This window comes from Pontivivens marinum, from assembly GCF_900231835.1.
Lineage (GTDB): Bacteria > Pseudomonadota > Alphaproteobacteria > Rhodobacterales > Rhodobacteraceae > Pontivivens > Pontivivens marinum.
The window spans coordinates 1-56,527 of sequence record NZ_OCTN01000005.1; the positions used below are offsets into that span (position 1 = coordinate 1).

60 protein-coding genes are annotated in these 56,527 nt (G+C 57.7%); 7 read left to right on the top strand and 53 right to left on the bottom strand.

What is annotated here, in order from left to right:
• Positions 1-273: 273 nt before the first annotated feature.
• Positions 274-2,877, bottom strand: coding sequence for an ATP-dependent chaperone ClpB (gene clpB, locus CR254_RS12080; protein WP_097930343.1), 2,604 nt, complete (start codon positions 2,875-2,877; stop codon positions 274-276).
• 184 nt (positions 2,878-3,061) lie between these two features.
• Here clpB and hrpB point away from each other — a divergent pair, with 184 nt between their 5' ends.
• Complete coding sequence (gene hrpB / locus CR254_RS12085) at positions 3,062-5,467, top strand: ATP-dependent helicase HrpB (RefSeq protein ID WP_097930345.1); 2,406 nt, start codon at positions 3,062-3,064, stop codon at positions 5,465-5,467.
• A 57-nt stretch (positions 5,468-5,524) separates the two neighbouring features.
• On the top strand, positions 5,525-6,382 hold the full coding sequence (locus CR254_RS12090; protein WP_097930347.1) for an N-formylglutamate amidohydrolase: 858 nt from the start codon (positions 5,525-5,527) through the stop codon (positions 6,380-6,382).
• On the opposite strand, the gene CR254_RS12095 is transcribed toward CR254_RS12090, so the two are convergent.
• The 4 genes from CR254_RS12095 to CR254_RS12110 all read right to left on the bottom strand — a co-directional run bounded on the left by CR254_RS12095 (position 6,383) and on the right by CR254_RS12110 (position 10,743).
• A complete protein-coding gene (locus CR254_RS12095) occupies positions 6,383-7,660 on the bottom strand; it encodes a DUF2254 domain-containing protein (protein WP_097930349.1) in 1,278 nt (425 codons plus the stop codon). It lies immediately after the preceding gene.
• Positions 7,661-7,966: 306 nt separating this feature from the next.
• On the bottom strand, positions 7,967-9,220 hold the full coding sequence (locus tag CR254_RS12100) for a DNA polymerase IV (RefSeq protein WP_097930350.1): 1,254 nt from the start codon (positions 9,218-9,220) through the stop codon (positions 7,967-7,969).
• Positions 9,221-9,280: 60 nt separating this feature from the next.
• Positions 9,281-9,985 (bottom strand): orotidine-5'-phosphate decarboxylase, encoded by a 705-nt coding sequence (gene pyrF / locus CR254_RS12105; RefSeq protein WP_097930352.1) that lies wholly within the window; start codon positions 9,983-9,985, stop codon positions 9,281-9,283.
• Between the two features lie 62 nt (positions 9,986-10,047).
• Positions 10,048-10,743, bottom strand: a complete 696-nt coding sequence (locus CR254_RS12110; RefSeq protein WP_097930354.1) for a DUF3108 domain-containing protein — start codon at positions 10,741-10,743, stop codon at positions 10,048-10,050.
• A gap of 115 nt (positions 10,744-10,858) precedes the next feature.
• Here CR254_RS12110 and meaB point away from each other — a divergent pair, with 115 nt between their 5' ends.
• The 4 genes from meaB to lepA all read left to right on the top strand — a co-directional run bounded on the left by meaB (position 10,859) and on the right by lepA (position 14,725).
• Positions 10,859-11,866, top strand: a complete 1,008-nt coding sequence (gene meaB / locus CR254_RS12115; RefSeq protein ID WP_097930356.1) for a methylmalonyl Co-A mutase-associated GTPase MeaB — start codon at positions 10,859-10,861, stop codon at positions 11,864-11,866.
• A gap of 127 nt (positions 11,867-11,993) precedes the next feature.
• The gene (gene rpmB / locus CR254_RS12120) at positions 11,994-12,281 is read left to right on the top strand and encodes a 50S ribosomal protein L28 (protein WP_097930357.1); all 288 of its coding nucleotides are present in this window, start codon (positions 11,994-11,996) and stop codon (positions 12,279-12,281) included.
• Positions 12,282-12,442: 161 nt separating this feature from the next.
• Complete coding sequence (locus tag CR254_RS12125) at positions 12,443-12,862, top strand: low molecular weight protein-tyrosine-phosphatase (RefSeq protein WP_097930359.1); 420 nt, start codon at positions 12,443-12,445, stop codon at positions 12,860-12,862.
• 63 nt (positions 12,863-12,925) lie between these two features.
• The gene (gene lepA, locus CR254_RS12130) at positions 12,926-14,725 is read left to right on the top strand and encodes a translation elongation factor 4 (protein WP_097930361.1); all 1,800 of its coding nucleotides are present in this window, start codon (positions 12,926-12,928) and stop codon (positions 14,723-14,725) included.
• Between the two features lie 270 nt (positions 14,726-14,995).
• Here lepA and CR254_RS12135 read toward each other — a convergent pair whose 3' ends face one another.
• From CR254_RS12135 to CR254_RS12155, 5 genes are all read right to left on the bottom strand, one after another.
• Positions 14,996-15,298, bottom strand: a complete 303-nt coding sequence (locus CR254_RS12135) for a DUF6280 family protein (protein ID WP_097930362.1) — start codon at positions 15,296-15,298, stop codon at positions 14,996-14,998.
• A gap of 375 nt (positions 15,299-15,673) precedes the next feature.
• A complete protein-coding gene (locus CR254_RS12140; protein ID WP_097930799.1) occupies positions 15,674-16,447 on the bottom strand; it encodes an amino acid ABC transporter ATP-binding protein in 774 nt (257 codons plus the stop codon).
• Between the two features lie 19 nt (positions 16,448-16,466).
• Complete coding sequence (locus CR254_RS12145; RefSeq protein ID WP_097930363.1) at positions 16,467-17,756, bottom strand: amino acid ABC transporter permease; 1,290 nt, start codon at positions 17,754-17,756, stop codon at positions 16,467-16,469.
• Between the two features lies 1 nt (position 17,757).
• Positions 17,758-18,972, bottom strand: a complete 1,215-nt coding sequence (locus CR254_RS12150) for an amino acid ABC transporter permease (protein ID WP_097930364.1) — start codon at positions 18,970-18,972, stop codon at positions 17,758-17,760.
• A 147-nt stretch (positions 18,973-19,119) separates the two neighbouring features.
• Positions 19,120-20,136 (bottom strand): amino acid ABC transporter substrate-binding protein, encoded by a 1,017-nt coding sequence (locus CR254_RS12155; RefSeq protein WP_097930366.1) that lies wholly within the window; start codon positions 20,134-20,136, stop codon positions 19,120-19,122.
• A 452-nt stretch (positions 20,137-20,588) separates the two neighbouring features.
• On the opposite strand from CR254_RS12155, the gene modA reads away from it, so the two are divergent.
• Positions 20,589-21,314, top strand: a complete 726-nt coding sequence (gene modA, locus CR254_RS12160) for a molybdate ABC transporter substrate-binding protein (RefSeq protein WP_281253003.1) — start codon at positions 20,589-20,591, stop codon at positions 21,312-21,314.
• On the opposite strand, the gene CR254_RS12165 is transcribed toward modA, so the two are convergent.
• The 43 genes from CR254_RS12165 to rplJ all read right to left on the bottom strand — a co-directional run bounded on the left by CR254_RS12165 (position 21,309) and on the right by rplJ (position 56,483).
• Positions 21,309-21,791 (bottom strand): PaaI family thioesterase, encoded by a 483-nt coding sequence (locus CR254_RS12165; RefSeq protein ID WP_097930369.1) that lies wholly within the window; start codon positions 21,789-21,791, stop codon positions 21,309-21,311. The two genes, modA and CR254_RS12165, sit on opposite strands and share 6 nt — an antisense overlap.
• Before the next feature lie 5 nt (positions 21,792-21,796).
• The gene (locus CR254_RS12170) at positions 21,797-22,507 is read right to left on the bottom strand and encodes an ATP12 family chaperone protein (protein ID WP_097930371.1); all 711 of its coding nucleotides are present in this window, start codon (positions 22,505-22,507) and stop codon (positions 21,797-21,799) included.
• Positions 22,504-23,160: an HAD-IA family hydrolase gene (locus tag CR254_RS12175; RefSeq protein WP_097930373.1), complete on the bottom strand. Its 657-nt coding sequence runs from the start codon at positions 23,158-23,160 to the stop codon at positions 22,504-22,506. Before CR254_RS12175 ends, CR254_RS12170 begins: the two co-directional genes overlap by 4 nt.
• Positions 23,157-24,200: an RluA family pseudouridine synthase gene (locus tag CR254_RS12180; RefSeq protein WP_097930375.1), complete on the bottom strand. Its 1,044-nt coding sequence runs from the start codon at positions 24,198-24,200 to the stop codon at positions 23,157-23,159. The genes CR254_RS12175 and CR254_RS12180 overlap by 4 nt, the downstream gene beginning before the upstream one ends.
• Positions 24,197-24,571 carry a fluoride efflux transporter CrcB gene (gene crcB, locus CR254_RS12185; protein WP_097930377.1) on the bottom strand — a complete coding sequence of 125 codons (375 nt, stop codon included), beginning with the start codon at positions 24,569-24,571 and terminating at the stop codon, positions 24,197-24,199. The genes CR254_RS12180 and crcB overlap by 4 nt, the downstream gene beginning before the upstream one ends.
• A 76-nt stretch (positions 24,572-24,647) precedes the next feature.
• Positions 24,648-25,958 (bottom strand): replication-associated recombination protein A, encoded by a 1,311-nt coding sequence (locus tag CR254_RS12190; protein ID WP_097930378.1) that lies wholly within the window; start codon positions 25,956-25,958, stop codon positions 24,648-24,650.
• Positions 25,959-26,075: 117 nt separating this feature from the next.
• On the bottom strand, positions 26,076-26,495 hold the full coding sequence (gene rplQ, locus CR254_RS12195) for a 50S ribosomal protein L17 (protein WP_097930380.1): 420 nt from the start codon (positions 26,493-26,495) through the stop codon (positions 26,076-26,078).
• Positions 26,496-26,607: 112 nt separating this feature from the next.
• Positions 26,608-27,624: a DNA-directed RNA polymerase subunit alpha gene (locus tag CR254_RS12200; protein ID WP_097930382.1), complete on the bottom strand. Its 1,017-nt coding sequence runs from the start codon at positions 27,622-27,624 to the stop codon at positions 26,608-26,610.
• A gap of 142 nt (positions 27,625-27,766) precedes the next feature.
• Positions 27,767-28,156, bottom strand: a complete 390-nt coding sequence (gene rpsK / locus CR254_RS12205; RefSeq protein ID WP_097930383.1) for a 30S ribosomal protein S11 — start codon at positions 28,154-28,156, stop codon at positions 27,767-27,769.
• Between the two features lie 12 nt (positions 28,157-28,168).
• On the bottom strand, positions 28,169-28,537 hold the full coding sequence (gene rpsM, locus CR254_RS12210) for a 30S ribosomal protein S13 (RefSeq protein WP_097930385.1): 369 nt from the start codon (positions 28,535-28,537) through the stop codon (positions 28,169-28,171).
• Between the two features lie 186 nt (positions 28,538-28,723).
• Positions 28,724-29,371 (bottom strand): adenylate kinase, encoded by a 648-nt coding sequence (locus CR254_RS12215; RefSeq protein ID WP_097930387.1) that lies wholly within the window; start codon positions 29,369-29,371, stop codon positions 28,724-28,726.
• The gene (gene secY / locus CR254_RS12220; protein WP_097930389.1) at positions 29,371-30,729 is read right to left on the bottom strand and encodes a preprotein translocase subunit SecY; all 1,359 of its coding nucleotides are present in this window, start codon (positions 30,727-30,729) and stop codon (positions 29,371-29,373) included. Before secY ends, CR254_RS12215 begins: the two co-directional genes overlap by 1 nt.
• 98 nt (positions 30,730-30,827) lie before the next feature.
• Entirely contained in the window at positions 30,828-31,313 is a 486-nt protein-coding gene (gene rplO, locus CR254_RS12225; protein ID WP_097930391.1) for a 50S ribosomal protein L15, read from the bottom strand.
• Positions 31,314-31,501: 188 nt separating this feature from the next.
• Complete coding sequence (rpmD, locus tag CR254_RS12230; protein WP_097930393.1) at positions 31,502-31,690, bottom strand: 50S ribosomal protein L30; 189 nt, start codon at positions 31,688-31,690, stop codon at positions 31,502-31,504.
• Entirely contained in the window at positions 31,691-32,263 is a 573-nt protein-coding gene (gene rpsE, locus CR254_RS12235) for a 30S ribosomal protein S5 (RefSeq protein WP_097930395.1), read from the bottom strand.
• 10 nt (positions 32,264-32,273) lie between these two features.
• Positions 32,274-32,633 (bottom strand): 50S ribosomal protein L18, encoded by a 360-nt coding sequence (rplR, locus tag CR254_RS12240; RefSeq protein WP_097930397.1) that lies wholly within the window; start codon positions 32,631-32,633, stop codon positions 32,274-32,276.
• A 12-nt stretch (positions 32,634-32,645) separates the two neighbouring features.
• Complete coding sequence (gene rplF, locus CR254_RS12245; RefSeq protein WP_097930398.1) at positions 32,646-33,179, bottom strand: 50S ribosomal protein L6; 534 nt, start codon at positions 33,177-33,179, stop codon at positions 32,646-32,648.
• Between the two features lie 13 nt (positions 33,180-33,192).
• Positions 33,193-33,591 (bottom strand): 30S ribosomal protein S8, encoded by a 399-nt coding sequence (rpsH, locus tag CR254_RS12250; protein WP_180955984.1) that lies wholly within the window; start codon positions 33,589-33,591, stop codon positions 33,193-33,195.
• Between the two features lie 12 nt (positions 33,592-33,603).
• Positions 33,604-33,909: a 30S ribosomal protein S14 gene (rpsN, locus tag CR254_RS12255; RefSeq protein ID WP_097930400.1), complete on the bottom strand. Its 306-nt coding sequence runs from the start codon at positions 33,907-33,909 to the stop codon at positions 33,604-33,606.
• 16 nt (positions 33,910-33,925) lie between these two features.
• On the bottom strand, positions 33,926-34,486 hold the full coding sequence (rplE, locus tag CR254_RS12260; protein WP_097930402.1) for a 50S ribosomal protein L5: 561 nt from the start codon (positions 34,484-34,486) through the stop codon (positions 33,926-33,928).
• The gene (gene rplX, locus CR254_RS12265; RefSeq protein WP_097930404.1) at positions 34,479-34,793 is read right to left on the bottom strand and encodes a 50S ribosomal protein L24; all 315 of its coding nucleotides are present in this window, start codon (positions 34,791-34,793) and stop codon (positions 34,479-34,481) included. Before rplX ends, rplE begins: the two co-directional genes overlap by 8 nt.
• Before the next feature lies 1 nt (position 34,794).
• Positions 34,795-35,163 (bottom strand): 50S ribosomal protein L14, encoded by a 369-nt coding sequence (rplN, locus tag CR254_RS12270; protein WP_097930406.1) that lies wholly within the window; start codon positions 35,161-35,163, stop codon positions 34,795-34,797.
• Positions 35,164-35,214: 51 nt separating this feature from the next.
• Complete coding sequence (gene rpsQ / locus CR254_RS12275; protein ID WP_097930416.1) at positions 35,215-35,460, bottom strand: 30S ribosomal protein S17; 246 nt, start codon at positions 35,458-35,460, stop codon at positions 35,215-35,217.
• Positions 35,461-35,463: 3 nt separating this feature from the next.
• On the bottom strand, positions 35,464-35,670 hold the full coding sequence (gene rpmC, locus CR254_RS12280; RefSeq protein ID WP_097930418.1) for a 50S ribosomal protein L29: 207 nt from the start codon (positions 35,668-35,670) through the stop codon (positions 35,464-35,466).
• A gap of 240 nt (positions 35,671-35,910) precedes the next feature.
• Positions 35,911-36,324 (bottom strand): 50S ribosomal protein L16, encoded by a 414-nt coding sequence (gene rplP / locus CR254_RS12285; protein ID WP_097930420.1) that lies wholly within the window; start codon positions 36,322-36,324, stop codon positions 35,911-35,913.
• A gap of 21 nt (positions 36,325-36,345) precedes the next feature.
• Positions 36,346-37,059 (bottom strand): 30S ribosomal protein S3, encoded by a 714-nt coding sequence (rpsC, locus tag CR254_RS12290; protein ID WP_097930422.1) that lies wholly within the window; start codon positions 37,057-37,059, stop codon positions 36,346-36,348.
• Positions 37,059-37,448, bottom strand: a complete 390-nt coding sequence (gene rplV / locus CR254_RS12295; protein ID WP_097930424.1) for a 50S ribosomal protein L22 — start codon at positions 37,446-37,448, stop codon at positions 37,059-37,061. The genes rpsC and rplV overlap by 1 nt, the downstream gene beginning before the upstream one ends.
• A 2-nt stretch (positions 37,449-37,450) precedes the next feature.
• Positions 37,451-37,729 (bottom strand): 30S ribosomal protein S19, encoded by a 279-nt coding sequence (gene rpsS / locus CR254_RS12300; RefSeq protein WP_097930426.1) that lies wholly within the window; start codon positions 37,727-37,729, stop codon positions 37,451-37,453.
• A 13-nt stretch (positions 37,730-37,742) separates the two neighbouring features.
• Positions 37,743-38,576 carry a 50S ribosomal protein L2 gene (gene rplB, locus CR254_RS12305; protein ID WP_097930428.1) on the bottom strand — a complete coding sequence of 278 codons (834 nt, stop codon included), beginning with the start codon at positions 38,574-38,576 and terminating at the stop codon, positions 37,743-37,745.
• Positions 38,577-38,859: 283 nt separating this feature from the next.
• Positions 38,860-39,156 (bottom strand): 50S ribosomal protein L23, encoded by a 297-nt coding sequence (locus tag CR254_RS12310; protein ID WP_097930430.1) that lies wholly within the window; start codon positions 39,154-39,156, stop codon positions 38,860-38,862.
• Complete coding sequence (rplD, locus tag CR254_RS12315) at positions 39,153-39,773, bottom strand: 50S ribosomal protein L4 (protein WP_097930432.1); 621 nt, start codon at positions 39,771-39,773, stop codon at positions 39,153-39,155. The genes CR254_RS12310 and rplD overlap by 4 nt, the downstream gene beginning before the upstream one ends.
• On the bottom strand, positions 39,770-40,495 hold the full coding sequence (gene rplC, locus CR254_RS12320; RefSeq protein WP_097930434.1) for a 50S ribosomal protein L3: 726 nt from the start codon (positions 40,493-40,495) through the stop codon (positions 39,770-39,772). Before rplC ends, rplD begins: the two co-directional genes overlap by 4 nt.
• A 10-nt stretch (positions 40,496-40,505) precedes the next feature.
• Positions 40,506-40,814 (bottom strand): 30S ribosomal protein S10, encoded by a 309-nt coding sequence (gene rpsJ, locus CR254_RS12325; RefSeq protein ID WP_097930436.1) that lies wholly within the window; start codon positions 40,812-40,814, stop codon positions 40,506-40,508.
• Positions 40,815-40,892: 78 nt separating this feature from the next.
• Positions 40,893-42,068 (bottom strand): elongation factor Tu, encoded by a 1,176-nt coding sequence (gene tuf / locus CR254_RS12330; RefSeq protein ID WP_097930437.1) that lies wholly within the window; start codon positions 42,066-42,068, stop codon positions 40,893-40,895.
• Positions 42,069-42,104: 36 nt separating this feature from the next.
• Entirely contained in the window at positions 42,105-42,638 is a 534-nt protein-coding gene (locus CR254_RS12335; protein WP_097930439.1) for a hypothetical protein, read from the bottom strand.
• A gap of 11 nt (positions 42,639-42,649) precedes the next feature.
• Complete coding sequence (gene fusA, locus CR254_RS12340; protein WP_097930441.1) at positions 42,650-44,767, bottom strand: elongation factor G; 2,118 nt, start codon at positions 44,765-44,767, stop codon at positions 42,650-42,652.
• Between the two features lie 23 nt (positions 44,768-44,790).
• On the bottom strand, positions 44,791-45,261 hold the full coding sequence (rpsG, locus tag CR254_RS12345; protein WP_097930443.1) for a 30S ribosomal protein S7: 471 nt from the start codon (positions 45,259-45,261) through the stop codon (positions 44,791-44,793).
• 15 nt (positions 45,262-45,276) lie between these two features.
• Entirely contained in the window at positions 45,277-45,648 is a 372-nt protein-coding gene (rpsL, locus tag CR254_RS12350) for a 30S ribosomal protein S12 (protein WP_055085582.1), read from the bottom strand.
• 252 nt (positions 45,649-45,900) lie between these two features.
• Entirely contained in the window at positions 45,901-46,719 is an 819-nt protein-coding gene (locus CR254_RS12355) for a hypothetical protein (protein ID WP_097930445.1), read from the bottom strand.
• 149 nt (positions 46,720-46,868) lie between these two features.
• Positions 46,869-51,080 carry a DNA-directed RNA polymerase subunit beta' gene (rpoC, locus tag CR254_RS12360; RefSeq protein WP_097930447.1) on the bottom strand — a complete coding sequence of 1,404 codons (4,212 nt, stop codon included), beginning with the start codon at positions 51,078-51,080 and terminating at the stop codon, positions 46,869-46,871.
• Positions 51,081-51,160: 80 nt separating this feature from the next.
• Complete coding sequence (rpoB, locus tag CR254_RS12365; protein ID WP_097930449.1) at positions 51,161-55,267, bottom strand: DNA-directed RNA polymerase subunit beta; 4,107 nt, start codon at positions 55,265-55,267, stop codon at positions 51,161-51,163.
• 244 nt (positions 55,268-55,511) lie between these two features.
• The gene (gene rplL, locus CR254_RS12370; RefSeq protein WP_097930451.1) at positions 55,512-55,886 is read right to left on the bottom strand and encodes a 50S ribosomal protein L7/L12; all 375 of its coding nucleotides are present in this window, start codon (positions 55,884-55,886) and stop codon (positions 55,512-55,514) included.
• Between the two features lie 81 nt (positions 55,887-55,967).
• Positions 55,968-56,483, bottom strand: coding sequence for a 50S ribosomal protein L10 (gene rplJ, locus CR254_RS12375; protein ID WP_097930802.1), 516 nt, complete (start codon positions 56,481-56,483; stop codon positions 55,968-55,970).
• Positions 56,484-56,527: the final 44 nt, after the last annotated feature.

Sequence of the window (56,527 nt, forward strand, 5' to 3'; positions counted from 1 at the left end):
CTTCAGCGTCCGATCATTCCTTGTCTCCAGTAGTACCCGGCGCCGCGTTCGTTGTCGTTCCCGCCGCCGGTGAAAGGGGTTCTAGGCAAACTCACCAACACCCGCAACCCAATTCGACACCAAATTCACAAAAATCTCAAAAACCAACGCAACACCATGATAACGCACGCATATTATCGCACAAAACCCCACACACGATCGTTCAGCCTCGCTCAGACACAACCAAAAATCAGAATCAAACGGGGAATCGCAACGCGATTCCCCGCCTTTTGATCAATGCAGCGTATCAGCAGGCGTTTCCGGCGTAGCATCATCGCCAATTAGCAGCCCACCCTCACCGGCAGCGATTGCAACCTGCGCACCATCAGCGACGGAACCGGACAGGATCATCTCCGCCAGTGGGTCTTGCAGGTACTTTTGCAGCACCCGTTTCAGCGGACGCGCGCCATAGACAGGGTCATATCCCTTATCCGCCAGCCACGTCATGGCATCAGGTGTGAGCTGCAATGTGATCTTGCGATCCAGCAGACGCCCCTCCAGCACTTTGAGCTGAATTGCCACGATCCCGTCCATGTCATCACGGCTGAGCCGGTCAAACTGCACGATCTCATCCAGACGGTTCAGGAATTCGGGGCGGAAGTGTGCGCGCACAGCCTCCATCACCTGATCCTTGACCGTCGAGGCATCCACACCCGGTGTCAGGTTAGACAATGCCTGACTGCCCAGATTCGATGTCAGGATGATCAGCGTGTTTTTGAAATCAACCACACGCCCCTGACCATCGGTCAGACGCCCATCATCCAGAACCTGAAGCAGCACGTTGAAGACATCGGGATGTGCCTTTTCCACCTCATCAAACAGGATCACCTGATAGGGGCGTCTGCGCACCGCTTCGGTCAGCACGCCACCCTCATCATATCCGACATAGCCCGGAGGCGCGCCAAGCAGACGGGATACAGCGTGCTTCTCCATGAACTCGGACATGTCGATGCGTACCATCGCGTTGTCATCATCGAACAGGTACGAGGCCAACGCCTTGGTCAGCTCCGTCTTACCTACACCGGTCGGCCCGAGGAACAGGAACGAGCCAAGCGGACGGTTCGGGTCGTTCAACCCTGCCCGCGCACGACGCACCGCATTGGAAACCGCCGTCACGGCCTGACGTTGACCGATCACGCGACCGGCCAAGGCATCCTCCATCTTCAGCAGCTTCTCACGCTCGCCCTCCAGCATCCGATCCACGGGGATACCGGTCCAGCGCTCAACAACGCCGGCGACATGTTCGTCGGTCACGGCCTCCTCGACCATCAGATCACCGCCTGCTTGCTCGGCGGCCAGCAGGCGCTTCTCCAGATCGGGGATCACGCCATAGGATAACTCACCCGCTTTGCTCAGATCACCGCGCCGTTTGGCGGTGTCCAACTCGATCCGCGCACGGTCCAGCTGTTCGGTTATGTCGCGCGCGCCTTGCAGCTTGTCCCGCTCCGCCTGCCAGCGGGCAGTCAGTTCGGCCGAGCGATCCTGTAGGTCCGCCAAATCCTTTTCCAACTTGGCCAAGCGATCCTTGGACGCCTGATCGTTCTCCTTACCCAGCGCCATCGCCTCGATCTGCTTTTGCATGATGTCACGATCCACCACGTCCAGCGCCTCAGGCTTGGAATCAGCCTCCATGCGCAGACGGCTGGCGGCCTCGTCCATCAGGTCGATAGCCTTATCGGGCAGGAAGCGGTCGGTGATATAGCGGTTGGACAGGGTCGCCGCGGCCACCAAGGCACGATCCGTGATGCGGATACCGTGGTGAACCTCGTATTTCTCCTTAATGCCGCGCAGAATGCTGATGGTGTCCTGCACTGTGGGTTCCGTCACCATGACAGGCTGGAACCGGCGGGCCAGCGCGGCATCTTTCTCCACATGCTTACGATATTCATCCAGCGTGGTGGCACCAACGCAATGCAACTCACCCCGCGCCAGCGCAGGTTTCAGCAGGTTGGCCGCATCCATCGCGCCCTCTGCTTTACCGCCCCCAACTAGAGTGTGCATCTCATCAATGAACAGCACGATATCGCCATTTGCCTGCGTGACCTCGTTCAGAACGGATTTCAGCCGCTCCTCGAACTCACCGCGATATTTCGCACCGGCAATCAAGGCACCCATATCCAGCGCCATCAGGGTTTTACCCTCTAGCGAATCCGGCACGTCACCGTTGATGATGCGCAGGGCCAGCCCCTCGGCAATCGCGGTTTTACCAACGCCCGGCTCACCAATCAGCACAGGGTTATTTTTGGTCCGGCGCGATAGCACCTGAATGGTGCGGCGAATTTCCTCGTCGCGGCCAATGATGGGGTCGATCTTGCCCTCGCGCGCGGCCTCGGTCAGATCACGGGCGAATTTCTTCAGCGCGTCATAGCCCTGCTCCGCCGTGGCGGTATCGGCAGTGCGCCCCTTGCGAATATCGTTGATGGCCTCGTTCAGGCTTTGCGCGGTAACGCCGCCTGCCTTTAGTGCATCATTCGCCTTGGACTTCACAACGGCCAGCGCGGTCAGCAGGCGCTCCACCGGAACGAAGCTGTCGCCCGCCTTTTCCGCCAGCTTTTCCGCCTCGGCAAAGACCTTGGCCGTTTGGCCGTCCATATACAGATTGCTGCCGTCACCGGAGACGGAGGGCACCTTGGCCAGTTCCGCCGCGACAGCCGTTTTGATCGCGTCCACCTGTCCGCCGGACCGCGTGATCAGATTGGCGGTTAGCCCCTGATCGTCATCCAGCAGCGCCCTCAGGACGTGCTCGGGTAAAAATCTCTGATGCCCCTCAGTCAGGGCTAGCGTTTGCGCGGCCTGTACGAATCCACGCGAGCGTTCAGTGAACTTGTCGAAGTTCATCGCATTCTCCTGTTTATAAGCGTCAGTTCCGCGATGCCCAATCTGGCACATCGCATATGACCTTCAGACGACGCACGCCCAATGCGGCGCGTGCCCCTATCATACCCGTATAAGTGGTGCGCTCTTTGACCCATCTCAAGTCCGCCCCTCGACAGATCGACAAACCTGCCCCATCCCTATGCATATGACCCTACCCATCGAATCCGTGCTGCCTGACCTTGTTAAGGCGCTTTGCGACCATGGAACCGCTGTTTTGCAGGCCCCGCCAGGTGCCGGTAAAACAACAATGGTCCCGATTGCCCTGCTGCCCCGCATCGCAGGGCGCATTGTGATGCTGGAACCGCGCCGGATTGCCGCACGAACTGCCGCCGCGCGGATTGCGGAACTGATGGGCGAACCGGTGGGACAAAGCGTCGGCTACAGGATGCGCGGCGATTCCGTGGCCGGTTCGCGGATCGAGGTCGTGACCGAGGGCATCCTGACCCGCATGTTGCAATCGGACCCCGAACTGACCGGCACCGATTGCCTGATCTTCGATGAATTCCACGAACGCTCATTGCAGGCCGACCTTGGCCTCGCCCTCGCGCTCGAGGTCCGTGGCGCATTACGCGATGACCTGCATATCTTGGTGATGTCCGCGACGCTGGATGCCGAACCCGTGGCCGAATTAATGGGCGGCGCGCCGGTTATAACGTCCGAGGGGCGGATGTTCCCCGTTGAAACCCATTGGGCCGAAACCGCCCTGCCTCCCGCGCAGCGACGGGGCCGTGCGCTGGCCGATGCGGTCGCCACGCAAATCCGCAGCGCCATTGCCGAAAACGAGGGCTCCGCGCTGGTGTTCCTGCCCGGTCAGGGTGAGATTAATATGGTCGCCCAGCGCCTGAACGACCTGCCCGCCGATATCTCCGTGCGCCCCCTATATGGTGCCATGCCCATTGCCGCCCAGCGCGCCGCGATTGCCCCCGCAAAACAGGGGCGCAAGGTGGTGCTGGCGACCTCCATCGCGGAAACCTCGCTGACGATTGAGGGGGTGCGCATTGTCATCGACGCCGGCCTTGCCCGCCGCGCACGGTTCGATCCGGCCTCCGCCATGTCGCGCCTGATAACAGAACGGGTCACGCGGGCCGAGGCGGAACAGCGCCGTGGCCGCGCGGGCCGGATGCAACCGGGCGTGTGTTACCGCATGTGGACCAAGGGGGAGGAGGGCGCGCTTGCCGCCTTTGCCCCACCCGAAATTACCGATGCCGATCTGGTCCCGCTGGCGCTGGAGCTGGCCACATGGGGCGCGCAGGCCAGTGACCTGTCCTTTCTAACGCCGCCACCTGATCGCGCCCTGGACGAGGCATATGCCCTGCTGCACGATCTGGGCTGCATCGACCGCACCGGCCTGACCGCCCATGGCCGCGCGGCAGCGGCGGTTCCGGTCCATCCACGTCTGGCGCATATGCTGCTGATGGCGGGCGGCTCCGGCCCGCTGGCCGCTGACCTCGCCGCTTTGCTGGGGGCCCGTGACCCGATGCGCGGGGCAGGCAGCGATCTGAACCGGCGGCTCAAGGCATTCCGAACGCCCGAATTTACCGAGATCCGCAAGGAGGCCAAGCGTCTGGCCCGCTTTGCCGCCAAATCCGGCCCGAAACATTCCGCCGGTGCGCTGTTATCACTCGCCTATCCCGACCGCATTGCCAAACGTCGCCCCGGCGATGCGCCACGTTTTCACCTCAGCGGGGGTAAGGGGGTGAAGTTGGCGCCGGATGACCCCCTTGCCGCGCAAACCATGCTGATCGTCGCGGAAACCGATGGTCACCTGACCGAGGCCGCAATCCGCCTGTCCCTGCCCGTCACCCTGCCTGAAATCCGCGACCTGCATGCCAACCGCCTGCAACAGGTAGACATCTGCGAATGGTCCAAACGGCACCGCAGGGTCGAACCACGCCAACGCACCATGCTGGGCGCGCTGATCCTAGAGGATCAACACTGGCCCGATGCACCGGATGCGGATATCGCCGCCGGTCTGGTTGTGGGCATCCGGCAGCTTGGCCTTGACGTGCTGGGCTGGAGCAAAGCATCCCGCCTGCTGCGCACCCGCATCGGTTTCGTCGGCGCACCCCTGCCCGATGTCAGCGATCAGGCGCTGCTGGACACATTGCCCGACTGGCTGGCACCCCACCTGCACGGACAACGCAGCGCCGGTGATCTGGGCCGGTTTGACCCGCTGGAACCCCTGTTAAACCTGCTAGACTGGCCACAACGGCAAATGCTGGACGAACGCGCGCCCTCACACTTTACCGCACCCACCGGCACACGCTGCCCGATCGACTGGTCCGATCCTGCCCATCCCGCGACCGAAGTGCGCTTGCAGGAGGTGTTCGGCCTGACCACACACCCCACCGTGAACAATATCCCGCTGCGGCTGGACCTGCTCAGCCCAGCGCGGCGGCCGGTGCAAACAACATCGGACCTGCCGGGATTCTGGGCGACCTCGTACATGGATGTGCGCAAGGACATGCGCGGCCGTTATCCCCGTCACCCATGGCCCGACGATCCCGCCGCCGCCCCGCCAACCAATCGGGTGAAGCCACGCGGCAGCTAGGCCTACAAATTCGCGCATCACCCGCTATGATATGCGCAAGTATTAGGGGAGACGCAGATGCAGGCCTTTCACCTGTCCGGTGCGTATGGCATTCCGGCGAGCACGATCTTCTCCTCCCCGCATTCAGGCGCGGAGTATCCTGCTGATTTCCTGCGCGACAGCCAGCTTGACCCGCTGACCCTACGCTCGTCCGAGGATGCCTTTGTTGACGCGCTGTTCGACACGGCCCCCGATTTCGGCGCGCCACTGCTGGCCGCCCGCTATCCCCGCGCCTATGTCGACCTGAACCGCGCAGCGACCGATCTGGACCCCGCAATTATCGACATCCCGCGCCGTCCGGGGTTAAGCCCCCGCGTGCTGGCCGGTTTGGGCGTTATCCCCCGCGTGGTGTCCGAGGGGCGGGTCATCCGCGCCGGTCGCATTCCCTTGCAAGATGCCCAAACCCGCTTGGCGCAGGTACACAAACCCTATCATGACGCGCTGGAACGATTGCTGGATGCCGCGCATAAACGCCACGGACGCTCGATCCTGATCGATTGCCACTCCATGCCCCGCGATGCCCTGCGCGTGCAGGACCTGCCCAGCGGAAAACGTCGTCCCGAAATCGTGCTGGGGGACCGGTTCGGCACGTCCTGCGCGCCGTGGATTTCCGATCTGGCCTATGATGCCTTTACCGCCGCCGGTTTTGCCGTGGCGCGCAATGCGCCCTTTGCCGGTGGATACATCACGCAAACCTATGGCCAACCCAGCACTGGCCGCCATGCGTTGCAGATCGAGATCGATCGCTCACTATATATGGATGAAACCCGTGTTACCCGCCTCAACAGCTTCGATACATTCCGCGAACGGCTGATCCCCGTTATCGCAGCGCTGGCAACGGCAGGTCAGGCCAGACATGCGCTGGCCGCCGAATAGCTATCCCGCCGCCTGCCGGATCATGCGCTGCGCAACAGGATCGATCTGAACCGCCAAAGCCATCTCGACCAGTTCCGCCTTCTCACCCATGATCGCCTCGCGGCGCGGCCCCTCGGGTGCACGCTCGGCCAGCTCATGCAGCAGGCCGATAACATGCCGCGTCACATTCAAATCTGTCGCCAGATAGGGCCTGCTGGTGGCGTGGCCAACCTGCAAGATATGAGTGAACGTAATTGTCGGCACCCGAACCCGTGCGTGTACATTGGCCCGTTGCCCCGGCGGCTGGGTCAACGCCAATCGTAACGCCACATGCAGCCAGTTCATGCAATTCATCGCCGTAAAGGGATCGTTGATCCCCGGTGACAGGGCGCGGGCGATAACCTCGGATAGCTGCTCAACGATGAACATCATGTTCTGATCTTCGCTGCGCTCACGGCCCAGCGCGAAACATCCGCGCAGCTGCTGCGCCAGGTCATCCTGTAGGGCGTCGCCACCATGCAGGCACATAACCGGCATTTCCGCATCCAGAAACGCGCCGGGCATCGCCAGCACCTCCACCCACCAACCGTGCCCGTCAGCCAAGCGGGCCAATTGCGCCGTGTTGATCGTGCGCATATATCCCGCACCGCCCGCCGTCAGCAGTTGCTGCGGCAATCCATCGGGCATGTCCTGTGTCTGATCCTCAATCACCTGCACGCTATTGCGGATCGCGATGACCAGCCGATCCCCTAGTGCGGCAGTGATATTGCCCAGATTGATCGCCTCGGGAATGTGGTGGATGAAAAAGATCATCGTGCACACGCATAGCAGGGCCAACACGATTGCGACCGCAATCGCCAGATGGGGCACGAACAGATCAACGGTCATCTCCGCCCCCTCGGCCGAGGGGTCCTGCACCGCGCGTAAAATCAGCACCGTATAAACAAAGGTCGCGATCAGAATGCCCAAGCTGATCTGGTTTGCCCGATCCCGCATAAAGTTCCCGATCAGGCGTGGCCCGAAATTGCTGCTGGCAAAGGACACAGCAACCAAGGTCATCGAGAACATCACCCCCGCAACGCCGATCACCGATTGCGCGATCACCGACAAAACCACCCTCGCCCCGCTGGCCTGCGTATCGCGCAGCGAGGTCGGCAGGATTTGCGCTAGGCCGCTGCGGTCCAACACTTGCATCAGGGTGGACAGCAGAATCGCGAACAGGACCAGCACACTGGGGATGAACCAATAGGATGCTCTGACATCCTGTAGGATTTTGGCGATCAATGCGGTGGGCGGCATGGCAATTCCCTATGCGGTACAGACCGTAAGATGGGGCAATCCACACACCCTGACAGACCGACCTATAATTTAGGCACAAAAAAAAGGCCGCATCCGGAGACACGGCCCAAGTCTAGGGAGGAAACGCCCATGAAGGGCGACAACGCCGAAGCATTGTGGGTTCAGTTATATGGTGCGCTGCACACATAGCAAGTGTGTTTTTCAAAAACTGTGAATTTAAGCGCAAATTCCGAGATTTTCCGCCCCGCCACGGCAAATATGAATGGCGCCATGCATCAGGTGCATATCAAAATGCTGCACCGCACACTAACGAAGTGCTCGCCCCTTTAATATTGCGTCTGAACCAAAGCGATCCCGAATCGCGTCACTCGCCCGCTCCGCCGCACGCCTGCGCGGGGCATCGGGGTCCAATAAATCGGGCGCGGCGTCGCTACCGGAATACTCCGCCAGATGGCTCAACCCGACGCCTAGCAGGCGAAACGGCCCCTTGCTCAGCTCCCGCTCCAACAGGGGGCGGGCGGCGGCGTAGATCTCATCGGTTAGCTGCGTTCCCTCGGCGAGGCGCACCTGACGGCTTACCAGCTTGAAATCACAGGTTTTTAGCTTGAGGTTCACCGTACTACCCGCCAGCGATGCCGCCTTTGCACGGTCAGAAACCTTTAGCGACAACCGCCACAAATGCCCGTCCAGCGTGTCCAGATCGCCGATATCCTCGTTAAATGTCCGTTCATTGCTGATGGATTTCACGGGATCGCGGGCCTGAATGCGGCGCACATCAATTCCGTGGGCCAATCGCCAAACATGCGCGCCCATGCTGCCATATTTGCGGAACAGGTCATCCTCGGCGTAGCGGCGCAAATCCGCGATGGTCCGAATCCCGTCCCGCTCCAACCGGCCCCGCATTGCGGCACCAACGCCCCACAGCATCCCCACAGGCTGATCGCGCAGGAAATCCATGGTTTCCGCCTTGCCGATCACTGAAAACCCGCGCGGCTTGTCCATATCCGAGGCGATCTTGGCGAGGAACTTATTATGGCTCAACCCGACGGAGATCGTGATTCGCAGCTCATCCTCGATCCGCTTGGCCAAACGGGCCAGTAAAACGACCGGCGGCGCACCGTGCAGGCGCTGCGTACCGCCCAGATCCAGAAACGCCTCGTCCAGACTGATCGGCTGAACCGAGGGGGTCAGCTCCTCCATCATCGCGCGAATCTGTTTCGAAACACCGGAATAGACATCCATCCGCCCGGGCACGACGACGGCCTCGGGGCACAGCTCCAGCGCCTTGAACATCGGCATGGCGGACCGCACCCCCTTGATCCGCGCAATATAGCAGCAAGTGGAAACAACACCCCGCTTGCCCCCACCAACGATCAATGGCTGATCCGCCAGATGCGGGTGGTCGCGCTTTTCCACGCTGGCATAAAACGCATCGCAATCCATATGCGCAACGCTCAGATCCAACAGCTCATCATGGCGCAACACTCTGGGTGAAGCACAATGACGGCACCGGCCGGGGCCGGGCGTATCACTCAGGCAATCACGACAAATGGCGGGCATTTGGCTCACACGGGGTTTGGAATCAGACCGTGATGATAGCAGAGCCCGCCTGCCGTCACCTCAGCGATTATGGGGAATGTCGCGCAGCTCATGCAAAACCGCCTCGGCCGCGGCGCGGGGATCGGCGGCCTTCCAGATCGGGCGACCAACGACGATATGATCGGCCCCGTTGGAAATGGCGTCAGCGGGTGTGGCGATCCGCTTTTGATCATCCAGACCGGCACCTGCGGGGCGCACGCCGGGCGTGACGATCAGCTTACCGGTGGATTGGGGCAAGGCGCGGATCATCGCGGCCTCCTGCGGCGAGGCGATAACCCCGTCGGCACCGACCTCCAACGCGCGACCCGCACGCTCGGCCACCAGATCGGGGATTGCACCGTCGCGGATCAGCGCAGCATCCAGATCGGACCGGTCCAGCGAGGTCAGGATCGTCACGGCCAAAATCTTGAGGTCGGTTCCAGCCGCCCCTTGCTTTGCCGCCCGCACAACATGCGGATCACCATGTACCGTCAGGAAATCGAGGTCGAATTGCGCCAAGCCACGCACAGCCGCCTCAACAGTCGCGCCAATATCGAACAGCTTCATATCGAGGAATATCCGGTGCCCCTGCTCCTTTAGCTCACTGGCCAATGCCAGCCCGCCACCGGTCAACATGCCCAGTCCGATCTTGTAAAAACCGACCGCAGGCCCGATCCGCTGGACCATCTCCATTCCGGCGATGGCATTGGGCACATCCAGCGCCACGATCAGACGGTTATCGGTCATGGCGGGTCTCCTGCAAATTGGGTCGGCCTCTGCTTAGACCCATGAATGCGCACGCTCAAGCATCAGTTGGTGCGCGTAATCACCGCCCGCCCGAATTCCGAGGGGCCTAAAATACGCGAAACCTCGAACTGGTCCCCCTGTAACGGGCGCAGTTCCAGCGTATAGGGCTGCGGATCGCGCGCGACCAAGGTTTCCGTATGCACCTTTTGATAGATCACACTGCATGACTGGGTTCCGGCAGTGATCCCCTGCCCCTCGATCCGCACACGCTTGGTCATGGTAAAGCTGTCAAAACTGCGGCTGCAAATCTCCTCCGCCGTACCGGGCTGGGTCAGCGCCAGCACCGCGGTCAGGAAATCAACGGTGTCCGCCTGCTTGCTCAGCGTCGGGATATCCCGCTCATCCTCATCGCGGGGCGGCGTGGAAACGATATTGACCGGCGTGCCATCACGATATGCAATGTCCAGACGCGACGCATCCCGCCCGCCGCTGACCTGCACAAAGGCCTGAGGCGCAAAGCCTGACGGCCCTGTTCGCCCCCCACGGACCGAGGCGGTGAAATCCGACGAGATCAACCCCGCCAGCCCCCGTGCCTCCATCCGCGCGGTGGCGTTATAGGTGGTATCTGTAATTTCACCGGCAACATTGGCCGATGCGACCCGCAATCCGGCAAAGGACACGTCGTAGTGATGCTCGAACGGCTCCGCATGGGCCGCGCCCCCGATCAACATGGCGGCGGTGAACAAAATCCTGTGCATCTTTCACTCTCCCTATAGCGGCGCTATGGTTCCACAGAACAATAGGCGCATGGTGAACGATATACATCGCCCGCAGGCATCATCTCCGCGTGAGGCAACTATCTTGGAGGGGCAAATGGGGCGACGAGCCATAGATGTCGAGGCCTTGGCCGCTGGTAACCGCACGGCACTGGCCCGCGCCATCACCCTGATCGAATCGTCACGGCCACAGGATCGTGCCGACGCACGTGCGCTGCTCTCCGCCGTTCCCGACCGCACTGCGCTGCGCATCGGGCTGTCCGGCACGCCGGGTGTGGGCAAATCCACGTTTATCGAATCCTTTGGCCTGATGCTGGTCAATGCAGGGCACCGCGTGGCCGTGCTGGCGGTTGATCCGTCCTCGGCTAGGTCCGGCGGTTCGATTCTTGGCGATAAAACACGGATGGAACATCTCAGCCGCCATCCCGATGCATTTATCCGACCCTCCCCCTCACAATCCGCGCTTGGCGGTGTGGCGCGCCGCACGCGAGAGGCAATCCGCCTGTGCGAGGGGGCAGGCTATGACATCGTACTGGTCGAAACCGTGGGCGTCGGGCAATCGGAAACCATGGTCGCCGATATGACCGACCTGTTCGTACTGCTGCTGGCACCGGGTGGCGGAGATGAATTGCAGGGCGTCAAACGCGGTATCATGGAGATCGCGGACCTGATTCTGGTGAACAAGGCCGATGGCGACCTGCGCGCCACCGCCATTCGCACCGTTGCCGATTATGCCGGTGCGCTGCGCCTGCTACGCAAACGATCCCATGATCCCGACGGCTGGCCCCGCGCCATGCCTGTCTCTGCGCTGGATAATGACGGATTGGTCGAGGCATGGACCGCCCTGCAACAGCTAACCGACTGGCGGCGCGAACAGGGTGTAATTGACAGCGTTCGCCGCAAACAGGCCGTGGACTGGATGGAGCGTGAATTGGAACTGGGTCTGCGCACGCGACTCGATGCCGATTCGCAACTGCGCGAATTGCTGGCCGATCTGCGAATTTCAGTGGCCGATGGCGCCATTCCGGCAGAGGCAGCAGCAGATATCGCCCTTGATCGCTTTCTCTCACGCCAAGTAGGGCCAGAAACGGGCGATGCCCCTTGACGCCCCCGCGCAGCGTGGCTAATGAAACGGCTCGAAATTGAATGAAGGCGACGGCCCGCCCCGATGGTGTGCGCATCGCTGATCCACAAACTCTCTGACCTGCGGGTCACGGAAAAAGGGGCCAACCATGTCGCGTCGTTGCGAGTTGACTGGAAAAGGCGTTCTGACAGGCAACAATGTCAGCCACGCTAAAAATCGTACACGTCGTCGGTTCTTGCCGAACCTGAACGACGTAACACTGCTGTCCGATGCACTGGGCCGCTCGTTCAAATTCCGCATCTCCGCTGCCGCAATGCGCAGCGTTGATCACCGCGGTGGTCTGGACAGCTTCCTTGCAAAGGCGAAGGAGGGCGATCTGTCCCCAGCAGCCGCAAAGGTTAAGAAGGACATCGCAGCTGCACAAAGCGCTGCCTGATCCTACCGATCTAGCGAACAGTTCTAGAATGCCCCGCAGTTCCGCTGTGGGGCATTTTTCATTTTGCGGCTATATGTCAGCCTGAACCAAGGCCCAGCACTATAGCCTTTCCACCATGCGACCCTACAATATCGGGCACCACAGCAATATCGGGGACAACAATGGCGAAGCGGGTACTGCTCGTATGTTTGGGGAATATCTGCCGCTCACCCGCGGCGGAGGGGGTTTTGCGCCAGCACGCACCACACCTGCACCTTGACAGCGCAGGCACCGGCGCATGGCATTCCGGCCTACCCGCCGATCCCCGCGCACAGGCCGAGGGACGCCGCAGGGGTTATAACTACGCCGAGTTGCGCGCGCGCAAGGTACGCGATGACGACTTCACCGATTTCAACCTGATCCTCGGCATGGATCGCCAAAACATAGCCGACCTGCACGCCATGGCACCCAGCGGAACGACCGCCTCCATCGAACTGTTTCTGGACGGTGCCGAAGTGCCAGATCCCTATTACGACGACAGTTTCGCAACAATGTTCGACTTGATCGAGGCTAGAGCGCGCGAGCTGGCGCTAATTCTCTAAGCTGCATGGACAAAACCACCGTTTCTTGGCAGGTGAACGGTTAGACCTCAGATAGGTAGACAGATGACCGACCTCTCGCGTATCCGCAACTTTTCCATCGTGGCTCATATCGACCACGGCAAATCGACCTTGGCGGATCGCCTGATCCAGTCGACATCGACGGTTGCCGATCGGGATATGAAGGCGCAGCTGCTCGACTCGATGGATATTGAGCGTGAGCGCGGCATTACGATCAAGGCGAACACAGTCCGCATCGACTACACCGCCAATGACGGCAATGCCTATGTGCTGAACCTGATCGACACCCCCGGACACGTTGACTTTGCCTATGAGGTTTCGCGGTCCATGCGCGCGGTTGAGGGGTCGCTGCTGGTGGTTGATGCCTCGCAGGGGGTTGAGGCCCAAACCCTCGCCAATGTGTATCAGGCCATCGATGCGGACCACGAAATCGTGCCCGTGCTGAACAAAATTGACCTGCCCGCTGCCGAACCTGATCGGGTTAAGGAACAGATCGAGGATGTGATCGGGATCGATGCCTCGGACGCTGTGATGATTTCCGCCAAAACCGGCATCGGCATCCCCGATGTGCTGGAGGCCATCGTCACCCGCCTGCCCGCCCCGACCGGTGATGCGACAGCCCCGCTCAAGGCGATGCTGGTGGATTCGTGGTACGATGCCTATCTGGGCGTTGTCGTACTGGTCCGCGTGATCGACGGCACCCTGAAAAAGGGTGAGCGTATCCGCTTTATGTCCAACAACACCGTGCACCATGTGGACCGCATCGGCGTGTTCCGTCCCGGAATGCAGCCCGTGGATATCCTTGGCCCGGGTGAGATTGGCTTCCTGACCGCCTCGATCAAGGAGGTCCGCGATACCTCCGTTGGTGACACCATCACGACGGAGAAAAAGGGAACCGAGGCTATGTTGCCCGGCTTCGCCCCGTCGATTCCCGTGGTGTTCTGCGGCCTGTTCCCCGTCGATTCGGCGGAGTTCGAGGATCTGCGCGATGCGATCGACAAATTGCGCCTGAACGATGCGTCCTTCTCATCCGAAATGGAAACCTCCGCCGCGCTTGGCTTCGGTTTCCGCTGTGGCTTCCTCGGCCTGCTGCACCTTGAGGTGATCCGCGACCGGTTGGAACGCGAATATGATATCGAGCTGATCACCACAGCCCCCTCGGTTATCTATAACGTCTACATGACCGACGGTTCGATGATTGAGCTGCACAACCCTGCCGACATGCCCGACGCCGTTCAGGTGGACCGGATTGAGGAGCCACGGATCAAGGCAACGATTCTGGTTCCCGACGAGTATCTCGGCGATGTCTTAAAACTTTGCCAGGATCGTCGCGGCGTACAACTCGACCTGACCTATGCGGGCAGCCGCGCCATGGTTGTCTATGATCTGCCGCTGAATGAGGTGGTCTTTGATTTCTACGACCGCCTGAAGTCGGTGACAAAGGGTTATGCCAGCTTCGATTACCAGATGATTGGCTATCAGGAGGATCAGCTGGTCAAAATGCAGGTTCTCGTGAATGATGAGCCGGTTGATGCGTTGAGCATGATGGTCCACCGCACCCGCGCCGACGCGCGCGGTCGCGTGCTGTGCGAAAAGCTCAAGGAACTGATTCCCCAGCACATGTTCAAAATTCCGATTCAGGCCGCAATCGGTGGGCGCATCATCGCCCGCGAAACCATCTCCGCCCTGCGTAAGGACGTGACCGCGAAATGCTATGGCGGCGACGCCACGCGTAAACGCAAACTGCTGGACAAGCAGAAGGCCGGTAAGAAAAAGATGCGCCAATTCGGCCGCGTCGAAATCCCCCAGGAAGCATTCATCAACGCGCTAAAGATGGACAGCTAAGCCATCGCTCGAATCGAAATGAACAAGAGGGCGCCCCACATCAAGGCGCCCTTTTTCGTTTAATTAGCCAGTTCTGCGCCAGCCATAAAGCAGCCGCATAGCAGCCATAGCGCAGCCTGTGGATAAGTCAGCACTAACAGCTAATGCAACTTACAAACTGTAGCTAAAAATTTTGATCGGCTTCGATCCAAAGTTACAGTTCTGCAAAGAGAAAACACAAAAAAGGGCTGCCCATCGGGCAGCCCTTTTTGCACCAGATAACGAGTTTAATCAGGCAGCTGCCCGACGCTCGCTTTCCTCACGGCTTAGTGCGACCGAAGTCCGGACGCCCTTTTTAACGAATTCCATTAGACCGCCTACGCAACGCTCCGTCGGATCGATACCGGCGCACATCAGCACCTCACGACCATCGCGGCTACGTGCCCAGCGTGCAATCACATCTGGTCCGTTTCCATACTTCTTATCATCAGCAATAGCATCGTCGAGGGCGGCCAACACGACAGCTGCAAACAGCTTCTGCGCGCGGTTACCCTGGTCATTTGACCATGCCTGCCCGTCGAAATCGTCGAACATGTCGTCCTCGTCTCTTATCAAAATACTACGAACATTGACTGTATACGTTCGTAAAAAATTCACAGAAGCCCCATTTAGGGCATTGCTGCATTGCAATCAACGCATGTGACGGGTGCAGCGAATTTATGCCGCAGCGTCAGCGCATTTCGTGCTGGAATAGTATGGAAATAGGCGTTTCGGCGTTAAAATCAAGTATTTTCATCGCTAACAACGCCAAACCAACCGACTCTTCGGGATAGCGACGCCTACCCGTTTGCCGTTAACTTGCATACAAGATGGCGGAGCTGATCAACAAAAAACGGCGCCGCACAGATTCTGTGCAGCGCCGTTCTGTAAGTCCACCATCAACCGACGGTAGCCAAGGTAGATTCGCGGTTAGTGTCCGAGGATCTGGCTGAGGAAAAGCTGCGTGCGCTCACTCTTTGGATTGTTAAAGAACTCCTCAGGCTCATTCTGCTCAACGATCTGACCAGCATCCATAAAGATCACGCGGTTCGCAACCTGACGGGCAAAGCCCATCTCATGCGTTACGCAGAGCATGGTCATGCCCTCCTCGGCCAGCTCGACCATCGTGTCGAGCACCTCCTTGATCATCTCCGGATCCAACGCCGATGTCGGCTCATCGAACAGCATGATGCGTGGCTTCATGCACAGCGACCGTGCAATCGCCACGCGCTGCTGCTGACCACCTGAAAGCTGACCTGGATACTTGTTCGCCTGATCAGGGATCTTAACCTTGGTCAGGTAGTGCATCGCAATTTCCTCGGCCTCGGCCTTTGGCATATTGCGCACCCAGATCGGAGCCAGCGTGCAGTTTTCCAGAATCGTCAGATGCGGGAACAGGTTGAAGTGCTGGAAGCACATGCCAACCTCGGACCGGATCTTGTCGATGTTCTTCAGATCCGAGGACAGCACGGTGCCATCCACAACGATCTCACCTTTCTGGTGCTCTTCCAATGCGTTGATGCAGCGGATCAGTGTCGATTTACCCGAACCGGATGGCCCGCAGATAACGATACGCTCGCCACGCTGTACGGTCAGATCGATGTCACGCAGAACGTGGAAATCGCCGTACCATTTGTTCATTCCGCGGATCGTGATTGCGACTTCATCGCTGATGCCGAGAGACGAAGTAGTTGTGTCTGCCATTGTCATATGAACGGCTCCCTTAACGATGGTCGGTACGGAGTTTGTTCTCCAGATACCGCGAATATTGAGACATGCTGTAGCAGCTGATGAAGAAGAACAGGGCAACGAAGCCGTAGAGTTCCCACAAGATCCCGTTCCAATCCGAATCCGCGAGGATCGGCTGTACGACGCCTAGCGGGTCATACATGGAGATGATCGAAACGAGCGTCGTATCCTTATACAGACCGATAAACACGTTCACGATACCGGGGATCGAGATCTTCAACGCCTGCGGCATGATGATCAGGCGGATAGCCTGCCAGTAATCCAGACCCAGCGAATCTGCTGCCTCGTACTGACCGCGTGGCAATGCAGCCAAACCACCGCGAACAACTTCTGCCAGATAGGCGGCAGCGAACATTGTGATCAGGATGATAACACGCAGAACCAGGTCGAAGGTCGTGCCCGGAGGCAGGAAGTAGGACAGCAGCACCGATGCCACAAACAGCAGGGTAATCAGCGGCACACCGCGAATGAACTCGATAAAGCCCACGCAGATCGCCTTGATAATCAGCAGATCGGATTGACGACCCAGCGCAAGCAGGATGCCCAACGGCAAGGCCAGCGAGATCGAGACGATGCCCAAAATCATGGTCAGCAAGAAGCCACCGATATTCCGGCTATCGACCTCCTCAAGCCCCGCACCGAACACACCGGCCAGCGCATCAGCGGCAAAGCCATTGATGAACAACATCCAGATGACCACCGCCGCAACCGATGCCAGCAGAGCAATCACCGGAGCCTGTGCAACCAAGGTGCGGTATACACAGTACGCGACAACAACCCCAAGAAGCGTCGCAACCGGCCCACCCAGAGAACCACCCCAGATCAGCCAGTAGCCGATGAATGGGTAGAGCAGCGTGAAGAACAGCGCCTTCTGCGGCACCTTGTTAAACAGGATCGGCGCAAGCGCGGGGAACAGCAGAACAAAGGTCAGCAGTGGGCGCCAGTATTCCGTGCTTGGATAAAACCCGAAGAAGAACTGGGGCCAGCGTTCGCGAATAACCGCAAAGCAAGCACCGGTGCCAGCCTCACGACATTCGCTCAACGAATTGGCGTTCCAGGTGGAGTTCCAGAACCAAGGGACCATACCCTTGAGCACCATAAAAATCACCAGAAGGCTGAGCAGTGTCAGAATCGAGTTGAGGATCGAGGAGAACAGATTCTCCCGCACCCATTTAATCGCACCTGTCTCCGCCGCGGGTGGCGGGGATGGGGGCAATTGCGTCTCGCGCACGAACGCGATGGTATTAGCGTGCGTATCGCTCATATCAGCGTTCCTTCAGCTTGACGGAGTTGTTGTACCAGTTGCCGACAGCAGAGATGCTCAGCGACAGGCAGAGATAGATCGCCATCAACATGATAACGCATTCCATCTCACGCCCTGTCTGGTTACGCGTAATGTTGCCCAATGTTCCCGTCAGATCCATATATCCGATGGCTAGCGCCAGCGACGAGTTCTTGGTCAGGTTCATGTAGTTGGAGATCATCGGCGGCACGATCACGCGCATCGCCTGCGGCAATACAACCAGATTCATGATGCGGCTCGGGCGGATACCCAGCGAGGCAGCAGCCTCGGACTGACCCTTGCTAACCGCCAGAATACCGGCGCGCACGTTTTCCGCAACGAAGGCACCCGTATAGAGCGACAGCGCCAGCCACAATGCGATCAGCGAGTTGCGAAGGTGCACACCATCCGTGAAGTTAAAGCCACGGAAATAAGGATTTTGCAGGCCAATCGGCGAACCCATCACAACTTGCGCAAGGATTGCAGGAATAAACAGCAGACCGAGGCTAACCCACAGAACCGGAAGGATCTTGCCAGTCGCCTCTTGTTGCTTACGTGCATAATGGCGGAAGCCGAAAATTGCAGCGATGGACAGCAGCAGGACACCAACCACAATCGCGGAGCCGCTCTCATACATGATACGCGGAACATAAACGCCACGGTTCGTTATCGCGACGCTGTCCCATAGCATCATGGAGGCATCACCGCTGCGGAACTGTCGGGGGTCCGGAGGGATCTTGATCATCACGCCCATGGTCAGAACGATCCACAGCAGAACCGGCACGTTGCGGAAACCCTCAACGTAAACAGTGGCCAGTTTCTGGACGATCCAGTTATTGCTCAACCGCAACACGCCCATCGTAACACCGATGATTGTGCAGGTAATGCACCCAAGGACGGCAACCAGCAGCGTGTTCAGCAGACCAACCAGCGTCGCGCGCCCGTGTGTCATCTGGCTATCGTAATCGATAATTTTCTGGTTAATGTCATAACCCGCGACATTGCCCAGGAAATCAAAATTGAAATCCTGACCAGCCTCGGCAAGGTTCGTGACCGCATTGTTCACAAGCCATCCAATACCTACGAGAACGCAGATCAATGCGATGATTTGGATGGTGATAGAACGATATCTTGTATCGTAAATCAGCTGACTGAGGCGAAATCCCTCATCAGGCTGTGTGTCGGTCATCGCGGTCATACCCGCCCCTCTTCCCTGGTGAAGCTCCGAAAATCGAAGCAGTTGGTTTTCGTACGGTGCCCCGGTCTAACGCCGTGGGTCATTCGCAACGGTCCCCTAGATAGTGAAGGGGCGCGCCAATGGCGCGCCCCCCGTAGTCCGTTCAGATCAACGGAAAGGTGGGCTGTAGAGCAGGCCGCCATCGGTCCACTGTGCGTTCAGACCACGTGCAAGGCCGATTGCAGTCTCTTCGCCGATGTTGGCTTCGAAGATCTCAGCGTAGTTACCTGCAACTGCGATTGCGTTCGCAGCCCAGTCAGCTTCGAGGCCGAGCATCTCGCCCAGGTTGCCCTCGGTGCCGAGCAGACGGTTGATCTCTGGGTTATCAGTACCAGCCATCATCTCTTCGAGGTTCTCGGAGGTAACGCCCAGCTCTTCAGCAGTGATCAGTGCGTTCAGAGTCCAGCGTGCAATATCACCCCAAACGTTGTCGCCGTGGCGAACAAGCGGGCCCAGTGGCTCCTTGGAGATGATTTCTGGCAGAAGCATGTGATCATCAGGTGCCTCGAACGCGGCGCGTGTCGCGGCCAGGCCGGATGCGTCGGTTGTGTACACGTCACATGCGTTTGCGAGATACTGCTGCTGTGCTTCAGCATTGGTCTCGATTGGCACTGGCTCGTAGGACATTCCGTTTGCACGGAAGAAGTCAGCCAGGTTCAGCTCGGTCGTGGTACCGGTCTGAATGCAGACGGTTGCGCCGTCCAGCTCAGTCGCGGAGGTCACACCCAGATCTTTACGAACCAGGAAGCCCTGACCATCGTAGTAGTTCACGCCAACGAATTCGAACTCAAGATCGACATCGCGGGAGAATGTCCACGTGGTGTTACGTGCCAGCAGATCGATTTCACCCGAAGCAAGCGCGGTGAAGCGGGTGGAGCCGGTCGTAGGGATGAACTCAACCTTGGAGCCGTCACCCAGAACAGCCGCTGCAACAGCGCGACAAACCGCAACGTCAAAGCCTTCCCACTCACCAGTCTCGTCCGGAGCAGCAAAACCAACCAGACCGGTGGTAACGCCGCAACGAAGCGAGTCACGATCCTGAACTTCCGCGAGCGTCTGTGCGGAGGCAGCACCTGCGAGCAGACCTGCAGTCGCAACTGCGCCGAAGAATACGGATTTTTTCATAGAATACCTCTTCCCTGGGTAGCCCGCTGCACAATACAGCGGGATCCGACCTTTGGCCGGGGATATGTTTGCAGCCCTTGGGGCCGAGCCAAAGTGTGGACAAGGTACGCCGCTGTCGTCAAGGGCATGTGTGCAGTGCATATAAAGGTCAATACAACTGACCCTTAAGCTCATTTCAACGCTCATAACGCAGCTGTGAGGCGCGCAAACTCGCCCTATACGTGTGCTGCTCGATTTACAGATCGGCCCGCGCAGCGGATACATTGCTTAACACAGACAGTGCATCGACCAAAATTCGTGTTGGATATCATCATCAGAAGTGATGGGTCAGTTGAGCTGTCCTAACTAACCATACCCGAAGCTACATCTCAGTTATGCGCCTGCGCTATGGCGGCTTCGAACCGCGAGCGATAAAATATTTTTTGACACTTTCACAAAGGTTGGCCCGCATCATGTCGTTTCGTCACGCAGCAATCATAATTGTAGCCAGCACAATCGCCCTCCTGACCGCAGGCGAGTCGCGCTCCGAATCAGTTAGAATCCTTGCTGCCGCATCGATGACTGAGGTGATTGAGGCATTGAGCGATGGGTTTTCCGACGCGAACCCCGACATTCAGATCAGCACCGTCCTCGCCGGCAGCGGCCTGCTCGCCCGTCAGGTACAGCAAGGAGTGCCAGCGGACATATATATCAGCGCCAATCCTGAATGGGTTCGATGGTTGCAGGACAGAGATTTCGGCCTGTCCTCACAGGTCATCGCGAGCAATTCGCTGATCTGGGTTTCGCTAAATGCCGACCCCGCCCAGCAGGCAATTGCACAACAACAACGCATCGCGCTGGCCGATCCTGATTCTGTGCCCGCTGGCAGTTACGCACGGCAAAGCCTGCAATCTATGGGCTTTTGGCTGGATATTGAGGGGCGCGTCATCCTCGCCACCAATGTGCGGGATGCGCTTGGTTGGGTTGTCAGGGGGCACGCGCCGGTGGGGATTACCTATGCAACCGATGCGATAGCCTATCCACAACTGTTCACCGACCCTATTGCCGCCGAAACCCATGATCCGATCCGGTATGAGGCGCTGGTTTTATCGCCCGCCGGAACCGATTTCGCGGATTACCTGCGCAGCACTGATGCGCAGGCTATTTTAGCAAGCTTCGGCTTTTTGCCGCCGCTATAAATCAAAGACCATGCAGGTGGTGGAGCCGGTTGCGTATAGCTTTCCGTCCTCGACCCCGACGATCCGTCCCTCGGAGATTCCGGTCTTGCGGCCAACATGGCTGGCCTGACCGATTGCGCGCACTTCACCGGAATGTGCAAAGAGCGGGCGGATGATATTTATCTTATATTCCAAGGTGGTATAGCCCTGCCCCTTGGGCAAACAGGTCTGGATCGCACAGGCCATGCAACTGTCCAGCAGGGTGCCAAACCAGCCGCCATGGACGCTGCCAATGGGGTTCATCACGTCGAAACTTGGCTTGGCGCGGAAGGTTACCTTGCCCTCGACCGCCTCCTCCATCCAATAGCCGACTGTGCGTGCAATTGGCGGGGATGGCAGATCACCGCGTTGAATAGACTGAATAAATTCCAGCCCACTCATCGATGCGATGGTTTCACGTGTGGGCAATTCATCAACTGAATCAACGAAACGAACCATATCAATTACTCCCGAACGAGATTGAGGAAGCTGCACGCCTCCTGCAACGCCGTAACCTTGCGCGTGCGATTGGCGATTGCCTCATCATCCGCGCCCCAGAATTGTTCCTGCCACAGCGCGTCCAGTTCGGACAGGCGAATCGCCTCTGCCGCATCGATGCGCCCCTCAAGCAGGGCAAAGCCAAGGATCAGGCTGCCCGGCAAGGTCACGAAATCATGAAACGCCGTCAGCACAAACGGATCCAGAGCATCGGTTGCATCACGCAAAACCTGCAATGAGCTTTCCGGTTGTGGATGCGGGATCAGGCCAACGATCCGCAGCAAGGGCGCGTTCAGGGCCTCAGTCGCCCAGACGAGGTGGGGTTCCCAATGCTGGTTTTGCTCACGAACCAAGCTTTCCGGCCCCTCGGCACGATAGCACAGCAAATCCGTACCGCCGTAATCGGCCAGCATTTCAACAACGGCGCTGCGCTGGGGCAGTACCTTGTCCAAGGTGGAGTTCGCAGCACGGGTCAGCGGCATCGTATCGGGGCGGACCGCTTCCTCCTGCGCGGCCCATTCCGCGGCGATTCCATTGGCAAGCGCCTGCGCAGGCACGATCAAGGGCGTTTTACCCGGCGTGCGAATGCCACGACCGTCTAGCGTGACGGCAAATCCACCATCGCGCGGCTCAACTGCGGTTTCTTTCCAGAACCGCTTTTTTTTCCATTCACTCATGTCAGCAACGGCACCAATTGGTCGAAATGTGTCAAAATATCCGAGGCTCCGGCGGTGCGCAGGTCCTCATCAGGATGATAGCCCCACGACACGCCGATACTGCGCACGCCTGCGGCGCGCCCCATCTCGATATCAAATGTCGTGTCACCAATCATAACGGCAGCATCAGCCGCCACGCCGCTCTCGGCCAAGGCAGTATGAACCATGGATGGGTGCGGCTTTGATGGATGCCCGTCCGCAGTTTGAATGGTTGTGAAAAACCGGCCAATATCGTGGGCGGCAAAGACGTGATCGACGCCGCGCCGTGCCTTTCCAGTCGCCACACCCAGCTGCCAGCCCGCATCGGCCAAGCCCTGCAACGCGGCCAACGCACCGGGATAGAGCGGAACGGATGCTTCACCACCGGTTGCGGCCCGTTGAGCAACAAATTCAGCGCGGTAGGCATCTGTTAGGGCGACAATACCTGCTGCATCAACCTCAACCGGGGCCAAGCGGGTCATTGCCTGTGGCAAGCTAAGCCCCACGATGGACAGGACAGCATCGCGGCTGGGCACCGTCAGACCCATCTGTTCAAATGCAGCCGCCATGGCCCCGACGATCAACACCTGTGAGTCGATCAGCGTGCCATCCATGTCAAAGATTGCGAGCTTCATTCAAGATCCTCGAACGGATCGCCGGAAACGCCCCTGGTTTCCCAGCCGAATGTCTCCCAAGTGCGGGCCATATGTTCGGGCAGTGGCGCGGTAAAGCTCAACTTCGAGCCATCCATCGGATGTTCGATAAATACGAAGCGGGCATGCAGGTGCAGCTTACGGCTGATCGCCCCGCCCAATTGCGCACCCCAGCCATCACCATCATTGGTTTGGCTGTTGCCACCATATTTACCGTCGCCAATGATCGGGTGCCCGATCTCCGCCATATGTGCGCGCAACTGATGGGTACGGCCGGTAATTGGCGACAGGGCAACCCACGCGGCGCGCTGACCTGCGCCCTCCATCACCATGTAATCAGAAACGGCACGTTTGGCGCCCTCCGTCCGGTCAACATGGTCGGGATGGACGGCGACCATCTTCTCACCCGCGCCATTCGGGCCATGACCACCGGCCTTAACCAAACCGTAGCGGATCGTACCGGCGCGTGGGTGAGGCATGCCAGCAACCACGCTCCAATAGATCTTGCGCGTGCGGCGCGCCTGAAAACCACGGGCGAGGGCCGCAGCCGCGCGCCCTGTGCGGGCCATAATCAGCACACCGGATGTGTCGCGATCCAGACGGTGCACCAAACGGGGCGGCGCATCGGCGTCAAAGCGCAACGCCTCTGCCATGCCGTCAATGTGACGGGTTTGTCCCGAGCCGCCCTGCACCGCCAAACCGGCCGGTTTGTTCAGGACGATCATGTGCTCGTCCTTCCACATCACGGCTTCGCGGATCATCCGTGTGTCCGCCTCACTGACCAGCGGGCGGTTATGAACGGCAGGTGCTTCATTCGTGGGCAGCGGCGGCAGGCGTAAAACCTGCCCCTCGGCCAGTCGGGTGTTCGATTTTACACGACCACCATCAATGCGAACCTCACCCTTACGACACATCTTTTCGATGCGCCCCTGTGTGATCTGGGGAAAGCTTTTGCGGATCCAACGATCCAGCCGCTGGCCCTCCGCCTCGGAATCCAGGGTTATTGTTTGTACGCCGCTCATGTGAAAATCGTCCTCGCTACCGCTGCGCCTGCAAATATCGCTCCGAGACCCAGCACGAGGCTCGCGCTCGCGTACCCTCCGGCCAGACCAAAGCGGCCCTCTTCGATCAAGCGCATCAGATCGAGGGAAAATGTTGAGAATGTCGTGAAGCCGCCCAGCAGCCCTGTGGTTAGAAACAATGAGAGCTGTGCGTTGCCAACGCCCCGCCGCACCAGCCAGATCGCCGCCATGCCCATCAGGAATGAGCCGAGCACATTGATGCAAAGCGTCACCGAGGCGAAATCCGAAACACCTATTCGAATGGCCAGACGACCCGCCAAATAGCGCATGGACGCGCCGATTGCACCACCGAGGGCAACGACCCAAATCATGTTAATATCACTGACTTATTCATGCGCCTGTCTACGCCCGCCATTACCTCAAATTCAAGGGGCGCGGCCCGCCATGTCAGCTCGTTTCGTTACGGCGCGCGCGTAGTTTGGCGAAATAATCCACGCGTTTTTTCAACTCGCGTTCTGCACCCCGTTCGACAGGCACGTAATACACGCCGCGCTTCATGGTTTCGGGGAAGTAATCCTGCCCCGAAAACCCATCCTCGGCGTTGTGATCATAGTTATAGCCGACGCCGTAACCCTCATCCTTCATCAGACGGGTTGGGGCGTTGAGAATATGTTTTGGCGGTGGTTCCGAGCCATATTCCTTGGCCGAAATCATCGCTGCCTTATAGGCGACATAGGCCGCGTTGGATTTCGGGGCCAGCGCGAGGTAGATAACAGACTGCGCCAGCGCTAGTTCACCCTCAGGACTGCCCAGCCTCTCATATGTATCCCAACTTTGCAGGCATATTGCTTGAGCTTGCGGATCGGCAAGGCCGATATCCTCCACCGCCATTCGGGTGATACGGCGCGCCAGATATCGCGGATCCTCACCGCCCTGCAACATCCGCCCCAGCCAATAAAGCGCCGCGTCAGGGTCCGACCCGCGCACCGATTTATGCAGCGCGGAGATCAGGTTGTAATGCTCGTCCCCTGATTTATCATATTTACTGGCACGTCTGGTGAGCCGCGATGTCAGCGCATCAATGCCAACAGGCTTGGTCGCCCCCCAACTCAACACCTGTTCCGTTAGGTTGAGCAGAGCGCGCCCGTCGCCATCCGCCATTTCGGTTAGGGCTTCACGTGCATAACCATCCAACGGTAGCGCGCCGTCCTCCTGCTCCACCCGTTGCAGGATTTTTTCCAGTGCGATCAGGTCCAACCTTTTTAGTGTGATGACCTGTGCACGGCTGAGCAAAGCGGAGTTCAGTTCAAAGCTGGGATTTTCGGTCGTGGCTCCGACCAGAACAATGGTTCCATCCTCCATATGGGGGAGAAAGCCGTCCTGTTGCGCCTTATTGAACCGGTGGATTTCGTCCACGAACAGCAACGTACCGCCGCCATTCGCACGACGGATTTTCGCAGCATCAAAGATTTTACGCAGGTCCGGCACGCCGGTGAAAATCGCACTGATCTGCACGAATGTCAGATCGGTTTCGGCGGCAAGCAGTCGCGCGATCGTTGTTTTCCCAACACCCGGCGGGCCCCAGAAAATCACGGAGCCAAGATTGCCCGCAGCCAGCATTGCTCCCAGCGGCCCCTCGGCCCCCAGCGCATGATCCTGCCCGATTACATCCGACAGGGTGGCCGGTCGCATCCGATCGGCAAGCGGTCGCGGCATGTCCCGTCCGGCGGGCGTCGATGAGTCAAATAAATCGGCCATATCCAGCAGATAGTCGGCTTAGCGGTGATGCGCAAATTCAGTTTCGTTTGGCTATGGTTCAGAAACGAAAAACCCGGCGCATTGGCCGGGTTCTTCCTAATCAGATGCGTGTGAAATTTACTCTTCAGCAGCTTCTTCAGCAGCCAGACGAGCCTTGTCGCTTGCGCCCTTTGCGGACACATCGCGGTCAACCAGCTCGATGATCGCCATTGGCGCCATGTCGCCATAACGGAAGCCAGCCTTGAGAACGCGTGCGTAACCGCCGTTGCGGTCCTTGTAGCGTGGCCCAAGGATGTCCATCAGCTTTGCAACAGCAGCATCCTGCTTCAGCTGGGCGTGGGCCAGACGACGACCGTGCAGGTCGCCCTTTTTGCCCAGCGTAATCAGCTTGTCGATGATGCGCTTCATTTCCTTCGCCTTAGGCAGCGTTGTCTTGATCTGCTCATGCTCGATCAAGGACACAGCCATGTTCGAGAACATAGCCTTCCGGTGCTCGTGGGTCCGGTTGAGTTTACGGTAGCCATTACCATGACGCATATTTCTATTCCTTCTTCGCTTTTATGCTTTGTCTGGCGGTCCATGCGTGGTGGCCGCTCTCCTTGGGGCGGAATTGCCCAGTCGTTAGGGGGCCCGAAGGCCCCCCGAAAAATCAGAACTGATCTTCGTATTTCTTGGCCAGATCCTCGATATTCTCTGGCGGCCAATCTACGATATCCATACCGAGGTGCAGGCCCATTCCGGTCAGCACTTCTTTGATCTCGTTCAGGGACTTGCGGCCGAAGTTCGGCGTGCGCAGCATTTCTGCTTCGGTCTTCTGAATCAGATCGCCGATATAGACGATGTTGTCGTTCTTGAGGCAGTTTGCCGAACGCACAGACAATTCCAGCTCGTCCACTTTCTTGAGCAGAAGCGGGTTGAACTCCAGATCCTCCTCTTCCTCGGCGCGGGTAGCGGCCTCAGGCTCGTCAAAGTTGACGAAGACGTTGAGCTGATCCTGAAGAATGCGCGCTGCGTAGGCAACTGCGTCCTCAGGGGAAATCGAACCATCGGTTTCGACATTCAGCGTCAGCTTATCATAGTCGAGCACCTGACCCTCACGGGTTGGCTCCACTTTGTAGCTAACTTTACGTACAGGCGAGAACAGCGCGTCGACCGAAATCAGGCCAATCGGTGCATCCTCAGGACGGTTTTTGTCCGCTGCAACATAGCCCTTACCGTTTTCAACGGTCAGTTCCATATACACAGACGCACCATCGTCGAGGTGACAGATCACGTGCTCTTTGTTCAGAACCTCGATGCCTGCGCTCTCGGAAATGTCGGCGGCAGTAACGAGGCCCGGGCCCTTTGCGGAGATCGAGAGACGCTTAGGTCCATCAACTTCCATAGCAATCGCGACACCCTTGAGGTTCAGAACGATGTCGGTGACGTCTTCACGCACACCAGCAACGGACGAAAACTCATGCAGAACGCCGTCGATTTGTACGGACGTGATCGCGGCGCCCTGAAGCGAGCTCATCAGCACGCGACGCAGGGCATTGCCCAGTGTCAGGCCAAAGCCACGCTCAAGCGGCTCAGCCGAGGCTGTTGCAAAACGCTTAGGGTCATTTCCAGGCTTAATTTCAAGCCCGGTCGGGCGGATGAGCGCCTGCCAGTTCTTGTGGATCATCTAATATCCTCCATACCAGTTCCCTGCCGGATCCTTTGCCGGGAACGCCCGAGGGATTCACCGTGTCCGAAGTAGACTTCAAACGGGTTGGAGTGCGGGCAGGTCTGGCCCGCACGCACCCCAGAATTTGTAGTGCCGAAGGTTAAACCCGGCGACGCTTTGGCGGACGGCATCCGTTATGCGCGATTGGTGTCACGTCACGGATCGCCGTGATAGTGAAGCCAACAGCAGCCAGAGCACGCAATGCGCTCTCACGGCCGGAACCTGGGCCCTGCACCTCAACGTCGAGCGTGCGCATACCGTGCTCCTGAGCCTTGCGACCAGCATCCTCAGCAGCAACCTGTGCAGCATAAGGTGTGGATTTACGCGAGCCTTTGAAGCCCATCGTGCCGGACGAGGACCATGCAATTGCATTGCCCTGCGCGTCGGAGATGAGGATCTTCGTGTTGTTGAACGAAGAGTTTACGTGTGCGACGCCTGCCGAGATATTCTTGGAGACTTTTTTCTTCGCGCGTACTTTTTCACGAGCCATGTTTAAGCCTCCTTATTTCTTCTTGCCAGCAATGGCCTTTGCAGGGCCTTTGCGGGTGCGAGCGTTGGTGCTGGTACGCTGACCGCGTACTGGCAGACCACGACGATGACGCAGACCGCGATAGCAGCCAAGGTCCATCAGACGCTTTACGTTCATCGAGTTTTCACGACGAAGATCACCCTCTACGGTGAAGTTCGCGTCGATGTGCTCGCGCAGTTTCAGGGCATCCGCATCGCTGAGTTCGTTGACGCGAGTCGTTGGCGCAATGCCAGTCGCTTCACAAATCTCAACGGCGGAGGAACGGCCAATGCCGTGTACGTAGGTGAGAGCGATCTGCACCTGCTTGTTGGTCGGGATGTTAACGCCTGCAATACGCGCCAAGGATATTCTCCAGTCCGGTTGCGGTTCCGTGACACCAGAACCTTTTTTCACAACGAAGGACCACCGCCATAACAGCCGATGGTCCCGATAGACAGATCCCGTAGAATCTGATTCCCCTGTGTGTAGGGAAGGCGGCTTTATAGCGGAACTGTAAAGCGCGTCAATGCTTGTAAGTAAGCTTTCTGCTTAAGCAGAAAGTGCACCGTCTACTCGGGCCTTAACCTCATCGATTGGGCCGAGGCCGTCGATCGAGCGCAACTTCTCATTTGCGTAATAATACCCGATCAGCGGCGATGTCTCACGGTAATAAGTCAGCAGCCGATTGCGCATCGACTCCTCATTATCATCCGCGCGGCGGGTAAAGGTCGTACCGCCACATTTGATGCACTTACCATCCGCAGGAACCGGACGCGTCTCATCGTGGTAAACCTCACCACAATCAGCACAGGTCGAACGGCCCGTGACGCGTGCGACCAGCGCATCGTCATTCACACGCATTTCAACAACATCGTCCAGAGTCTTACCGTGCTTTGCCAGCAACTCGCCCAATGCATCAGCCTGTGCCAAGGTGCGGGGGAAGCCGTCAAAGATGAAGCCGTTGCCGCCCTCATCACTATTCAGACGCTCCTCGATCAGGCCGATAACGATCTCATCAGTGACCAGATCACCGCGCGCCATTACGTCCGCAACAAGGTTGCCCATTTCCGTGCCGGAGCTCTTTGCTGCGCGCAGCATGTCGCCGGTCGAGAGCTGAACCAGCCCACGCTCTTCAACCAGAGTACGAGCTTGTGTGCCTTTACCAGCACCCGGTGGGCCAAGCAGGATAATATTCATCAGTGACGTCCCAGTGGTTTTTTCTTGCGGGCACCTTTACCACTCAGCTTGGATTTTTCAATCAAGCTTTCGTACTGGTGCGCAAGCATATGGCTCTGGATTTGGCTAACTGTGTCCATCGACACCGAAACAACGATCAACAGCGATGTACCGCCGAAGTAGAACGGCACGGACAATTGCGAGATCAGGATCTCTGGCAACAGGCAAACCGCGACCAGATAGCCCGAACCGATAACCAGCAGGCGGGACACGACATAGTCGAGATATTCCGCTGTACGCTTACCCGGGCGCAGACCAGGCACGAAGCCGCCTTGTTTCTTGAGGTTATCCGCAACTTCTTCAGTCTTAAACGCCACATTCGCTGTGTAGAAATAAGCGAAGAACACGATCATGCCACCGAAGAACAGCAAGTTCAGAGGTTGTCCACGACCGAGATAGGCCGAAATGTAGCTCAGCACGCCAGTGCCACCACCGGCCGAGAATGTCGCGACAGTTTGCGGCAACAGCAGCAGTGAGGACGCGAAAATCGCAGGGATAACGCCAGCCGGGTTCAGCTTGATCGGCAGGTGAGAGCTCTCACCACCATACATCTTATTGCCAACCTGACGGCGTGGATACTGAATGTGCACCTTACGCAGAGCACGCTCCATGAACACAACGAATGCGATCACTGCGATAGACATCAGAATGACGCCGATCACCACACCAGCGCTAATCGCACCTGTGCGGCCAGCCTCAAAGAATTGCGCCACAGCGGCGGGCAACTCGGCAATGATGCCAACGAAGATGATCAGCGAAATACCGTTACCGATGCCGCGTGCGGTAATTTGCTCACCCAGCCACATCAGGAACATTGTGCCGCCAACCAGCGTAATCACTGTTGAGGCACGGAAGAACCAGCCAGGATCGAGCGCGAGGCCGCCGGTTTCAAGACCAACAGCGATGCCGTACCCTTGGAACAGCGCCAGCAGAACTGTACCATAACGGGTGTATTGGTTGATCTTGCGACGCCCCTGCTCGCCCTCTTTCTTGATCTGTTCAAGGCGTGGCCACATGGACGACAGCAACTGAACAATAATCGAGGCCGAGATATAGGGCATAATGCCTAGCGAGAAGACCGCCATCCGGCTGATCGCGCCACCGGTGAACATATTCACCAAGCCGCCAATGCCTGACTGCGCGCTGTCAAAAAACTCGCGTAGCTGCACAGTATCGATACCCGGAACCGGGATATACGTACCAATGCGATAAACAATGAGAAGGGCCACGGCGAACAAAATGCGCTGTTGCAGCTCTTTGGCTTTGCCAAAGGTGCTCCAGCTCATGTTCGCGGCCATCTGTTCCGCTGCGGATGCCATCTTGGGGCCCTCCATGATTGCGCCGCCGAACCGGGATGGCTCAGGCGGCGCGAAAGTTCACTGATAGATGTAATGGGCGCAGGGCGCTCCCACAACCATCATTCTGTGGCTGCTGCGTCCGCTGGCGTAGCTGTGATCGTCACAGTGCCACCCGCTTTCTCAACTGCTTCCACCGCACCCTTGGATGCGCCGGTGATGCTGAGCTTCACCGCAGAGGTGATGTCACCCTTTGCCAGAACCCGAACACCGTCCAGCTTGCGACGGACCAGACCGGATGCAACCAGTGCATCCTCTGTGATCTCAGCCGATGCGTCCAGTTTGCCAGCGTCGATGAATTTCTGGATCAGACCAACGTTAACAACAGCATACTTGTTCGGGTTAGGAACGTTGAAGCCGCGCTTGGGCAGACGCTGGTAGAGTGGCATCTGGCCGCCCTCGTAACCATTGATGGCTACACCGGACCGGGACTTCTGACCCTTGATACCACGTCCACCCATCTTACCCTTGCCGGAGCCGGGGCCACGACCGATGCGCTTCTTGGATTTCGTTGCGCCTTCGTTATCGCGCAGTTCATTCAGTTTCATGTCGCTCTCCTATTGCCGGATACGCCCACCGAGCGAGAAACGGGGACCACGGCGTTGATAGATTCGTAAATTGGCACAATGCCACCGCGTGGCTATACGTCCTGTCCGTGTAATGGGCAAGAGGAACAACACAAACGAAAACGCCCCGAACAATGTCGGGGCGCTCTCAATGCTAACATGACGAAGGCTTATGCCTTCTCTTCGACGATCTGCACCATGTGGGGCAATTTCGCGATCATGCCGCGAACCGAAGGAGTATCCTCCAGCTCACGTGTCTTGTTCATCTTGTTGAGGCCCAGACCCTTCAGCGTAGCCAGCTGGTCCTTTGGGCGGCGAATCGGCGAACCGATTTGCTTAACTACGATAGTTGCCATGATTTATGCCTCCACCGTCTCTTCAACTTCAACAGGAGCCGCTTCAGGCGTGCCGAGGATGTCGCCAACCTTTTTGCCACGACGCTGTGCAACCTGACGAGGAGAAGATTCCTTGTTCAGACCGTCCAGCGTAGCGCGGATCATGTTGTATGGGTTCTGCGAACCTGTGGATTTTGCCACAACGTCCTGAATTCCCAACATCTCGAACACTGCGCGCATAGGACCACCAGCAATGATGCCGGTACCCTGTGGAGCAGTCCGCATCACAACCTTACCAGCGCCGTGACGGCCCTGCATGTCGTGGTGCAGCGTCCGGCCCTCGCGCAGCGGAACGCGGATCATCGACCGCTTTGCTGCCTCGGTTGCCTTACGGATCGCCTCAGGTACTTCGCGGGCTTTACCCTTACCGAAGCCTACGCGACCCTTCTGGTCCCCAACAACGACGAGAGCTGCAAAGCCGAAGCGCTTACCACCCTTCACCGTCTTGGAAACCCGATTGATCGCTACGAGGCGATCGGCGAATTCCGGGTTCTCATCGCGATCGCGACCGCCCCGGCGATTATCTTCACGTGCCATTATCGCCTCCTTAGAACTTCAGTCCGCCCTCGCGGGCAGCATCCGCGAGCGCTTTGACTTTCCCGTGGAACAGGAAGCCACCACGGTCGAAGTAAACGACATCAATGCCCTTTTCCTTCGCCCGCTCGGCAATCGCGGCGCCGACCTTTGTGGACGCTTCGATGTTGTTCTTGCCCACAACACCCAGACCCGGCTCCAAAGTGGAAGCCGCTGCCAGAGTTACGCCCTGAACGTCATCGATGATCTGCACCGAAATGTTCTTGGACGAGCGGTGGACGCTCAAACGGGGACGGCCATTAGCCGTCTTCCGCAGTTTGTTCCGGACGCGCAGGCGGCGCTTCTGGAACAGATCACGCTTGGTATTTGCCATGTGATACGCTCCTTACTTCTTCTTGCCTTCCTTACGGAAGATAAATTCATCTTTGTATTTGATGCCTTTACCTTTGTAAGGTTCGGGTTTGCGCCATTCGCGGATATTCGCCGCGACCTGCCCGACCACTTGCTGGTCGATGCCCTCAACGGTGAGTTCGGTTGGCTTGGTCGCCGTAACCGTAACACCCTCAGGGATGTCGAAATCGACGTCGTGGCTGTAGCCGAGCGACAGTTTCAGGACCTTGCCCTGTACTGCTGCACGATAACCAACACCGTTGATCTCAAGCTCTTTCTTGAAGCCGGTGGTGACGCCCTGAACCAGGTTTGCAACCTGAGTTCGCGACGTACCCCACTGCTGCCGTGCACGCTTGGACTTGCCACGCGGAGCAACGGAAACCGTGTTGTCTTCAACCCGCAAATCGACATCGTCGGTTGCGGTGAAGGAGCGGACGCCTTTCGGCCCCTTCACTTCGATCGTCTGACCCGAGACGGTAGCGCTAACGCCACCGGGAAGGTCGATCGGTTTTTTCCCGATACGAGACATTGTCTACCCTTCCTTAGAATACGGTGCAGAGCACTTCGCCGCCAACGTTAGCGGAGCGTGCCTGCGCGTCGGACATAACGCCGCGCGGGGTGGAAACGATGGCCACACCGAGGCCCTGACGGACCTGCGGGATGTCCTTGACGCCCGAATACACACGACGACCAGGGGTCGAAACGCGCTTCAGTTCCCGGATAACCGGAACGCCGTCGAAATATTTCAGCTCGATGCGCAGGGCCGGGTGGCCGTCTGCACCGGTGATGGGCTCGTAGCCGCGGACATAGCCCTCAGCAACCAGAACATCGAGCACCCAAGCGCGAACCTTGGACGCAGGCGAAACCACGGAGGATTTGCCACGCATCTGAGAGTTGCGAATGCGGGTCAGCATATCGCCGAGAGGATCGTTCATAGACATTTTAAATCCCCCTTACCAGCTGGACTTAACCATGCCGGGGATCTGCCCAATCGAGGCATAATCCCGCAGCGCGATCCGGCTCATACGCAACTTACGGTAGTAAGCGCGTGGGCGACCGGTAATTTCGCAGCGGTTGTTGAGACGGGTTGGCGACGAGTTGCGGGGCAGTTTAGCGAGCTGCATCCGCGCCTTGAAACGCTCAGAGCGCTCCAGAGACTCATCATTGGCACGGGCCTTAAGCTCCGCACGCTTGTCGGCATATTTAGCAACGAGACGCTCGCGCTTTTTTTGCCGCTCGATCATGGATTTCTTTGCCATATCAGGACTCCGCGGCTCAGCTTGTGAACGGCATGTTGAATTGCTTCAACAGTGCCTTTGCTTCGGCATCGGTCTTTGCATTGGTGCAAATCACGATATCCATGCCCCACATCTGATCAACTTGGTCGAAGTTAATCTCAGGGAACACGATGTGCTCTTTCAGGCCCATGGCGTAGTTGCCACGACCGTCAAAGCTCTTGCCCGAAACGCCACGGAAATCGCGAACACGCGGCAGAGCCACGGTGATGAGACGATCCATGAAGTCATACATACGGTCGCCACGGATCGTGACTTTGACACCCAAAGGCATCTCTTCACGAACCTTGAAACCAGCGATGGATTTCTTGGCTTTGGTGATGACCGGCTTCTGACCAGCGATCTTCATCAGATCGTCATGGGCTGACTTGATCTTCTTGGAGTCGGCAACCGCCTCACCAACACCCATGTTCAGGACGATTTTGTCCAGACGCGGGATCTGCATGTCGTTCTTGTAGGAAAACTCTTCCTTCAGAGCGGCACGGATGGTGTCCAAGTATTGCGTCTTGAGACGCGGGGTATAAGTCGCAGCATCAAGCATTGATCGTCTCCCCGGATTTCTTTGCGAAACGCACTTTCTTGCCGTCTTCCATGCGGAAGCCAACACGAGTTGCGCCGCCATCTTTAGGATCAACCAGCGCGATGTTGCTCAGTTGGATCGGCATCTCTTTCGAGATCCGGCCGCCCTGTGCGTCCTGCGTCTGGCGTGTGTGGCGGATTGCAACGTTCACGCCCGACACGAGTGCCTTACCAGCCTGGGGGAGCATCTGGGTGATTTCACCCTCACGACCCTTATCCTTGCCGGTCAGCACGACGACCTTGTCGCCTTTGCGGAGTTTAGCAGCCATCTTACAGCACCTCCGGCGCAAGCGAGATGATCTTCATGAAGTTCTTAGCGCGCAACTCACGTACAACCGGTCCGAAGATCCGGGTGCCGACGGGCTCGCCTGCTGTGTTCAAGATCACCGCAGCATTGCGGTCAAAACGGATAGCCGTACCGTCATCGCGGCGTACTTCCTTGGCTGTGCGAACGACAACGGCCTTGCGGACGTCACCTTTCTTAACACGGCCCCGAGGAATAGCCTCTTTCACGGACACGACAATGATGTCGCCGACGGAAGCGTACTTACGCTTGGACCCGCCGAGAACCTTGATGCACTGAACCCGGCGAGCGCCAGAGTTGTCAGCGACATCCAGGTTTGTCTCTACCTGAATCATAGGTTGTCTCCCGACCTGTGGGGAACGTCCCCACGGTTTCGTTTAAATTGGTTACTCTGCCGACGCGGTGTCAGCAAAAACTTCCCAACGCTTCGTCTTGGAACGCGGCGCACACTCGATAATGCGAACTTGGTCGCCGATCTTGTACGTGTTGTTCTCGTCGTGCGCCCGATACTTCTTGGACGAACGGATCACCTTGTGAAACAGCGGGTGCGTGGTGCGACGCTCGACCTGGACCGTGATGGTCTGCTCGTTTTTGTCGCTGGTCACAACGCCGGTAAGAATACGCTTAGGCATCGATCACTCCTCGCCGGCCGCGGCTGCGGCTTTCTGGTTCAGTACGGTCTTAACACGTGCAACGTCACGACGGACGGTGCGGATACGTGCAGTGTTTTCCAGTTGGCCAGTGGCACCCTGGAAGCGGAGGTTGAAGGCCTCCTTTTTCAGCGCAACAAGCTGCTCACGCAGCTCATCAGGCGTCTTATCGCGTAGTTCAGCGGCGTTCATGCCGTCTTCCTTTCAAACATCACCGGAGTGCCCAAAACTTGGGTGACACTGATTCCGGTGGATTCAATGATTGAGCGGTCGCAATACGGGGGAATCATGCAGATAGCAAGCTCTGCGTGACAACAGGCTCAAATGTTTCAATTTGTGGCGCAATCCAGCATCCGGCAGCTCAACTTTTCGAAACGAAAAAGGCCCCTGTCGCTGGACAGGGGCCTTTCTCTGAATACGATTTAGACGGTCTTACCAGTCTTCACGCTCGATGAAACGGCACTTAACCGGGAGCTTCATCGCGGCAAGGCGAAGTGCCTCACGTGCGACGGTCTCGGAAACACCGTCGATCTCGAACATTACACGGCCAGGCTTAACCTTGGCAGCCCAGTAATCCACCGAACCTTTACCCTTACCCATCCGAACTTCGGTAGGCTTGGATGTGACAGGCACATCCGGGAAAATGCGGATCCATACACGGCCCTGACGCTTCATATGACGCGTCATTGCACGACGGGCTGCTTCGATCTGACGGGCAGTCACACGCTCAGGTGTTGTTGCCTTCAGACCGAACTGGCCGAAGTTAAGAGTGGAACCACCCTTAGCTTCACCGTGGATACGGCCTTTAAACTGCTTGCGAAACTTTGTGCGCTTTGGCGAAAGCATGTGTTCTCTCCTTCACGCGGCTCAGCGGTCGCGACCGCCGGGGCGTCCGCCGGGACGACCACCAGATTGCAGTTCTTCGTGACGACGATCACGAGCGGACGGATCGTGGTCCATGATCTCACCTTTGAAGATCCAGACCTTGATGCCGATGATGCCGTAGGCAGTCTTGCCCTCGACATGTGCGTGATCGATGTCAGCACGCAGAGTATGCAAAGGCACACGACCCTCACGATACCACTCGGTGCGCGCGATCTCAGCACCGCCCAGACGGCCAGCAGCGTTGATCCGGATACCCAGAGCACCCATACGCATAGCGTTCTGAACAGCACGCTTCAGCGCACGACGGAACGAAACACGACGCTCAAGCTGCTGAGCGATGTTCTCGGCAACCAGACGCGCATCGATTTCCGGCTTGCGGACTTCGACGATGTTCAGGTGCAATTCACTGTCGGTCAGCTTTGCAAGTTGCTTGCGCAGCGTCTCGATGTCAGCGCCTTTTTTACCGATGATAACGCCAGGCCGTGCGGCATGGATCGTTACGCGGCACTTGCGGTGCGGACGCTCAATGATAACGCGGCTGATGCCAGCAGCGTTCTGGTGCTTGTGGATGTACTCACGGATTTTGATGTCTTCGTGCAGAAGTCCACCGTAATCCTTCGTGTCCGCATACCAACGGCTGTCCCAAGTACGGTTGATCTGCAGTCGCAGACCGATTGGGTTAATCTTATTTCCCATTAGGCTTGCTCCTCGACTGCACCGACCTGCCGAACCAGGATCGTGACCTGGCTGAACGGCTTCAGGATCTTACCGAAGCGACCACGAGCCCGTGGGCGACCGCGCTTCATGACCATAGTCTTGCCAACATAGGCTTCGGCTACGACGAGCTCGTCGACATCCAGACCGTGGTTGTTTTCAGCGTTCGCAATAGCGGACTGAAGACATTTCTTAACGTCAGCAGCGATCCGCTTCTTGGAGAAGGTCAGATCGACGAGCGCCTTATCAACCGGCTTGTTGCGGATCATCTGAGCCACAAGGTTGAGCTTCTGAGGCGATGTGCGCAGCATGGAGCTGATTGCAATCGCTTCGTTATCCGCGGCGCGGCGGGGGTTCTTAGACTGTCCCATGATTATTTCCGCTTCGCTTTCTTGTCCGCAGCGTGACCGTAATAGGTCCGCGTTGGCGAGTACTCACCGAATTTCTGGCCAATCATATCCTCAGTAACGTTAACCGGGATGTGCTTTTTGCCGTTGTAAACGCCGAATGTCAGACCCACAAACTGGGGCAGAATCGTCGAACGACGGGACCAGATCTTGATGACCTCATTGCGACCGGATTCCCGCGACTTCTCAGCTTTCTTGAGAACGTAGGAATCGACGAACGGGCCTTTCCAGACTGAACGTGCCATGTGTCAGGCCTCCTTATTTCTTGCGCTGGTGGCGCGACCGCAAGATATACTTGTCAGTCGTTTTGTTGGTGCGGGTACGAGCACCCTTGGTCGGCTTACCCCATGGGGTAACTGGGTGGCGACCACCCGATGTCCGGCCTTCACCACCACCGTGCGGGTGATCGATTGGGTTCATAACAACACCACGTACCGAAGGACGGATGCCCTTGTGACGGTTGCGGCCTGCTTTACCCAGGTTCTGGTTCGAGTGGTCGGGGTTGGAAACCGCACCCACAGTTGCCATGCATTCCTGACGAACGAGACGAAGCTCACCCGAGGAAAGACGCAGCTGTGCGTAGCCACCATCACGACCAACAAACTGAGCGTAGGAACCGGCCGCGCGAGCAATCTGCCCACCCTTGCCTGGCTTCAACTCAATGTTGTGAACGATCGTACCGATAGGCATGCCGGTGAAGGGCATCGAATTGCCCGGTTTCACGTCGACCTTTTCGCCAGCCACAACCATATCGCCAACAGCCAAACGCTGTGGTGCAATGATGTAGGCCTGCTCGCCATCGGTGTATTTCAGGAGGGCGATAAATGCCGTCCGGTTAGGATCGTACTCGATCCGCTCAACCGCCGCAGGAACGTCGAACTTACGACGTTTGAAATCCACGATCCGGTAGAGACGCTTCGCCCCGCCGCCTTTGCGGCGCATGGTGATCCGTCCGGTATTGTTCCGTCCGCCGTTCTTGGTCAAACCCTCAGTAAGGGACTTGACCGGGCGGCCTTTCCAGAGCTCCGAACGGTCGATCAGAACCAGCCCGCGCTGGCCAGGCGTTGTCGGCTTATACGACTTCAATGCCATCTTGCTGTCATCCGTTTGCTTGCAGAGGGCACATAGCCCCCTTCCGTTTACAGGGCCCCAAAGGTCCCCAAATAAAATGTCCTTGCGAACAACGAGACAGCCCCAGACGAATCTGTGGCTGTGTCGATGGGTTCGTTTAGGGGGTGGAACAGGTCCGGTCAAGGGCTGCCGGACCAGATAGCAAGGATCGCCTAGAATCCATTACGCCAAACCTTGCCTAACAACGAAAAAGGCCCCCGCCAATTAGCAGGGGCCTTTTCAAAACATCAAAGATCAGATGATCTTAGAGGCCGGTAGAGACGTCGATGGAATTACCTTCCTCGAGCGTCACGTAAGCCTTTTTCACGTCCTTACGGGTACCGAGGCGACCGCGGAAACGCTTTACTTTGCCTTTGGTGACAGTGGTGTTAACCGCCTTCACCTTGACGTTGAACAGTCCCTCGACTGCCTCTTTGATCTGAGGCTTGTTCGAGTCGATTGCCACTTCGAAAACCACTGCATTGGACTCGGAAGCCAATGTGGATTTCTCGGTGATGATCGGACGGCGGATCACGTCGTAGAGTTCTGCCTTGGCGCTCATTTCAGTCGAGCCTCCAGTGCTTCAACGGCTGCCTTAGTCAGAACCAGCGTATCCTTTTTCAGGATATCGTACACGTTGGCACCAACGCTCGGCAGAACGTCGAGGGTTTCAATGTTGCGCGCTGCGCGGGCGAAGTTCGCGTCCACGTCTGCACCATCAATGATGAGTGCACGCTTCCAGCCCAGCTTGCTCAGACGCTTGGACAGCTCGGCTGTCTTTGCTTCCGACATCTTTGCACTTTCGATAACGACCAGTTCACCGGCAGTCATCTTGGCGCTCAATGCATGACGAAGACCTAGCTTGCGGAACTTCTTCGTCAGGTCATGCTCGTGGCTACGCGGGGTTGGGCCCTTGTAGACACCACCCTTACGGAAGATAGGCGCCTTACGGGAACCGTGGCGTGCGCCGCCGGTACCCTTTTGACGATAGATCTTCTTTGTCGAGTAGCTGACTTCAGAACGACCCTTGACCGAGTGCGTACCCTGCTGGGCACGTGCACGCTGCCAACGAACCATACGGTGCAGAATGTCTGCACGAGGCTCCAAGCCGAAGATGGTGTCGTCGAGCTCAATCGAGCCCTCCGAACCAGCGTCGAGGTTGATTACGTCGAGTTTCATGTGTTCTCACCCCCTTCTTCAGCAGGTGCAGCTGCCGCTTCAACAGCGGATTTCAGCGCAGCAGGCAGAACAACGTTCTCTGGAAGTGGCTTCTTAACCGCATCCTTGATCGTTACCCAGCCACCCTTGGAACCCGGAACCGCGCCCTTGACCATAATCAGGCCACGAGTGCTGTCAGTCTTTACGACTTCAAGGTTCTGGGTCGTCACGCGGACAGCGCCCATGTGACCAGCCATCTTCTTACCTTTGAAGACCTTGCCTGGATCCTGACACTGACCAGTCGAACCATGCGAACGGTGGGAAACGGACACACCGTGAGTAGCGCGAAGACCACCAAAGTTGTGACGCTTCATCGCACCCGCAAAGCCCTTACCAATCGAGGTACCGGCAACATCTACATACTGACCAGCGAAGTAATGGTCGGCGGTGATTTCTTCACCAACACCGATCATGTTGTCTTCGCTGACGCGGAACTCAGCAAGCTTGCGCTTAGGCTCTACCTTCGCAACCGCGAAGTGACCACGCATAGGCTGGCTGACGTTCTTGGCCTTTGCTGCGCCAACGCCGAGCTGAACAGCTGTGTAGCCATCCCGATCTGCGGTGCGCTGTGCAACGACCTGACATCCGTCCATCTGGAGAACCGTGACAGGAATTTGCCGACCGTCTTCCATGAACAACCGGGTCATGCCCAGTTTTTTTGCTATTACTCCGGAACGCAACATTTTCGCCCCCTCAGAGCTTGATTTCAACGTCCACACCAGCGGCGAGGTCGAGCTTCATCAGCGCGTCCACCGTCTGGGGTGTCGGATCTACGATATCGAGAAGCCGCTTATGCGTCCGGATCTCGAACTGCTCACGGCTCTTCTTGTCCACGTGCGGACCGCGAAGAACGGTAAACTTCTCAATCTTATTTGGCAGCGGGATAGGTCCGCGTACCGTTGCGCCCGTGCGCTTGGCCGTCGAAACGATTTCCTGCGTGCTGGCATCCAGCACGCGGTAATCGAAGGCCTTAAGCCGGATGCGAATGTTCTGACCGTTCATTGGGGTCGCCTCATTCATCAACGTGTTCAAAGAACGTGGCCGGGTAAACCCCGGCCACAAATCGGGTCTACGAGAGTATTACTCGTGGATTTTGGAGACGACGCCCGCGCCGACGGTGCGGCCACCTTCGCGGATAGCGAAGCGCAGCTTCTCTTCCATTGCGATAGGCTGGATCAGTTCAACGTCGAACTTCAGGTTGTCGCCAGGCATAACCATCTCGGTGCCTTCGGGCAGCATTACCGTGCCAGTTACGTCCGTTGTACGGAAGTAGAACTGTGGGCGGTAGTTTGCGAAGAATGGCGTGTGACGGCCACCCTCTTCCTTGGTCAGGATGTATGCTTCTGCCTCGAACTTCGTGTGCGGCATGACCGACTTTGGCTTACACAGGATCTGGCCCCGCTCAACGCCGTCACGGTCGATACCACGCAGCAGAACGCCAACGTTGTCGCCTGCCTCACCGCGATCCAGCAGCTTGCGGAACATCTCGACGCCCGTGCAAGTCGTGGTCTTGGTGTCGCGGATACCCACGATCTCGATGCTGTCGCCAACGTTGATAACGCCACGCTCAACACGACCGGTTACAACTGTACCACGGCCGGAGATCGAGAATACGTCCTCGATTGGCATCAGGAACGGCTGGTCAACTGCGCGCTCGGGCTGCGGGATGTACTCATCCACAGCTGCCATCAGCTTTGCGATGGAGTCTTTGCCGATCGCATCGTCGCGATCTTCCAGAGCGGCCAGAGCCGAACCAGGGATCACCGGGATATCGTCGCCAGGGTAGTCGTAGGAGGACAGCAGCTCGCGGATCTCCATCTCGACCAGCTCAAGCAGCTCTTCGTCGTCAACCTGATCGACCTTGTTCATGTACACAACCATGTACGGGATGCCGACCTGACGGCCGAGCAGGATGTGCTCGCGCGTCTGTGGCATTGGGCCATCTGCTGCGTTCACAACCAGGATCGCGCCGTCCATCTGCGCAGCACCGGTGATCATGTTCTTGACGTAATCTGCGTGGCCCGGGCAATCAACGTGCGCGTAGTGACGCGTTTCCGTCTCGTACTCAACGTGTGCCGTCGAGATCGTGATCCCGCGGGCTTTCTCTTCTGGCGCGCCGTCAATCTCGTCATACGCCTTGAAGTCGCCAAACTGCTTCGTAATCGCAGCTGTCAGCGTCGTCTTGCCGTGGTCAACGTGACCAATCGTGCCGATATTTACGTGCGGTTTCGTCCGCTCGAACTTTGCCTTCGCCATGCTCAGTCCCCTTCAGGATTGCAAGTGTTTCGTCGTTCAGGCGCCTAAAAGCACCCGCCGGGCGCGAGCAACAAACTGCTCCGCCAATTCAGTCAGCTCGGTGCCACGATCGGCCTGAGTGATGTCGGGCTGGTTGCCGTCTGCCACCCACCCGATCCCGGGCGAGAAAATTTCGGTAGGGGCGACAATCACCGCCCCCGTCGTTGCGTCCACGAGGGACACCGTGCCTCGCATTACTGCGACACCCTGACCGAACAGCCCAGCTTCGTTACCGTCGAAGCGAACGTCTGTTACGATCAGTTCGACACGAGTGGCACGAGTACCACCAATGTCCCAGATCAACTCCCGCTCTGCCGCGTCCAGTACTTCCGTACGAACAGTAGCCGAGTTGAAGTCAGGCGTGTCAAACTGCTCACGCAGTGCGCGTGTATCCACTGTCGCACCCGAAAAGGTGACGGCGCGGATCGTGGGAGCGTCCAGTGCTGGCGTGACATATTCTGTCAAACCAGGCTGGCCGCAGCCCATAAGCGGTAAAACCGCCAATCCACAAATGAATACACGACGCAACATTGCCATGCCCCTTACGCGAACTTCGCCTGAATCTCTTCCGAGATGTTCGAAGGAACCGCGTCATAGTGATCAAACTGCATCGAGAACTGCGCGCGGCCCGAAGACATGGAACGCAAGTTGTTGATGTAGCCGAACATGTTGGCCAGCGGTACGAAGGCGTCGATTACGATCGCGTTGCCGCGTGTATCCTGCCCCTGCACCATGCCGCGACGCGATGTCAGATCGCCGATGATCGAACCGGTATACTCTTCCGGTGTCAGAACTTCGACTTTCATCATCGGCTCAAGCATCTTCGCGCCTGCTTTACGCAGACCCTCACGCATACCCATCCGTGCCGCGATCTCAAATGCGAGAACCGAGGAGTCAACATCGTGGAAGGCGCCATCGATCAGGGCAACTTTGAAGTCGATTACGGGGAAACCGGCAAGTGGGCCGCTATCCATAACAGACTTGATGCCTTTTTCGACGCCCGGGATGTATTCCTTAGGAACCGCACCACCAACAATTTTGGACTCGAAGGAATAACCCTCGCCCGGCTCTGTCGGTGTGATGACCATTTTCACGCGGCCGAACTGACCTGTACCACCCGACTGCTTCTTGTGGGTGTAGTCAATTTCAGCTTCGCGCGAGATGGTCTCACGGTAGGCAACCTGTGGCGCACCGATATTCGCCTCAACCTTGAATTCCCGCTTAAGACGGTCAACCAGGATGTCGAGGTGAAGTTCGCCCATACCCTTCATGATCGTCTGACCGGACTCAAGGTCAGTTTCGACGCGGAAGGAAGGATCCTCAGCTGCCAGACGAGCCAGACCCTGAGACATTTTCTCTTGGTCTGCTTTCGTCTTAGGCTCGACGGCGATCTCGATCACTGGATCGGGGAACGTCATCGTTTCCAGAACGACCGGAGCGTTGATCGCGCAAAGCGTATCACCGGTGGTCGTATCCTTCAGGCCTGCCAGCGCAATGATGTCGCCTGCAAACGCTTCTTGGATCTCGTCCTGGTTGTTGGAGTGCATCATAACCATACGGCCGATGCGCTCTTTCTTAGCCTTGGTCGAGTTCAGGAAGCTGTCACCTTTTTTGATCATGCCCGAATAGATCCGGGTGAACGTCAGGGTGCCCATGAACGGGTCGTTCATGATTTTGAATGCGAGACCGGAGAATGGCTCGCTATCATCAGCATGACGTGCCTGATCGCGCGTTTCTGTCTCATCACCAGGCTTGAAGCCCATGTAAGCAGGAACGTCGAGAGGACCCGGCAGGTAATCAACAACAGCGTTGAGCAGAGGCTGAACGCCTTTGTTCTTGAACGCCGAGCCAGCCAGAACCGGAACGAAGGACATCGACAGCGTACCCTTGCGGATCAGCTTGCGAAGCGTCGCGACATCAGGCTCTTCGCCCTCCAGATACGCTTCCATGATGTCGTCGTCCATTTCGACGGCGAGTTCCATCATCTCAGCGCGCAGCTCGTCACAACGATCCTTGAGGGAATCGCGGATAGGCTGACGGGTCCAGGATGCACCGAGGTCTTCACCAACCCAGGTCCACTCTTCCATGGTAACCAGATCAACGATGCCTTCCAGCTCAGTTTCAGCCCCGATTGGGATCTGAATTGGCATGGCGCGCGCGCCGGTCCGCTTACGGATCATGTCGACACAGTTGTCGAAGTCCGCACCGATTTTGTCCATCTTGTTGACGAACACAATCCGTGGAACCTTGTACCGGTCGGCCTGACGCCAAACAGTCTCGGTCTGGGGCTCAACACCAGCGTTCGCATCCAGAACGCAAACCGCGCCATCGAGAACGGCGAGCGAACGCTCTACCTCGATGGTGAAATCAACGTGACCCGGAGTATCGATGATGTTGAAGCGATGCTTTGGCGTTTCTGCCTCTTCACCGTTCGACGTACGCTCCCAGAACGTGGTGGTCGCAGCAGAGGTGATCGTGATGCCACGCTCCTGCTCCTGCTCCATCCAGTCCATCGTTGCGGCCCCATCATGGACCTCACCGATTTTGTGGGATTTGCCGGTGTAGTACAGAATCCGCTCGGTACAGGTTGTTTTACCTGCATCGATATGCGCCATAATTCCGAAGTTACGGTAGCGCTCAAGGGGATAGTCGCGTGCCATGTGGATCGTCCTCTAGGCTCGAATTACCAGCGGTAATGGGAGAAGGCTTTGTTAGCCTCTGCCATCTTGTGCGTGTCTTCGCGTTTCTTCACAGCGGTACCGCGAGAGTTCACAGCGTCGAGCAGCTCGCCTGCGAGGCGCTCTTCCATTGTGTTCTCGTTACGGGCACGCGAAGCGTTGATCAGCCAGCGAATTGCCAGTGCCTCACGCCGCTCAGGGCGAACTTCGACGGGAACCTGATAGGTTGCACCACCAACACGGCGGGAGCGAACTTCCAGTGCCGGTTTGATGTTGTCCAACGCCTCGTGAAAGACCTCGATCGGCTCACGCTTGATCCGGTCCTCAACGCGAGTCATCGCGCCATACACGATGCTTTCAGCGGCAGATTTCTTGCCGTCGTACATCAGGTTATTCATGAATTTGGTCAGGACCTTATCGCCATACTTGGCGTCAGGCAGCACTTCCCGTTTCTCGGCGCGATGGCGACGTGACATCTCGCGAACTCCTTCTTATTTCGGACGCTTCGCGCCGTACTTCGAACGACGCTGGCGACGGTCTTTGACGCCCTGCGTATCGAGCACACCGCGAAGGATGTGGTAGCGGACGCCGGGAAGATCTTTTACCCGGCCGCCACGGATCAGAACCACAGAGTGCTCCTGAAGGTTGTGGCTTTCACCTGGGATGTAAGAGATCACCTCGAAACCGTTGGTCAGGCGTACCTTCGCAACTTTCCGCATAGCGGAGTTCGGCTTCTTCGGAGTCGTAGTATAAACACGCGTACAGACGCCGCGCTTCTGGGGGCAACCCTCCAGATGCTGCGACTTCGAGCGCTTGACTTTAGGCTGCCGCGGCTTGCGGATCAGCTGTTGAATCGTCGGCATTCTAATCTCGCCCTATCGTTCGTTCAACGCCCTGATGCGCGCCTCATGGCACGCACGAGCCACTGCGAATCCCTTTGGAATTCGCAATGGCGTGAATTTCAGAGGATCGGGGCAGTTGCCCGGATCATGCATCGCCAATTTCGGCTATATCGTATTCACGGGACTATTTAGTCCTATGAAAGTGGGCGGAAACTACGCCCGACTCGCGGGCCTGTCAACCAGCCATTACAATCGACTGCAAATGGCGCCACGTCATATGTTTTCAGCACTGACCGCTGCCCCCAATGCGGCAGCGAAGTTCCTCATTTGACTATGTAATTCCTCAGTCATTGCTGCTTCAACCGCCTCATACATCTTTTGACCGGCTCCGCCCTCGATCACCGCAGCATAGGCATTCAATTCATCCACCGACAGTGATTGGTAGATGAACGCCTTTATGGCGACCGACTCGATTTGCAATCGGGCAATCATATCGTCCTGTTGGGTGATAATCATTGCCAACAGATCGGCTTCGGGAATCGCTCGGCCCAGATTTTCATTCAATGCCTGCTGAAATACAAACTGACGATTGAGGCTGGTTGCTGCGATTTCTTCGGGTGTACCGAACGCCAAGGTCAAGCGTTGCAGCGCCTCCAAGCGGTCCGGATCGATCTCGGCCATTGCGGCGTGGCCTAACTCAACCTGATCCACACCATCCATATCCGGCATTTGACTGGCTTCCTCCAATGCCGTTATCCGCTGACCCAGACCCATGGAGAAGAATCCTCGAAGTGATTCCAGCTCCTCCAAAGTCGCCATTTCACCGAACTGCTCTGCGGCAGCATCAAAGACGGCTTCGGCCTGAAAGAATCGCGGGCCCAATCGGTCCCATGCCGTTGCAAGATCGGGATCATTATCGCCGGTCCCTTCCGGTGCGTTGGACAATGCGCGCGCCTGATCCTCAGTCAATGTATCAAATCCGTTGAGAAGCAGGACCTCCCCTGCAAGGGCTGTTTGATGCTGCTCCTGCGCATATGCGGGAATCGTCAGCATCAAAAGAACGGCGATCGAGGAAAGTGTGTTGCGTAGCATGGCTTACTCCTGAACCTGTCAGAAAAGACCTAAGCACTGAGCCGCGTACAAAAAAGGGTGAACCCGCACGCTCTCGCAGTCGTCATCATCGCCAGAAACGAAAAAGCCCCGGCGCGGTGGCCGGGGCTTTTCCAAAAGTAGTGCCGGAATTACTCGGCGGCTGTATCGTCGCTTGGCGCAACTTCGGCCTCCGCTGCGGCAAGGGCGGCCTGCGCCTCCTTTTGCCGCTGCGCGATGACCTTGCTGTCCCGCTCCTGCGCCACACGCTTGATGTCGTGCGTGGCACCACCGGTACCAGCAGGGATCAGGCGACCAACGATCACGTTCTCTTTCAGACCGATCAGCTTGTCCCGCTTACCCTGCGTGGATGCTTCTGTGAGCACACGCGTGGTTTCTTGGAACGATGCAGCCGAGATGAACGAGCGGGTTTGCAGCGATGCCTTGGTGATACCCAGCAGGATCGGTGCGCCCTTTGCAGCCGCTCCGCCCTTGGAGATCGCCTTCTCGTTGGCTTCGTCAAACTCGATCTTATCGACCTGCTCACCCTTGAGCAGCGTGGTGCCGCCGGAATCGGAGACCTCCCACTTTTGCAGCATCTGGCGAACGATCACCTCGATGTGCTTGTCGTTGATCTTCACGCCTTGCAGTCGATACACGTCCTGCACCTCGTTGATGAGGTAATCGGCCAGCGCCTCGATCCCCAGAATTGCGAGGATGTCATGGGGGGCTGGGTTGCCGTCCATGATGTACTCACCCTTCTGTACGAAGTCGCCCTCGGCCACAGGAATGTGCTTACCCTTAGGAACCAGATACTCGACTGCCTCCATCGTGTCATCGGCAGGCTCAAGCGAAATACGACGCTTGTTTTTGTAATCCTTGCCGAAGCGAACATAGCCGTCCTGCTCCGCGATGATCGCGTGATCCTTTGGACGACGTGCCTCGAAGAGTTCAGCAACACGCGGCAGACCACCGGTAATGTCCTTCGTCTTCGCGCCTTCACGCGGGATACGTGCCAGCACGTCGCCTGCCTTCATCTCCTGACCGTCTTCGACCGACAGAATAGCATCCACAGACATCGCGTAGGATGCAGGGTTGCCGCTATCCAGACGAACCGGCTCACCCTCAGGATCAGCCAGAATGATCGCAGGCTTCAGTTCGTTGCCCTTTGGAGCCGCGCGCCAATCCGAAACGATCCGCTGGGAAATACCGGTTGCATCATCCGTATCCTCACGCACGGAAATACCCGGCGTCAGATCGACGAATTTCGCAGTACCGTCCTTCTCGGCGATGATTGGCAGCGTGTAGGGGTCCCACTCGGCGAGCTTGTCACCGCGTGCAATTTCCTGACCCTCTGCAATCAACAGCGTCGAACCATATGCCATCTTGTACTCGGCCCGAACTGCGCCGTGCTCGTCCATGATTGCGATAACCATGTTACGGCCCAGAACGATGATATCGCCCGAGGAGTTGGTGATGACGTTCTTGTTGCGCAGCTCAACCTTACCGGATTGCGTTGCCTCAAGATAGGATTGCGAACCACCCTGCGCGATGCCGCCAATGTGGAATGTCCGCATTGTCAGCTGTGTACCAGGCTCACCGATCGACTGTGCAGCAATAATGCCGACAGCCTCACCAGGGTTTACACGGGTACCGCGGGCAAGGTCACGACCGTAGCACTGCGCACAGATGCCGTCATCTGCTTCACAAGTCAGCGGCGAACGCATCTTCATGGTTAGAACGCCCGAACCCTCAATCAGGTCGGCCATACGCTCATCAATCAGCTCGCCTTCCTTACAGATGACACGCTTGTCATCCGCAGGGTCCAGCACATCCTCAGCCGCAACACGGCCCAGAATACGCTCGGCCAGCGATGCAACAACGTCACCATCCTTGATGGCGGCGGATGCGGTGATCGAATTGCTCGTGCCACAATCGTCAATCTTGACGATGCAATCCTGCGCAACGTCAACCAGACGGCGTGTCAGATAGCCCGAGTTCGCTGTTTTAAGCGCGGTATCGGCCAGACCCTTACGGGCACCGTGGGTGGAGTTAAAGTACTCCGCCACGGTCAGACCTTCCTTAAAGTTCGACACGATCGGCGTTTCGATGATCTCACCCGATGGCTTGGCCATCAGACCACGCATACCACCCAGCTGCTTCATCTGGGCAGGGGAACCACGCGCACCGGAGTGGGACATCATGTAGACCGAGTTCGGCTCCATTTCCGCACCGGCATCATCACGACGCACCGCAGAAATTTCAGCCATCATCGCATCCGCAACAACGTCGGAACATTGCGACCAAGCATCAACCACCTTGTTGTACTTCTCGCCCTGAGTAATCAGGCCGTCCATGTACTGGCGCTCGAATTCCTTAACCTGCTCGCGCACGTTTTCAACGATCGTCCACTTGGTGTCAGGGATAACCATGTCGTCCTTACCGAACGAGATGCCTGCCTTGAACGCCTCGGTGAAGCCGAGTGTCATGATCTGATCGCAGAAGATGACCGACTCTTTCTGACCGCAATGGCGGTACACAACGTCGATGACCTCGGCGACTTCCTTCTTACGCAGAAGGCGGTTCACGATGTCGAATGGTGCTTTCGCATTCAACGGCATCAGTGCGCCCAGACGCAGACGGCCCGGAGTGGTTTCAAACCGTGTCATCACGGTTTCGCCTTCCTCGTTGATCTGAGGAATACGTGCCTTGATCTTGGAGTGCAGGTGCACAACGCCGGCGTTCAGCGCGTGATCCACTTCCTCCATCGAACCGAAGGTCATGCCCTCACCCTTCTGCCCATCACGTGCAAGCGTGATGTAGTAGAGACCGAGGATCATATCCTGCGATGGAACGATGATTGGCTTACCGTTTGCAGGCGACAGAACGTTGTTCGTCGACATCATCAGGACGCGCGCCTCAAGCTGCGCCTCCATGCTGAGCGGTACGTGAACAGCCATCTGGTCGCCGTCAAAGTCAGCGTTAAACGCGGAACAAACCAGCGGGTGCAGCTGGATAGCCTTACCTTCGATCAGAACCGGCTCAAACGCCTGAATGCCAAGACGGTGCAGCGTAGGCGCACGGTTCAGCATAACGGGGTGTTCGCGAATAACCTCGTCGAGGATATCCCAAACCTCGGGACGCTCCTTCTCAACCAGCTTTTTCGCCTGCTTAACAGTCGAGGAAAGACCCTTCGCGTCCAGACGCGAATAGATGAACGGCTTGAACAGCTCCAACGCCATCTTCTTGGGCAAACCACATTGATGCAGTTTCAGTTCAGGACCGGTCACAATCACCGAACGACCCGAGAAGTCGACCCGCTTACCCAAAAGGTTTTGACGGAAGCGACCCTGCTTACCCTTGAGCATATCAGACAGCGACTTCAGCGGGCGCTTGTTCGCACCGGTGATGACGCGGCCACGACGGCCGTTATCGAACAGCGCATCAACCGATTCCTGCAACATCCGCTTCTCGTTGCGGATGATGATGTCAGGCGCACGCAGCTCGATCAGGCGCTTCAGACGGTTGTTCCGGTTGATAACCCGACGATACAGGTCGTTCAAATCCGAGGTCGCGAAACGACCACCATCCAGCGGCACCAGTGGGCGCAGCTCTGGCGGGATCACGGGGATCACGGTCAGGATCATCCACTCGGGACGGTTGCCGGAATCGAGGAAGTTCTCGACCAGCTTCAGACGCTTGATGATCTTCTTGGGCTTCAGCTCACCAGTTGCCTCGGCCAGATCGGCGCGCAGCTGCTCTGCCTCGGCGTCGAGGTCGAGATCGGCCAGCATTTCGCGGATCGCCTCAGCACCAATGCCGCAGCGGAACGCATCAGCACCGTACAGATCCTCTGCGTCGAGGAACTCTTCCTCGGTCAGCAGCTGGCCCTTGGTTAATTCGGTCAGACCGGGCTCAATCACCACGTACTGTTCGAAATACAGGATACGCTCCAGATCGCGCAGCGTCATGTCCAGCATCAGGCCTATGCGGCTTGGCAGCGATTTCAGGAACCAGATGTGTGCAACAGGAGCGGCCAGCTCGATATGGCCCATCCGCTCACGACGTACCTTTTGCAGCGTGACTTCTACGCCGCATTTCTCGCAGGTAACGCCGCGATATTTCATGCGCTTATATTTACCGCACAGGCATTCGTAATCCTTGATCGGACCAAAGATGCGCGCGCAGAACAGACCGTCCCGCTCAGGCTTGAACGTACGGTAGTTGATTGTCTCGGGCTTTTTTATCTCACCGAAGGACCAGCTCAAAATCCGCTCTGGCGAGGCCAGAGATATCTTGATCTCGTCGAAAGTCTTGAGCGGGGCAACCGGGCTAAACGGGTTGTTGATAAGCTCTTGGTTCATCTTGTGATCCTATCTGTCATTGGCAAAACGCGACCCTCGGGCCGCTAGACGGGGGCGGCGGTCCGCCCCCGGCCTTGCGATCACTCCGCTTCGGAATCCAGCAGCTCGATATTCAGACCGAGCGAACGGATTTCCTTGACGAGAACGTTGAACGATTCAGGCACACCTGCCTCGAAGTCATTCTCGCCCTTCACGATAGCCTCATAGACCTTTGTCCGGCCTGCGACGTCATCCGACTTCACCGTCAGCATTTCCTGCAAGGTGTAGGCGGCACCGTAAGCTTCCAGTGCCCAGACCTCCATCTCACCAAAGCGCTGACCACCGAACTGCGCCTTACCACCCAGCGGCTGCTGAGTGACGAGCGAGTATGGACCCGTCGAACGCGCGTGGATTTTGTCATCCACAAGGTGGTGAAGTTTCAGCAGGTATTTAACACCCACCGTCACCTTACGGGCGAACTGCTCACCGGTACGACCGTCGAACACGACCGACTGGCCGCTTTCGTCCAGACCCGCACGACGCAGCGCATCGTTTACGTCGGGCTCTTTCGCACCATCAAAGACTGGCGTCGCGATTGGAACACCACGGGTCACATTGCCGGCAGCCTCGAGGAATTCCTCGTCGGTCATGTCGGCAGTAGCCTCGTTATAGATGTCCTCACCATAAGCGATCTTCATTGCGTCCTTAACCGGCGTCATATCACCGGAACGGCGATACTCATCCAGCGAGTTTGCAATGCTCTCACCCAGACCACGTGCGGCCCAGCCCATATGCGTTTCAAGGATCTGACCGACGTTCATCCGCGATGGAACGCCCAGCGGGTTCAGAACGAAATCAACCGGCGTACCATCGGCGAGGAATGGCATATCCTCCTCAGGCACCACGCGGGAAATAACACCCTTGTTGCCGTGACGGCCCGCCATTTTATCACCAGGCTGAAGCTTACGCTTCACCGCGATGAAGACCTTAACCATCTTCATCACGCCCGGGGGCAGATCGTCGCCGCGGCGAACCTTGTCGATCTTATCTTCGATCCGGCGGTCCAGAGTACGTTTCTGCGCGTCGAACTGGCCTTGCAGCGCCTCGACTGCCTTCGCGTCCTCTTCTTCCTCAAGTGCAAGCTGCCACCACAGGCCCTTGCTCAACGTGCCATCCAGCATGTTGTCGTCAATGATCGAACCGGGCTTGATGCCCTTTGGACCCTTAACGGCAACCTTGCCAGTGATCATGTCGCGCAGACGGGAATAGATGTTGCGCTCCAGAATGGCGAGCTCATCGTCCTTATCGCGCTGTAGGCGCTCAACTTCTTCACGCTCGATTTGCAGCGCGCGCTCATCCTTCTCCACACCGTGGCGGTTGAATACGCGAACCTCGACAACCGTACCGTAGTCACCCGGTGGCAGACGCAGCGATGTGTCACGCACATCGGATGCTTTCTCACCAAAGATCGCGCGGAGCAGTTTCTCCTCCGGCGTCATTGGGCTTTCACCCTTTGGCGTGATCTTACCAACCAGAATGTCGCCCGGTCCAACCTCAGCACCGATGTAAACGATACCGGCCTCGTCGAGGTTGCGCAGCGCTTCCTCACCGACGTTCGGGATATCGCGCGTCACTTCCTCAGGGCCGAGTTTCGTATCGCGTGCTGCGACCTCGAACTCCTCCAAGTGGATGGATGTGAACACGTCATCCTTAACGATCCGCTCGGAGATCAGGATGGAATCCTCGTAGTTGTAGCCATTCCAAGGCATAAACGCGACCAGCACGTTCTTACCCAAGGCCAATTCACCCAGATCGGTGGAGGGGCCATCAGCCACAACCTCGCCCTGACGGACACGATCGCCCACCTTCACCAGCGGACGCTGGTTGATACAGGTGTTCTGGTTGGAACGCTGGAACTTGCGCAGACGGTAGATATCCACGCCGGCATCGCCGGGGTGCAGATCACCGGTTGCCCGCACAACGATCCGCATTGCATCGACCTGATCGACGACGCCTTCGCGTGCCGCAGTGATCGACGCGCCGGAATCGCGCGCAACAACTTCCTCGATACCCGTACCGACGAAAGGCGCCTCAGCCTTTACCAGCGGAACAGCCTGACGTTGCATGTTCGACCCCATCAACGCGCGGTTAGCATCGTCGTTCTCAAGGAACGGGATCAGCGACGCGGCGACGGATACCAGCTGCTTTGGGCTAACGTCGATCAGGGTTACGTTCTCAGGTGGGTTCAGCTCGAACTCGCCCGCTTTACGTGTGGAAACCAGATCATCGGCCAGCATGTTGCCGCCATCAATGCGGGCATTTGCCTGCGCGATGGTGTAGCGGCTTTCCTCGGTCGCGGACATGTACTGAACTTCGTCCGTCACCTTACCATCAGTCACAACGCGGTATGGCGTCTCGATGAAGCCGTACTTGTTGACCCGTGCATAGGATGCCAGCGAGTTGATCAGACCAATGTTCGGTCCCTCGGGTGTCTCAATCGGGCACATACGGCCGTAATGCGTCGGGTGAACGTCGCGCACCTCAAAGCCGGCACGCTCACGTGTCAAACCGCCTGGTCCCAACGCGGACAGACGACGCTTGTGCGTGACTTCCGACAGTGGGTTGGTTTGGTCCATGAACTGCGACAGCTGCGAGGAGCCGAAGAATTCACGCACAGCCGCAGCAGCAGGTTTTGCGTTGATCAGGTCCTGCGGCATCACCGTGTCGATTTCGACAGAGGACATCCGCTCCTTGATTGCACGCTCCATGCGCAGCAGGCCAACGCGATACTGGTTTTCCATCAGCTCGCCAACGGAACGTACACGGCGGTTACCAAGGTGATCGATATCGTCGATATCGCCCTTACCGTCGCGCAGCTCAACCAGCGCCTTAACCACAGCGATGATATCGTCGCGGCGCAGGGTGCGCATGGTATCAGGCGCATCCAGGTTCAGGCGCATGTTCATCTTCACGCGGCCAACTGCGGACAGGTCGTAACGCTCGGAATCGAAGAACATCGCGTCAAACATTGTGGACGCCGCTTCAACGGTGGGCGGCTCGCCCGGACGCATAACGCGGTAGATATCCAGCAGCGCCGTATCACGGTTCAGGTTCTTATCTGCAACCATGGTGTTGCGGATATAGGGGCCAACATTGACGTGATCGATGTCCAGAGTTGGAATCTCGTCGTGACCGGCCTCAGCCAGTTCAGACAGGATTTCCTCGGTGATCTCGGTGCCCGCTTCGGCATAGATATAGCCGGTCGCCGCGTTCACGATGTCACGCGCAACGGAGCGGCCGAAGATGGCATCGTAAGGCACGAGGATTTCCTCGACCTCACCGCTATCCTTCAGTTGCTTCACAGTGCGTGGAGTCACCTTTTTGCCAGCCTCGGCGATCACCTCGCCATTAGCAGCATTGATGATGTCATGCGTCGGCTTTGTACCGCGAATCCGGTCGGGGAAGAACGGGGTTGCCCAACCCTGATTCTTCACGTTCCGGTAAGTGACGGTATCGTAATACGCTTCCATAATGCCGTCTTGGTCGAGGCCAAGCGCATAGAGCAGCGTTGTTACTGGCAGCTTCCGGCGACGATCGATACGCGCGAAAACGATGTCTTTCGCGTCGAATTCGAAATCAAGCCACGAGCCGCGATATGGGATGATCCGCGATGCAAAGAGCAACTTGCCCGAGGCATGCGTCTTGCCGCGATCATGGTCAAAGAACACGCCCGGCGAACGGTGCATCTGGGAAACGATGACCCGCTCCGTGCCGTTCACAACGAACGTACCGTTTTCGGTCATCAGTGGCAGGTCGCCCATATAGACGTCTTGCTCTTTGATGTCCTTAACCGAACGCGCGCCGGTATCCTCATCAACTTCAAACACGATCAGACGCAACGTCACCTTCAGCGGTGCCGCATATGTCATGTCGCGCTGCTGACATTCTTCAACATCGTATTTTGGCGCTTCGAGCTCGTATTTCACGAATTCCAGAATCGAGGTCTCGTTAAAGTCCTTGATCGGGAAGACCGACTGGAAAACACCCATGAGGCCCTCTCCATCAGTCGGCTCTGGGCCATCGCCCGAATCGAGAAACAGGTCGTAGGACGACTTCTGTACTTCGATAAGATTCGGCATTTTCGCGACTTCGCGAATTTTTCCAAAGAAACGGCGGATCCGTTTGTGACCGGAAAACGTCTGTACCATGCGTGAGGTATCCTCGTGCTGTTCCCGCGCGATGACCGTTGGGCGACGGCATCGGCGAAAGCCCGTATCAGGGGTTCATCCCATTCTGTCAGTGCGTTCCCACACGCACTGCACCCGGATGAAGCGCACCTTCTGCTATGCCCGAAAACGGACACAAGAGAAGAAGCGGTTAAGGCTGGACACGCTATATGCGCGTCCAGCCTCAGATTTACAACCCTTGAAGATCAAAGGTTTCTCAAGAAAATTACTTGAGTTCGACTTCTGCGCCAGCTGCTTCCAGCTTGCCCTTGATCTCTTCAGCTTCGTCCTTGGACACTGCTTCTTTAACAGCTTTGCCGCCAGCTTCGACGAGGTCCTTAGCTTCTTTCAGGCCCAGGCCTGTGATCGCGCGGACTTCTTTGATCACGTTGATCTTCTTGTCGCCAGCGGACTTGAGGATCACGTCGAACTCTGTCTGCTCTTCAGCAGCAGCGCCGCCATCAGCAGGGCCAGCCATCATGACTGCGCCACCGGCTGCAGGCTCGATGCCGTACTCGTCCTTGAGGATGTTCTTCAGTTCAGCAGCTTCGAGAAGGGTCAGGCCCACGATCTCTTCTGCGAGTTTCTTGAGGTCAGCCATTTGTCTGTTCCTATGCTTTCAGTTCTGTTGAGTCCGGTGTCAGTGCTTTCGCTCCAAACCGTCCTCTCGTATGCCTTTGACTTAAGCCGCTTCGCGCTCTTCCAACGTCGACAGGATCGACGCAATGTTGGAAGCAGGTGCGCCGATAGCGCCCGCGATGTTCGAGGCAGGTGCACCCAGACACGCCGCGATGGAAGCGATAAGCTCCTCGCGCGACGGCATAGCTGCAACAGCTTTCACACCGGCCGGATCAAGCACGCTATCGCCCATTGCGCCGCCGATGACCTGAAGTTTGTCATTCGACTTTGCGAACTCGTTAACCGCTTTGGCAGCTGCCACAGGGTCTTCGGAGTAGGCGATTACGGTCATGCCGGTCAGAAGGTCGCCCATGCTTTCAGCAGGGGTCCCTTCCAGGGCGATCTTGGCGAGCCTGTTCTTGGCGACACGCACTGCACCACCGGCCTCACGGACGGAAGTACGGAACGCAGTCATTTCGGCAACCGAGAGGCCGACGTAGTGCGATACTACAACGACGCCAGAGTCCGAGAAAATCTGGTTGAGCTCAGCTACAACCGATTCTTTTTGGGCTCTATCCACAGTGTTGCTCCAATATTTGGCGAGGAAACCCCGCCGGCTCATAT

Excerpts from the sequence above, each read along its gene's own strand:
- clpB (WP_097930343.1), bottom strand. The coding sequence starts at position 2,877 with ATGAACTTCGACAAGTTCACTGAACGCTCGCGTGGATTCGTACAGGCC.
- hrpB (WP_097930345.1), top strand. The coding sequence starts at position 3,062 with ATGACCCTACCCATCGAATCCGTGCTGCCTGACCTTGTTAAGGCGCTT.
- CR254_RS12090 (WP_097930347.1), top strand. The coding sequence starts at position 5,525 with ATGCAGGCCTTTCACCTGTCCGGTGCGTATGGCATTCCGGCGAGCACG.
- CR254_RS12095 (WP_097930349.1), bottom strand. The coding sequence starts at position 7,660 with ATGCCGCCCACCGCATTGATCGCCAAAATCCTACAGGATGTCAGAGCA.
- CR254_RS12100 (WP_097930350.1), bottom strand. The coding sequence starts at position 9,220 with ATGCCCGCCATTTGTCGTGATTGCCTGAGTGATACGCCCGGCCCCGGC.
- pyrF (WP_097930352.1), bottom strand. The coding sequence starts at position 9,985 with ATGACCGATAACCGTCTGATCGTGGCGCTGGATGTGCCCAATGCCATC.
- CR254_RS12110 (WP_097930354.1), bottom strand. The coding sequence starts at position 10,743 with ATGCACAGGATTTTGTTCACCGCCGCCATGTTGATCGGGGGCGCGGCC.
- meaB (WP_097930356.1), top strand. The coding sequence starts at position 10,859 with ATGGGGCGACGAGCCATAGATGTCGAGGCCTTGGCCGCTGGTAACCGC.
- rpmB (WP_097930357.1), top strand. The coding sequence starts at position 11,994 with ATGTCGCGTCGTTGCGAGTTGACTGGAAAAGGCGTTCTGACAGGCAAC.
- CR254_RS12125 (WP_097930359.1), top strand. The coding sequence starts at position 12,443 with ATGGCGAAGCGGGTACTGCTCGTATGTTTGGGGAATATCTGCCGCTCA.
- lepA (WP_097930361.1), top strand. The coding sequence starts at position 12,926 with ATGACCGACCTCTCGCGTATCCGCAACTTTTCCATCGTGGCTCATATC.
- CR254_RS12135 (WP_097930362.1), bottom strand. The coding sequence starts at position 15,298 with ATGTTCGACGATTTCGACGGGCAGGCATGGTCAAATGACCAGGGTAAC.
- CR254_RS12140 (WP_097930799.1), bottom strand. The coding sequence starts at position 16,447 with ATGGCAGACACAACTACTTCGTCTCTCGGCATCAGCGATGAAGTCGCA.
- CR254_RS12145 (WP_097930363.1), bottom strand. The coding sequence starts at position 17,756 with ATGAGCGATACGCACGCTAATACCATCGCGTTCGTGCGCGAGACGCAA.
- CR254_RS12150 (WP_097930364.1), bottom strand. The coding sequence starts at position 18,972 with ATGACCGCGATGACCGACACACAGCCTGATGAGGGATTTCGCCTCAGT.
- CR254_RS12155 (WP_097930366.1), bottom strand. The coding sequence starts at position 20,136 with ATGAAAAAATCCGTATTCTTCGGCGCAGTTGCGACTGCAGGTCTGCTC.
- modA (WP_281253003.1), top strand. The coding sequence starts at position 20,589 with ATGTCGTTTCGTCACGCAGCAATCATAATTGTAGCCAGCACAATCGCC.
- CR254_RS12165 (WP_097930369.1), bottom strand. The coding sequence starts at position 21,791 with ATGGTTCGTTTCGTTGATTCAGTTGATGAATTGCCCACACGTGAAACC.
- CR254_RS12170 (WP_097930371.1), bottom strand. The coding sequence starts at position 22,507 with ATGAGTGAATGGAAAAAAAAGCGGTTCTGGAAAGAAACCGCAGTTGAG.
- CR254_RS12175 (WP_097930373.1), bottom strand. The coding sequence starts at position 23,160 with ATGAAGCTCGCAATCTTTGACATGGATGGCACGCTGATCGACTCACAG.
- CR254_RS12180 (WP_097930375.1), bottom strand. The coding sequence starts at position 24,200 with ATGAGCGGCGTACAAACAATAACCCTGGATTCCGAGGCGGAGGGCCAG.
- crcB (WP_097930377.1), bottom strand. The coding sequence starts at position 24,571 with ATGATTTGGGTCGTTGCCCTCGGTGGTGCAATCGGCGCGTCCATGCGC.
- CR254_RS12190 (WP_097930378.1), bottom strand. The coding sequence starts at position 25,958 with ATGGCCGATTTATTTGACTCATCGACGCCCGCCGGACGGGACATGCCG.
- rplQ (WP_097930380.1), bottom strand. The coding sequence starts at position 26,495 with ATGCGTCATGGTAATGGCTACCGTAAACTCAACCGGACCCACGAGCAC.
- CR254_RS12200 (WP_097930382.1), bottom strand. The coding sequence starts at position 27,624 with ATGATCCACAAGAACTGGCAGGCGCTCATCCGCCCGACCGGGCTTGAA.
- rpsK (WP_097930383.1), bottom strand. The coding sequence starts at position 28,156 with ATGGCTCGTGAAAAAGTACGCGCGAAGAAAAAAGTCTCCAAGAATATC.
- CR254_RS12215 (WP_097930387.1), bottom strand. The coding sequence starts at position 29,371 with ATGAATATTATCCTGCTTGGCCCACCGGGTGCTGGTAAAGGCACACAA.
- secY (WP_097930389.1), bottom strand. The coding sequence starts at position 30,729 with ATGGCATCCGCAGCGGAACAGATGGCCGCGAACATGAGCTGGAGCACC.
- rplO (WP_097930391.1), bottom strand. The coding sequence starts at position 31,313 with ATGAAACTGAATGAACTGCGCGATAACGAAGGCGCAACGAAATCCAAG.
- rpsE (WP_097930395.1), bottom strand. The coding sequence starts at position 32,263 with ATGGCACGTGAAGATAATCGCCGGGGCGGTCGCGATCGCGATGAGAAC.
- rplR (WP_097930397.1), bottom strand. The coding sequence starts at position 32,633 with ATGGCAAATACCAAGCGTGATCTGTTCCAGAAGCGCCGCCTGCGCGTC.
- rplF (WP_097930398.1), bottom strand. The coding sequence starts at position 33,179 with ATGTCTCGTATCGGGAAAAAACCGATCGACCTTCCCGGTGGCGTTAGC.
- rpsH (WP_180955984.1), bottom strand. The coding sequence starts at position 33,591 with ATGTCTATGAACGATCCTCTCGGCGATATGCTGACCCGCATTCGCAAC.
- rpsN (WP_097930400.1), bottom strand. The coding sequence starts at position 33,909 with ATGGCAAAGAAATCCATGATCGAGCGGCAAAAAAAGCGCGAGCGTCTC.
- rplE (WP_097930402.1), bottom strand. The coding sequence starts at position 34,486 with ATGCTTGATGCTGCGACTTATACCCCGCGTCTCAAGACGCAATACTTG.
- rplX (WP_097930404.1), bottom strand. The coding sequence starts at position 34,793 with ATGGCTGCTAAACTCCGCAAAGGCGACAAGGTCGTCGTGCTGACCGGC.
- rplN (WP_097930406.1), bottom strand. The coding sequence starts at position 35,163 with ATGATTCAGGTAGAGACAAACCTGGATGTCGCTGACAACTCTGGCGCT.
- rpsQ (WP_097930416.1), bottom strand. The coding sequence starts at position 35,460 with ATGCCTAAGCGTATTCTTACCGGCGTTGTGACCAGCGACAAAAACGAG.
- rpmC (WP_097930418.1), bottom strand. The coding sequence starts at position 35,670 with ATGAACGCCGCTGAACTACGCGATAAGACGCCTGATGAGCTGCGTGAG.
- rplP (WP_097930420.1), bottom strand. The coding sequence starts at position 36,324 with ATGCTTTCGCCAAAGCGCACAAAGTTTCGCAAGCAGTTTAAAGGCCGT.
- rpsC (WP_097930422.1), bottom strand. The coding sequence starts at position 37,059 with ATGGGAAATAAGATTAACCCAATCGGTCTGCGACTGCAGATCAACCGT.
- rplV (WP_097930424.1), bottom strand. The coding sequence starts at position 37,448 with ATGGGACAGTCTAAGAACCCCCGCCGCGCCGCGGATAACGAAGCGATT.
- rpsS (WP_097930426.1), bottom strand. The coding sequence starts at position 37,729 with ATGGCACGTTCAGTCTGGAAAGGCCCGTTCGTCGATTCCTACGTTCTC.
- rplB (WP_097930428.1), bottom strand. The coding sequence starts at position 38,576 with ATGGCATTGAAGTCGTATAAGCCGACAACGCCTGGCCAGCGCGGGCTG.
- CR254_RS12310 (WP_097930430.1), bottom strand. The coding sequence starts at position 39,156 with ATGAGCGCCAAGGCAGAACTCTACGACGTGATCCGCCGTCCGATCATC.
- rplD (WP_097930432.1), bottom strand. The coding sequence starts at position 39,773 with ATGAAACTCGACGTAATCAACCTCGACGCTGGTTCGGAGGGCTCGATT.
- rplC (WP_097930434.1), bottom strand. The coding sequence starts at position 40,495 with ATGTTGCGTTCCGGAGTAATAGCAAAAAAACTGGGCATGACCCGGTTG.
- rpsJ (WP_097930436.1), bottom strand. The coding sequence starts at position 40,814 with ATGAACGGTCAGAACATTCGCATCCGGCTTAAGGCCTTCGATTACCGC.
- tuf (WP_097930437.1), bottom strand. The coding sequence starts at position 42,068 with ATGGCGAAGGCAAAGTTCGAGCGGACGAAACCGCACGTAAATATCGGC.
- CR254_RS12335 (WP_097930439.1), bottom strand. The coding sequence starts at position 42,638 with ATGTTGCGTCGTGTATTCATTTGTGGATTGGCGGTTTTACCGCTTATG.
- fusA (WP_097930441.1), bottom strand. The coding sequence starts at position 44,767 with ATGGCACGCGACTATCCCCTTGAGCGCTACCGTAACTTCGGAATTATG.
- rpsG (WP_097930443.1), bottom strand. The coding sequence starts at position 45,261 with ATGTCACGTCGCCATCGCGCCGAGAAACGGGAAGTGCTGCCTGACGCC.
- rpsL (WP_055085582.1), bottom strand. The coding sequence starts at position 45,648 with ATGCCGACGATTCAACAGCTGATCCGCAAGCCGCGGCAGCCTAAAGTC.
- CR254_RS12355 (WP_097930445.1), bottom strand. The coding sequence starts at position 46,719 with ATGCTACGCAACACACTTTCCTCGATCGCCGTTCTTTTGATGCTGACG.
- rpoC (WP_097930447.1), bottom strand. The coding sequence starts at position 51,080 with ATGAACCAAGAGCTTATCAACAACCCGTTTAGCCCGGTTGCCCCGCTC.
- rpoB (WP_097930449.1), bottom strand. The coding sequence starts at position 55,267 with ATGGTACAGACGTTTTCCGGTCACAAACGGATCCGCCGTTTCTTTGGA.
- rplL (WP_097930451.1), bottom strand. The coding sequence starts at position 55,886 with ATGGCTGACCTCAAGAAACTCGCAGAAGAGATCGTGGGCCTGACCCTT.